General features: G+C 71.2%; 35 protein-coding genes and 2 pseudogenes. 21 read left to right on the top strand and 16 right to left on the bottom strand.

Translation table 11 applies throughout. The features are described 5' to 3' along the window. Positions 1 to 857: 857 nt before the first annotated feature. Both PV682_RS39790 and PV682_RS39785 read right to left on the bottom strand, forming a co-directional pair. The gene (locus tag PV682_RS39790; RefSeq protein WP_319737224.1) at positions 858 to 1,466 is read right to left on the bottom strand and encodes an FMN reductase; all 609 of its coding nucleotides are present in this window, start codon (positions 1,464 to 1,466) and stop codon (positions 858 to 860) included. Then, entirely contained in the window at positions 1,463 to 2,554 is a 1,092-nt protein-coding gene (locus tag PV682_RS39785) for an LLM class flavin-dependent oxidoreductase (protein WP_319737222.1), read from the bottom strand. The genes PV682_RS39790 and PV682_RS39785 overlap by 4 nt, the downstream gene beginning before the upstream one ends. A gap of 90 nt (positions 2,555 to 2,644) precedes the next feature. Between PV682_RS39785 and PV682_RS39780 the strand changes: the two genes are divergently transcribed. Next, complete coding sequence (locus PV682_RS39780) at positions 2,645 to 3,637, top strand: DUF6597 domain-containing transcriptional factor (RefSeq protein ID WP_319737220.1); 993 nt, start codon at positions 2,645 to 2,647, stop codon at positions 3,635 to 3,637. An 18-nt stretch (positions 3,638 to 3,655) separates the two neighbouring features. Here PV682_RS39780 and PV682_RS39775 read toward each other — a convergent pair. Further along, positions 3,656 to 4,541: pseudogene (locus PV682_RS39775) on the bottom strand (zinc-binding dehydrogenase). A 128-nt stretch (positions 4,542 to 4,669) separates the two neighbouring features. Here PV682_RS39775 and PV682_RS39770 point away from each other — a divergent pair. Then, positions 4,670 to 5,107 carry a winged helix-turn-helix transcriptional regulator gene (locus tag PV682_RS39770; protein ID WP_319737219.1) on the top strand — a complete coding sequence of 146 codons (438 nt, stop codon included), beginning with the start codon at positions 4,670 to 4,672 and terminating at the stop codon, positions 5,105 to 5,107. Here PV682_RS39770 and PV682_RS39765 read toward each other — a convergent pair. Beyond that, the gene (locus PV682_RS39765; RefSeq protein ID WP_319737217.1) at positions 5,098 to 5,580 is read right to left on the bottom strand and encodes a hypothetical protein; all 483 of its coding nucleotides are present in this window, start codon (positions 5,578 to 5,580) and stop codon (positions 5,098 to 5,100) included. The two genes, PV682_RS39770 and PV682_RS39765, sit on opposite strands and share 10 nt — an antisense overlap. A gap of 140 nt (positions 5,581 to 5,720) precedes the next feature. Here PV682_RS39765 and PV682_RS39760 point away from each other — a divergent pair, with 140 nt between their 5' ends. Both PV682_RS39760 and PV682_RS39755 read left to right on the top strand, forming a co-directional pair. Next, positions 5,721 to 6,485, top strand: a complete 765-nt coding sequence (locus tag PV682_RS39760; RefSeq protein WP_319737216.1) for an SDR family oxidoreductase — start codon at positions 5,721 to 5,723, stop codon at positions 6,483 to 6,485. After that, on the top strand, positions 6,485 to 6,667 hold the full coding sequence (locus PV682_RS39755; RefSeq protein ID WP_319737214.1) for a hypothetical protein: 183 nt from the start codon (positions 6,485 to 6,487) through the stop codon (positions 6,665 to 6,667). Before PV682_RS39760 ends, PV682_RS39755 begins: the two co-directional genes overlap by 1 nt. Before the next feature lie 43 nt (positions 6,668 to 6,710). Here the strand turns inward: PV682_RS39755 and PV682_RS39750 are convergent, their stop codons facing one another. Further along, a complete protein-coding gene (locus PV682_RS39750; protein WP_319737212.1) occupies positions 6,711 to 7,904 on the bottom strand; it encodes an RtcB family protein in 1,194 nt (397 codons plus the stop codon). 251 nt (positions 7,905 to 8,155) lie between these two features. On the opposite strand from PV682_RS39750, the gene PV682_RS39745 reads away from it, so the two are divergent. From PV682_RS39745 to PV682_RS39735, 3 genes are all read left to right on the top strand, one after another. Then, a complete protein-coding gene (locus PV682_RS39745; protein WP_319737210.1) occupies positions 8,156 to 8,986 on the top strand; it encodes a DUF3558 domain-containing protein in 831 nt (276 codons plus the stop codon). Positions 8,987 to 9,137: 151 nt separating this feature from the next. Continuing rightward, a complete protein-coding gene (locus PV682_RS39740) occupies positions 9,138 to 10,001 on the top strand; it encodes a DUF3558 domain-containing protein (protein ID WP_319737208.1) in 864 nt (287 codons plus the stop codon). 77 nt (positions 10,002 to 10,078) lie between these two features. Continuing rightward, on the top strand, positions 10,079 to 11,407 hold the full coding sequence (locus PV682_RS39735) for a DUF2637 domain-containing protein (RefSeq protein WP_319737205.1): 1,329 nt from the start codon (positions 10,079 to 10,081) through the stop codon (positions 11,405 to 11,407). A 58-nt stretch (positions 11,408 to 11,465) separates the two neighbouring features. On the opposite strand, the gene lysS is transcribed toward PV682_RS39735, so the two are convergent. Together lysS and PV682_RS39725 are read right to left on the bottom strand one after the other, a co-directional pair. After that, the gene (gene lysS / locus PV682_RS39730; protein ID WP_319737202.1) at positions 11,466 to 13,205 is read right to left on the bottom strand and encodes a lysine--tRNA ligase; all 1,740 of its coding nucleotides are present in this window, start codon (positions 13,203 to 13,205) and stop codon (positions 11,466 to 11,468) included. Positions 13,206 to 13,342: 137 nt separating this feature from the next. Beyond that, complete coding sequence (locus PV682_RS39725; protein WP_319737201.1) at positions 13,343 to 13,936, bottom strand: hypothetical protein; 594 nt, start codon at positions 13,934 to 13,936, stop codon at positions 13,343 to 13,345. A 191-nt stretch (positions 13,937 to 14,127) separates the two neighbouring features. On the opposite strand from PV682_RS39725, the gene argS reads away from it, so the two are divergent. The 5 genes from argS to PV682_RS39700 all read left to right on the top strand — a co-directional run bounded on the left by argS (position 14,128) and on the right by PV682_RS39700 (position 24,569). Further along, entirely contained in the window at positions 14,128 to 15,897 is a 1,770-nt protein-coding gene (argS, locus tag PV682_RS39720) for an arginine--tRNA ligase (RefSeq protein WP_319737199.1), read from the top strand. Positions 15,898 to 16,011: 114 nt separating this feature from the next. Beyond that, positions 16,012 to 21,879, top strand: coding sequence for a tetratricopeptide repeat protein (locus PV682_RS39715; RefSeq protein WP_319737197.1), 5,868 nt, complete (start codon positions 16,012 to 16,014; stop codon positions 21,877 to 21,879). Beyond that, positions 21,876 to 23,108 (top strand): CHAT domain-containing protein, encoded by a 1,233-nt coding sequence (locus PV682_RS39710; protein ID WP_319737196.1) that lies wholly within the window; start codon positions 21,876 to 21,878, stop codon positions 23,106 to 23,108. Before PV682_RS39715 ends, PV682_RS39710 begins: the two co-directional genes overlap by 4 nt. After that, complete coding sequence (locus PV682_RS39705) at positions 23,105 to 24,106, top strand: hypothetical protein (protein ID WP_319737195.1); 1,002 nt, start codon at positions 23,105 to 23,107, stop codon at positions 24,104 to 24,106. The genes PV682_RS39710 and PV682_RS39705 overlap by 4 nt, the downstream gene beginning before the upstream one ends. A 22-nt stretch (positions 24,107 to 24,128) precedes the next feature. After that, positions 24,129 to 24,569, top strand: a complete 441-nt coding sequence (locus tag PV682_RS39700; protein WP_319737194.1) for a glutaredoxin domain-containing protein — start codon at positions 24,129 to 24,131, stop codon at positions 24,567 to 24,569. Positions 24,570 to 24,573: 4 nt separating this feature from the next. On the opposite strand, the gene PV682_RS39695 is transcribed toward PV682_RS39700, so the two are convergent. Beyond that, complete coding sequence (locus PV682_RS39695) at positions 24,574 to 24,984, bottom strand: ATP-binding protein (protein ID WP_319737191.1); 411 nt, start codon at positions 24,982 to 24,984, stop codon at positions 24,574 to 24,576. A 156-nt stretch (positions 24,985 to 25,140) separates the two neighbouring features. On the opposite strand from PV682_RS39695, the gene PV682_RS39690 reads away from it, so the two are divergent. The 6 genes from PV682_RS39690 to PV682_RS39665 all read left to right on the top strand — a co-directional run bounded on the left by PV682_RS39690 (position 25,141) and on the right by PV682_RS39665 (position 31,683). Then, the gene (locus PV682_RS39690) at positions 25,141 to 25,926 is read left to right on the top strand and encodes a helix-turn-helix domain-containing protein (RefSeq protein WP_319737190.1); all 786 of its coding nucleotides are present in this window, start codon (positions 25,141 to 25,143) and stop codon (positions 25,924 to 25,926) included. Continuing rightward, positions 25,923 to 26,165, top strand: coding sequence for a DUF397 domain-containing protein (locus tag PV682_RS39685; RefSeq protein WP_319737188.1), 243 nt, complete (start codon positions 25,923 to 25,925; stop codon positions 26,163 to 26,165). The genes PV682_RS39690 and PV682_RS39685 overlap by 4 nt, the downstream gene beginning before the upstream one ends. A gap of 112 nt (positions 26,166 to 26,277) precedes the next feature. Then, the gene (locus PV682_RS39680) at positions 26,278 to 28,047 is read left to right on the top strand and encodes an acyl-CoA dehydrogenase family protein (protein WP_319737185.1); all 1,770 of its coding nucleotides are present in this window, start codon (positions 26,278 to 26,280) and stop codon (positions 28,045 to 28,047) included. 213 nt (positions 28,048 to 28,260) lie between these two features. Continuing rightward, positions 28,261 to 30,108 (top strand): trypsin-like serine peptidase, encoded by a 1,848-nt coding sequence (locus PV682_RS39675; RefSeq protein ID WP_319737183.1) that lies wholly within the window; start codon positions 28,261 to 28,263, stop codon positions 30,106 to 30,108. Between the two features lie 44 nt (positions 30,109 to 30,152). Continuing rightward, entirely contained in the window at positions 30,153 to 30,956 is an 804-nt protein-coding gene (locus PV682_RS39670) for a DUF4253 domain-containing protein (protein WP_319737181.1), read from the top strand. 4 nt (positions 30,957 to 30,960) lie between these two features. Continuing rightward, positions 30,961 to 31,683, top strand: a complete 723-nt coding sequence (locus tag PV682_RS39665; RefSeq protein WP_319737179.1) for an AAA family ATPase — start codon at positions 30,961 to 30,963, stop codon at positions 31,681 to 31,683. Between the two features lie 9 nt (positions 31,684 to 31,692). Here the strand turns inward: PV682_RS39665 and hemB are convergent, their stop codons facing one another. From hemB to PV682_RS39630, 7 genes are all read right to left on the bottom strand, one after another. Beyond that, entirely contained in the window at positions 31,693 to 32,694 is a 1,002-nt protein-coding gene (gene hemB, locus PV682_RS39660; RefSeq protein WP_319737178.1) for a porphobilinogen synthase, read from the bottom strand. 60 nt (positions 32,695 to 32,754) lie between these two features. Then, positions 32,755 to 33,096: an SH3 domain-containing protein gene (locus PV682_RS39655; RefSeq protein WP_319737175.1), complete on the bottom strand. Its 342-nt coding sequence runs from the start codon at positions 33,094 to 33,096 to the stop codon at positions 32,755 to 32,757. Between the two features lie 232 nt (positions 33,097 to 33,328). After that, on the bottom strand, positions 33,329 to 35,014 hold the full coding sequence (locus tag PV682_RS39650) for a bifunctional uroporphyrinogen-III C-methyltransferase/uroporphyrinogen-III synthase (protein ID WP_319737173.1): 1,686 nt from the start codon (positions 35,012 to 35,014) through the stop codon (positions 33,329 to 33,331). Continuing rightward, positions 35,011 to 35,970, bottom strand: a complete 960-nt coding sequence (gene hemC / locus PV682_RS39645; protein ID WP_055723474.1) for a hydroxymethylbilane synthase — start codon at positions 35,968 to 35,970, stop codon at positions 35,011 to 35,013. Before hemC ends, PV682_RS39650 begins: the two co-directional genes overlap by 4 nt. Beyond that, positions 35,967 to 37,601: a glutamyl-tRNA reductase gene (locus tag PV682_RS39640; protein WP_319737171.1), complete on the bottom strand. Its 1,635-nt coding sequence runs from the start codon at positions 37,599 to 37,601 to the stop codon at positions 35,967 to 35,969. Before PV682_RS39640 ends, hemC begins: the two co-directional genes overlap by 4 nt. Beyond that, entirely contained in the window at positions 37,598 to 38,347 is a 750-nt protein-coding gene (locus tag PV682_RS39635; protein ID WP_319737169.1) for a redox-sensing transcriptional repressor Rex, read from the bottom strand. The genes PV682_RS39640 and PV682_RS39635 overlap by 4 nt, the downstream gene beginning before the upstream one ends. Before the next feature lie 235 nt (positions 38,348 to 38,582). Then, positions 38,583 to 38,861, bottom strand: coding sequence for a glutaredoxin family protein (locus PV682_RS39630; protein WP_319737167.1), 279 nt, complete (start codon positions 38,859 to 38,861; stop codon positions 38,583 to 38,585). A gap of 105 nt (positions 38,862 to 38,966) precedes the next feature. Between PV682_RS39630 and PV682_RS39625 the strand changes: the two genes are divergently transcribed. The 3 genes from PV682_RS39625 (at position 38,967) to PV682_RS39615 (ending at position 42,497) form a co-directional block, all read left to right on the top strand. Then, the gene (locus PV682_RS39625; protein ID WP_319737165.1) at positions 38,967 to 39,893 is read left to right on the top strand and encodes an HAD family hydrolase; all 927 of its coding nucleotides are present in this window, start codon (positions 38,967 to 38,969) and stop codon (positions 39,891 to 39,893) included. 413 nt (positions 39,894 to 40,306) lie between these two features. Continuing rightward, entirely contained in the window at positions 40,307 to 41,083 is a 777-nt protein-coding gene (locus tag PV682_RS39620; protein ID WP_319737164.1) for an ECF subfamily RNA polymerase sigma factor, BldN family, read from the top strand. A gap of 226 nt (positions 41,084 to 41,309) precedes the next feature. Beyond that, positions 41,310 to 42,497: a DUF5667 domain-containing protein gene (locus PV682_RS39615; protein ID WP_319737163.1), complete on the top strand. Its 1,188-nt coding sequence runs from the start codon at positions 41,310 to 41,312 to the stop codon at positions 42,495 to 42,497. Positions 42,498 to 42,555: 58 nt separating this feature from the next. On the opposite strand, the pseudogene PV682_RS44480 reads toward PV682_RS39615, so the two are convergent. Then, a pseudogene (locus PV682_RS44480) lies at positions 42,556 to 42,656 on the bottom strand (glycerol acyltransferase); the annotation flags it as partial.

The following is a 42,656-nucleotide window of genomic DNA, read 5'->3' as shown; positions in this document are numbered from 1 at the left end:
GGGCCGCAGGGCCGCAGGGCCGCAGGGCCGCAGGGCCGCAGGGCCGCAGGGCCGCAGGGCCGCAGGGCCGCAGGGCCGCAGGGCCGCAGGGCCGCAGGGGGCAACGAGCGGGGGGCTTGTGGGGGGCGGTGGACGGGCTGTCTCGGTGGTCCGGGGCTCCGGCTTCTCGGTGGCGTCCCGCCGAGTGGTGTAGCCGGTCGGCTTTGGCGGCGCCGCAGGTCGCGACCGGGTTCGGCCTGACGCGCCGAGCTCATGGCGACCCGCGCTGCCCTGACCGGCTCGCGCACCGGCGTGGTACTTCGGCCCGGCCAGCCGGTCACAGACCATCCGTACCGGCACGGTCCGGATGGCTACACCACTTGGCGGGACGCCACCGGCTTCTCCGGGACCGGAGGTCAGGCCGCCGGAGGCGGGGCTCCGGGGCTCCAGGGGTGCGGGGATACCGGAGGGCCAAGGCGGCCGGTCCGTCTCCGCAGCGCCAAGGCGGCCGGTCCGTCTCCGCAGCGCCGGGCGGAGCCGTCGGGGCAGACGGCCGGAGGCCGCGTACGAGCTCCCGGCGCTCGCCGTTCCGCCGCCCACCCAGCCCCTGCCGCCTCTCCGACCCCTCTCGCCCCTCCAACTCCTCTTCCCCTCCGCCGCTCACCCCCTGCCCAGCAGCCACCCTCTGCCCAACGGCCACCCCCTGCCCGCCGCTCACCTCCTACCCAGCAGCCACCCCCTGCCCGACGACCACCCCCTGCCCGACGACCACCCCCTGCCCGACGACCGCCCGCCTTCCGGGGCCACCCGCCTTCCGGGGCCGGCTGACCACCGGACCCGCCCCCGCCGCCGGGCGCCCCCCGCCCCTCACCCCTACCTCACTCCGAGCCGCCCCCGCCGAGTGCCGCCAGGCGTTCCGCGAACGGTACGTCGATCTCGAACTCGTCCCTCGGTTTCGGGGGCCGTACCCCGGAGGAGCCGCGCAGCAGCGCGCCGAGTTCTCCCGCCGCTCGTTCGACGCGGGCCGGCAGGCCCTCCGCGCCCCAGTCCTCCGAGGCCGCGTAGACGCCGGTCGGGAGGACGACGGCGCGGAGGTAGGAGAAGAGGGGGCGCAGGGCGTGGTCGAGGACGAGGGAGTGGCGGGCCGTACCGCCGGTCGCCGCGATCAGGACCGGCTTCCCGGCGAGGGAGTCCTTGTCGAGAAGGTCGAAGAAGGACTTGAACAGACCGCTGTAGGACCCCGAGAAGACAGGCGTGACGGCGATCAGCGCATCGGCCCCGACGACGGAGTCGAACGCGGCCCGCAACCCGTTCCCCGGAAACCCGTTCACGAATGCGTGCGCGATCTCCACGGCGAGTTCCCGCAGCTCGACGAATTCCACCTCGACACCGGGTACGCCCCGCTGGACGGCGACGGAGAGCCGTTCCCCGAGCAACCGCGTGGACGAGGGAACACTCAGCCCCGCGGAAACGACGACGAGTTTCATACGGCGGCCTCCTCGGAGTTCTTCGCGGCCAGCAGCGATTCATGGGTGGGCGCCTCGGGAACATCCGCCCCGCGCCCCACGGCGAATTCCTTCCGCAGCACCGGAACGACCTCCTCCCCGAGCATGTCGATCTGTTCGAGCACCGTCTTCAACGGCAGCCCGGCATGGTCGACGAGGAACAGCTGCCGCTGATAGTCCCCGGCGTACTCGCGGAAACTCAGCGTCTTCTCGATGACCTGCTCCGGCGTCCCCACGGTCAGCGGGGTCTGCGCGGAGAAGTCCTCGAGCGAGGGCCCGTGCCCGTAAACCGGCGCGACATCGAAATACGGCCGGAATTCCCGCACGGCGTCCTGCGAATTCCGCCGCATGAACACATGCCCGCCGAGCCCGACGATCGCCTGTTCCGGCGTCCCGTGCCCGTAGTGGGCGAACCGCGCCCGGTACAGCTCGATCATCCGCTTGGTGTGATCGGCGGGCCAGAAGATGTTGTTGTGGAAGAACCCGTCCCCGTAATACGCGGCCTGCTCCGCGATCTCCGGCGACCGAATGGAACCGTGCCAGACGAACGGCGGCACATCGTCCAGCGGACGGGGCGTGGAGGTGAATCCCTGGAGCGCCGTACGGAATTTCCCTTCCCAGTTCACGACGTCCTCGCGCCACAGCCTCCGCAGCAGCGCGTAGTTCTCGATCGCGAGGTTGATGCCCTCGCGGATGTCCTGCCCGAACCACGGATAGACCGGCCCCGTGTTCCCGCGCCCCATCATCAGGTCGACGCGCCCGTCGGCGAGATGCTGGAGCATCGCGAAGTCCTCGGCGATCTTCACCGGGTCGTTCGTGGTGATCAGCGTCGTGGAGGTGGAGAGGATCAGCTTCTCGGTCCGCGCGGCGACGTACCCGAGCATGGTGGTCGGCGAGGACGGGACGAACGGCGGGTTGTGGTGCTCCCCGGTCGCGAAGACGTCGAGCCCGACCTCCTCCGCCTTGAGGGCGATGGCGACCATCGCCTTGATCCGCTCCCGCTCGCTCGGTGTCCGACCGTTCGTGGGGTCGGGCGTGACATCCCCGACGGTGAAGATCCCGAACTGCATCCCCGCTCACCCTCCAAATAGTTGACCGTTGAACTATACCGCCGGAACGCATCCCTCTCCAGCGCTATTCCCCGGCATACGATCCCCTCCATGGCGGCTCCCCAGGACACCCGAGGCATCGTCGACCCCGTGACCCTCCTCACACGCGTCCACTTCCGCCGCCACCTCCCCGCGCCCCCGCTCCGCCCCTACATCGACCGGTACTGGCTGATCGACTGGAACCTCCCCACCCCGTACACCTCAAGAGTGATCCCGCACCCGGCGGTGAACATCACCTTCCAGTGGGACGAGGACGAGGGCGCCCCCTACGCCGAGCTGACCGGCATACCCCGGGGGTTGTACACCAGAACCCTCACCGGCAGAGGGAGGGTATGCGGGGTGAAGTTCCGCCCAGGGGCGATCAGGGCGTTCGCACCCGGGGTCGCGGCGGGACGGTGGACGGGGAGGGCGCTGCCGCTGGACGAGGCGATGGAGGAGGCGGGGCGCGGGCCGGCACCGGAAGCGGCGCGCACGGCAGCCGTACGAAGCACAGCGCATCCGGAGGCCCCACGCGACGCGGCACGGACGTCGGCGCCCAGCCGCCGCTGCGCCGAGCCCCAGGAGGCCCCACGCAACGCGGCGCAAACCCCGCCCCGACAGGCCCCCCGGAACCCCCTCGCCCGCCTCCTCCCCGCCCTGGACCTCACCGCCCCCGGCGACGACGCCGCCCGCGTCGCCGCCCTCGACGCCCACTTCCTCGCCCTCCCCCTCACCCCCGACCCCCAGATCCCCCTGGCCACCCGTCTGGTCGCCGAGATCCGCGCGAACCGGGAACTCCGCAGGGTCTCGGACGTGGCGGACGCCGCAGGCCTCTCCCCCCGCTCCCTCCAGCGCCTCTTCGCCACCCACGTCGGCGTCACCCCGAAGTGGACGATCCTCCGCTACCGCCTCCACGAGGCCCTCGACGAGGCCACGCACACCCCCACCCCCGACTGGCCCACCCTCGCCGCCGACCTGGGCTACGCCGACCAGTCCCACCTGATCCGCGCGTTCACCAAGACCTTGGGGGTACCCCCGGAGGCGTACGTCCAGGCCCTGGCCTGAAGTCGTACACCCATCCCCCTACGGAACCAGCACAAGCCTCCCCCCGACCCCGCCCTCAGCGAACCGCGCATGCGCGCTGCCCGCCTCCTCCAGCGCGTACGTCCCGGCGACCCGGGTCGTCAGCACCCCCTCCTCCATCAGCTTGACCAGCCCGGCCAACCGCACCCCGTCCGCAACGACCTCCACGGCGGAGGTCCGTACACCGCGCACGGAAGCCGGCTCCCCATGCGGCATCACCCCCACATACGCACCCCCATCCCGCACCCACCCCAGCGCGGCCTCCCCCAACACGGCCGCGTCGAACACGGCATCGAACTCCCCCTCCACGGAAGCGGTGAACTCCACACCCCCGAGCCCCCGGACATACCCGGCATCCCGCTCCCGCGCGAGCCCCGTCACCGACACCCCCCGATACGCGGCGAGTTGAGCGGCGAACGCCCCCCACACCCCCGCCGGCCCCGGTCACCAGCAGCGACTGCCCGGCCCTCAACTCCAGCGCGTCCAGGCCCTGGAGAGCGGTCAGCCCGTTCAACGGCAGGGTGGACGCGGCCACTTCGTCGACCCCGACCGGCGCGACAGCGACCGCGTCGACGGGTACGACCACGAACTCCGCCTGCGCGCCCAGCGGTTCGGAGATCCCGTGATCGAGGGCCACGACCCGGTCGCCCGGCGCCCACACGCTCGCGACCCCGGCCGCGTCCACGACTCCGGCGACGTCCCACCCGAGCCCCACCTGCTTCCCCGCACCCCCGAACACCCCGCTCCGCACGGCGACGTCGACGGGGTTCAGCGCGGCGGCGCCCACCCTGATCCGCACCTCCCGCGCACCCGGCTCGGGCACCTCCGCCTCGACGACCTCCACGACGTCCGGACCGCCGAACTCCCGGACCACGACAGCACGCATGACAGCAACTCCCTTGTGTCTAAGGCCGGTCGGAGAATCTCCCCGACCCGCTGCCACGACCCTAGGAACAGCTACTATCCGACGGGAAGTAGTTACCCAGGAGTGCGTACCTATCCGGAAGGTGAGCCATGGCGACCACGACAGCGGCCCAACGCCGAGCCCAGGCCCGCGTCGAGTACGACGCGTTCATCAAGGGCTGCCCCACGAACCAGCTCCTGGCCCGCCTCAGCGACAAATGGGCCAGCCTCGTCGTCTGCGCCCTCGCCCCCGGCTCCCTCCGTTACAGCGACCTCGCCCGGAAGCTGGCCGGCGTCAGCCCCAAAATGCTCACGCAGACGCTCCGCACCCTCGAACGGGACGGCATCCTCACCCGCGATCTGACCCCCTCGGTCCCGGTCCGGGTCGACTACGAACTGACCCCCCTGGGCCACAGCCTCGCCCACCTCCTCACGGCCGTGAAGGACTGGGCGGAAACCCACATGGACGAGGTCCACGCGGCCCGGGAGAACTACGACGCGGAGGAATCCCACCGCGCGGCCACCCCGTCCCCCGTCCCTCAGAAGTAGTAGACGTCCCCCGTATCCAGCACCAGCACCCGCTGCCGGTCGTTCTCCCGGTTCCGGTCCACCGTCCCCCCGCTCCACGCCGTCTCCACCTCCAGCACGACCTCTTCGGGCCGCCCCCGCAGCCGTACCCCCACCTCGATCCGCTCCCCCGCCGCGTCCGCCGCGAGCGCCCCCGTACGGCACACCACCTCCGCGATCCCCACCCGCACGCACCCACCGGGCAAGCCCTGAGTCCCGGCGGCGAGCGGCGCGGACCACCGCAGCCGCACCGCGGAGTCACCCACCCCGGAGGGCCCGTGGTTGCGCGGAGCGACCCGCACCTCCATCCGCCCCCCGCCCATGACGGCGGCCCCGTGATAGGAGAGGTCGGCCTCGGGAGCCACACCCCCTACCTGAGGACCAGCCACCGCACCCCCACCCCCGAACACCAGACTCGCCGCCCCAGCCACCACAGCCGTCACAACCCTGCGCATACGTCACTCCTCGGTCCACCGAAGGTCGTACGGGATGTATCCCACGGACCCCACAGGACAGACCCCGCCCAACAGGTGAAGCACCCCCCAGCCCCCGCCTACCCTGGAAGAGCCACACCCGCCCACCCCAGGAGCCGTACATGCCCTCCCCCGCGTCCCGCATCGCCGTAGTCACCGGCGCGAGCAGCGGTATCGGTGCCGCGACCGCGCGCAAGCTGGCGGAGGCCGGTTACCGAGTGGTCCTCACGGCGCGGAGGGAGGACCGCATAGAGGCGCTGGCGAAGGAGATCACGCAGGCCGGCGGCGCGGCGACGGCGTACCCCCTGGACGTCACGGACCGCGCGGCCGTGGACGAGTTCGCGACGGCGTTCGAGCAGATCGGCGTCCTGGTCAACAACGCGGGCGGAGCCCTGGGCAGCGACCCGGTGGCGACCGGCGACCCGGCCGACTGGCGCACGATGTACGAGACGAACGTCATCGGCACCCTGAACCTCACCCAGGCCCTCCTCCCCAAGCTGGAGGCGAGCGGCGACGGCACGGTCGTGGTCGTCTCCTCGACGGCCGGCCACGGCACGTACGAGGGCGGCGCCGGCTACGTCGCGGCGAAACACGGCGCCCACGTCCTCGCGGAGACCCTCCGCCTGGAGATCGTCGGCAAGCCGGTCCGCGTCATCGAGATCGCCCCCGGCATGGTCAAGACGGACGAGTTCGCCCTGACCCGCTTCGGCGGCGACAAGGAGAAGGCGGCGAAGGTCTACGAGGGCGTCGCCGAACCCCTCACCGCCGACGACGTGGCCGACACGATCACCTGGACGGTCACCCGCCCCAGCCACGTCAACGTCGACCTCCTGATCCTCCGCCCCCGGGCCCAGGCCTCCAACACGAAGGTCCACCGGGACCTCTGATGCCGGACCCCCAAGAGGACACCCCGGAGCCCGAGGTCACCCCGGAACGCGCCGCCGAACTCCGCCGCCTCGCCCGCGAGACGAAGAACGAACGCCAGGTCTGGATCTACCTCGCGTACTTCTTCTTCGTCATCCACATCATCGCGTTCGTCATGATCTACGCCGTACGCCACGCGAAGTAGTCCCCGCGTAGTCCTCGGGTAGTCCCCGGCTAGTTCTCGGGGACTACCCCTTGACGCACACCACCTGCTTCAGCTTCGCCACGACCTCCACCAGATCCCGCTGCTGGTCGATGACCTGGTCGATCGGCTTGTAGGCCCCCGGAATCTCGTCCACGACCCCGGAGTCCTTGCGGCACTCCACCCCCCGCGTCTGCTCCTCCAGATCGGCGACGGAGAACCGCCGCTTGGCGGCGTTGCGGCTCATCCGCCGACCGGCGCCGTGGGAAGCGGAGTTGAAGGCGAGCGGGTTCCCGAGGCCCTTCACGATGTAGGACCCCGTCCCCATGGACCCGGGGATGATCCCGAACTCCCCGGACCCGGCCCGGATCGCGCCCTTGCGGGTCACCAGCAGGTCCATCCCGTCGTACCGCTCCTCCGCCACGTAGTTGTGGTGGCAGGAGATCTCCGGCTCGAAGGTGGGCTTCGCCTTCTTGAACTCCTTGCGGACGACGTCCTTGAGGAGGGCCATCATCAGGGTGCGGTTGTACTTCGCGTACTCCTGCGCCCAGAAGAGGTCGTTGCGGTAGGCGGCCATCTGCGGGGTGTCGGAGACGAAGACGGCGAGGTCACGGTCGACAAGCCCCTGGTTGTGCGGCAGCTTCTGCGCGATGCCGATGTGGTGCTCGGCGAGTTCCTTGCCGATGTTGCGGGAACCGGAGTGCAGCATCAGCCAGACAGAGCCGGAAGTGTCCACGCAGACTTCCACGAAGTGATTCCCGGATCCGAGCGTCCCCATCTGCTTGACGGCCCGCTCCTCCCGGAACTTCACCGCGTCCGCCACCCCGCCGAACCGCTCCCAGAACCCGTCCCACCCACTCGTGGCGAGCCCATGGAACTGCCCCGGGTCGACGGGGTCGTCGTGCATCCCCCGCCCGACGGGAATCGCCGCCTCCACCTTGGACCGCAGCCGGGACAGGTCCCCCGGCAGGTCGTTGGCGGTCAGCGACGTCTTGACGGCGGACATCCCGCACCCGATGTCGACCCCCACGGCGGCGGGACACACGGCCCCCCGCATCGCGATGACGGACCCGACGGTCGCCCCCTTGCCGTAGTGGACGTCGGGCATGACGGCGAGCCCCTTGATCCACGGCAGCGTCGCGACGTTGCGCAACTGCTGGAGCGCGACGTCCTCGACGCCCGCGGGGTCGGTCCACATCCGGATGGGCACCTGCGCGCCCGGCATCTCCACGTACGACATGACTTCCCTCATTCCCCCATCAACATAAAAGCGCGCGGACCCGGCGAAGAACGGCGAAGGACGACAAAGGGCCGGATACGCAAAACCGGCGTCAGGGTCGACGAAACGGATGCCGGACCGGCGTCCGGGGTGTCGCGTGCGATACACATTGTCGTCAGGTGCCACCCTCGCCCGGCAAGCGAAATTCCCGGCGAGGGACACTGGAACCCCCCACCGGAAACCCTCGCAGGGATCACCCTTAAGGAGCCCCCGTGCAGCGCAAGGCGTACGTCCCCGGCGCGGCAGCCCTCCTCGTGGCGCTGCTGGCCGGCTGCACAGGCGGCTCGGACGGCGGCGGTTCGACGGACAACTCGAACCCGGGCGACAGCGGTACGACGAGCGCGGCGGCGCAGCCGGGCCGGTACACGACGCTCCCGGAGGCGTGCGGCGCGGTCGCCCCGGGCACGCTGGACGCCCTTCTGCCGGGCATCAAGCAGCTCATGGACCCGGCGCAGCGCCAGAAGGCGTACGCGGGTACCCCCGCCCTGACGTACGACACGGACCGCCGGGTCGGCTGCCGCTGGAAGGTGGAGTCGACGGCGGCGACGGACCACCTGTCGGTGGACTTCGAGCGCGTGGTCTCGTACGACAACGCCGTGAGCGACGACACACAGGCGCAGGCGCTGTTCGCGAAGAAGGAGGACGCGGCGGACCTCCCGGCCCCGGTGTCCCCGAGCCCGACCCCGACCGCGCCGTCCCCCTCAGGTACCCCCGGTACCCCCACCCCCGGCGGTACGCCCAGCGCCGGCGCCTCCCCCAGCACCAGCGCATCCCCCTCCCCCTCCCCTACCACCCCTACCGCAGAGGTACAGCCCCGCCTCCTGGACGACCTCGGCGACGAGGCGTTCGTCGACGACGCCCTCACCAGCTCCGGCTCGACGGCCAAGCAGCGCACGGTGACTGTGGCGTTCCGCACGTCCAACGTGATCGTGACGGTCCAGTACGAGGAGCAGCCGGCCACGCTCGGCACGGTCCCGGACAGCAAGGAAATGCAGGACAAGGCCCGGAAACTCGCGGCTCAACTGGCCGACAGGCTCGGCTGACCGACGGCCCCGGCACCCGCCGTACACCCGCTCGCGAAGAGATCGAAAGAGGACCGCACAGCTTCTTCACCGCGTACCGTGGCCCCTCGGACCCGTTCAGACCCGCAGGAACGAACCGCAGGAAACACGAAGCGTCATGAGTGAAGGAACCATGCAGCGACGAGCCCAGCGAGAAGACCAGCACGACCGGCGGACGAAGCGTGCCCGGAGCCTGAACCGCGCTCTCGCGGCAGGGGCACTCCCGGTGCTGCTGTTCGCGGCGGGCTGCTCCTCGGACTCGGACGACGGCGGCAGCGCCGCGAAGGCGGGTGACTCCCAGCAGTCGTCCTCCGGGGGTACGGCGACGACACCGGACGGCGCTTCCCCGTCCCCCACGCTGAAGGCGGCGGTGTACGGCACCCTGCCGGACGCCTGCAAGGTCCTGTCGGAGGACACCCTCGACGACACAGTCCCGAAGGCGAAGGCGGGCAAGAAGGCGGCGTCGGGCGAGGCGGGCACGCGCTCGGGCTGCACCTGGGACAGCCTGAGCGACAACGGTGTGAAGGGCTCCCAGTACCGCTGGCTCAGCGTCTCGTTGCTGCGTTTCGACTCCAACTCCGTCGCCGGGGACGCCGACAAGCAGGCGCAGGACTACTTCGCGCGGCAGCTGAACGACGCGAAGTCGGTGCAGGGCGCGACGAACGTCAAGTCGAGCGCGGCGGCCGGGATCGGCGACGCGGCGACGGCCGTCAGCTACGACCAGAAGAAGAAGGAAGGCGCCTTCAAGCAGCAGACGGTGGTGACGCGCGCCGAGAACGTCGTCGTCACGGTCGACTACAACGGCGCCGGTCTCGCGGGCGACAAGGCCCCGGACGCGGCCGAGTTGATGAAGCTCGCGCAGCAGACCGCGAAGGAAGTCGTTGCGGCGGTGAAGAAGGCCAACAGCGGTACGCCGCAGCCGAGTTCACCTGCGGCGACCCCGTCGGCGAAGCCTTCCGCCGCCCCGTCCGCGTCCGCCTCCGCCGCCAAGAGCTGACGGTCCGACGACACGTACGCCGCACACATGTGCCACCCTGTTGCGCGCAACGACAGGAAAGCGAAGGGGAGTAACGGGTGGCCGCGCCGATCCAATTGACCCGGACGCACCGCGTGCTCATCGGCGTGGTCGTGACCGGCGCCGTGATCATCGCCGGTATCGGCTTCGCCGGTTCCTACGCGGCGGTCCGCGAGCTGGCGATCAAGAAGGGCTTCGGGAACTTCAGTTACGTCTTCCCGATCGGCATCGACGCGGGCATCTGCGTCCTGCTGGCCCTGGACCTCCTCCTGACCTGGATCCGCATCCCCTTCCCGCTGCTGCGCCAGACGGCGTGGCTGCTGACGATGGCGACGATCGCCTTCAACGGCGCGGCGGCCTGGCCCGACCCGCTCGGCGTCGGCATGCACGCGGTGATCCCGGTGCTGTTCGTGGTCGCCGTCGAGGCGGCCCGGCACGCGGTCGGCCGGATAGCCGACATCACGGCGGACCGGCACATGGAGGGCGTCCGCATCACCCGCTGGCTGCTCTCCCCGGTCCCGACGTTCCTCCTGTGGCGCCGCATGAAGCTGTGGGAGCTGCGCTCCTACGACCAGGTCATCAAGCTGGAGCAGGACCGTCTCGTCTACCAGGCCCGCCTCCAGTCCCGCTTCGGCCGCGCCTGGCGCCGCAAGGCCCCGGTCGAGTCCGTGATGCCCCTGCGCCTGGCCCGCTACGGCATCCCCCTGTCGGAGACCGCCCCGGCGGGTCTCGCGGCGGCCGGCATCGAGCCGGTCCTGATCCCGCCGCCCCCGCCGATGCCCGGGCAACAGGAGCTGCCCCCGGCCCCGGTGGACCAGCGACACGCCGAACTCCCGGCCCAGCAGCAGCCACCGCTGATCGGGCAGGCCCCGCAGCAGGCCCCGCGCTCCGAGCCGCGGCCCGAGCAAGAGCCGGAACCGGAACCGGAGTTGGAGCCGGTCCCCGAAGAGAGCCCCTGGTTCCAGAAGGCCCCCGCGGAGGTCCAGTACCAGGGCGGCTACGACCCGAACTACAACCCCGAGGCCGCGTACGCCGATTGGTACGCCCAGCAGGTCCAGGCCGAGCAGTACGAGGCCCAGTACCAGCAGGAGCCCCCGGTCGAGGAACCCTCCCCCGAGGAGACCGGCACGTTCCCGATCCCGGCGGGCCCCGGCCGTACCCGTGAACTCGGCGAGGGCGGCGGCACGGAACCCCCGGTGCCGGACGAGGAGGCGTACTACACCGTCTTCAAGCAGTCGATAGACGGCAGTTACCCCACCCCGCGCGAGTTCGGCGACAACGTCGAGGCCACCCACGGCATCTCCCTCTCGGACGCCGAGGCGAAGCGCATGGTCCTGCGTTTCACGAACCGCCACACGGCGGAGGTCATGGACGACCACATCGCGTAACCGCACGCACTGAAAAGGGGGTTCCTGGCACCAGGAACCCCCTTTCACTCACCCGTGTCTACTCCCCGAGCAGGACCCGCACCCGCTCCTGCCCCACGGCGAGCAGCAGCGTAGGCAGCCGGGGCCCCGTGTCCCGCCCGACCAGCAGGTGGTACAGCAGCGCGAAGAACGTCCGCTGGGCCGTCTTGATCTCCGGCGGCAGCTCCTTGGGCGTGGCGTCGGCGGAGAACCCGGCCTGCACCTTGGGTACCCCGTACACGAGGTGGGTCAGCCCGTCGAGGGACCAGTGCGAGGCGAGCCCGTCGAGCAGCAGCCGCAGGCTCTGCTGGGACGCCTCGTCGAGGGACTTCAGCAGATCGACGTCGGCCTCGGCCCGCACGATGGTCCGCTGGTCGGCCGGCACGTGCGTGTTGATCCACGCCTCGGCCTTGTCGTACCGGGGACGTACGTCGTCGAGTACGGCCAGAGGGTGAGCCGGGTCCAGCTCGGAGAGGATGCGCAGCGCCTGGTCCTGGTGCCCGGCGGTGATGTCGGCGACGGACGCGAGCGTCCGGTACGGCAACGCCCGCGCGGTGGACGGCAGTTCACCGGCGGCCGTACCGACGGCCCGCGAGTAAGCGGCGACGTCACCCGGCAGCGCCGAGCCGTCCTCCACCTTGAGAGCCAGCTTGTCCCACTCGTCGTACAGCCGCTGGATCTCCTGGTCGAAGGCGATCTTGAACGACTGGTTGGGCCGCCTACGCGCGTACAACCAGCGCAGCAGCTGCGGTTCCATGATCCGCAGCGCGTCCCCGGGCGTCGGCACCCCGCCCTTGGAGGACGACATCTTCGCCATCCCGGAGATCCCGACGAACGCGTACATCGGCCCGATCGGCTGCTGGCCGCCGAAGATCCCGACGATCTGCCCGCCGACCTGGAACGACGACCCCGGCGAGGAGTGGTCGACGCCGGACGGCTCGAAGACGACGCCCTCGTACGCCCACCGCATCGGCCAGTCGACCTTCCAGACCAGCTTGCCCCGGTTGAACTCGCTGAGCCGCACGGTCTCGGAGAACCCGCACGCGGTGCACGTGTACGTCAGCTCGGTGCTGTCGTCGTCGTACGCGGTGACCGTCGTGAGGTCCTTCTCGCAGTTGCCGCAGTACGGCTTGTACGGGAAGTACCCGGCGGACCCGGTGGACCCGTCGTCCTCACCGGCCGCGCCGGACCCCTCGGCGGCCTCCAGCTCGGCCTCGTCCACGGGCTTCTGGGACTGCTTGGCCGGGGCCTTCTTGGTCCGGTACTGCTCCAGGATCGCGTCGATGTCGGCGCGGTGGCGCATCGCGTGCAGCACCTGCTCGCGGTAGGCCCCGGAGGTGTACTGCGCGGTCTGGCTGATCCCGTCGAACTCCACGCCCAGCTCGCCGAGCGCCGCGACCATGGCCGCCTTGAAGTGCTCGGCCCAGTTCGGGTACGCCGATCCGGCGGGCGCGGGTACGGAGGTCAGCGGCTTGCCGATGTGCTCGGCCCACGTCTCGTCGACCCCGGGGACCCCGGCCGGGACCTTGCGGTACCGGTCGTAGTCGTCCCAGGAGATGAGGTGGCGGACCTCACGCCCCCGGCGGCGGATCTCGTCCGCGACCAGGTGGGGGGTCATGACCTCGCGGAGGTTGCCCAGGTGGATCGGCCCCGAGGGGGAGAGCCCGGACGCGACGACGACACGTTTGCCAGGAGCCCGACGCTCCGACTCCTCGATGACCTCGTCCGCGAAACGGGAGACCCAGTCGGTGGTCTCGGTGCTCTGAGCCACGATCGGCACGTCCTCTGTGTTCTGGGATTCCTCGGGGAATCACGGCTGACCGTCCCATTCTCCCAGGAGGCACCCAAACCACGAAAACGGGTATCGGCGCCCCCCGAGGGGGACGCCGATGAAGATGCGGAAACCTCAGCCGAAGTTCACTGCGCGAAGTTCACCGGGATGTACTGGTCGTACGCCCGGACGGCCGTCGCGGTGAAGTCGGCCCGCGTCACGATCGCGCACTGCACCCCGTTGACCCCGCAGGTGACCCCGTCGGCGATCTGCGGCTTGATCTTGAGGGTCGTCAGGAAGGACCCACCCTCCTGGTAGGGGATGGTTACCCCAGGAGTACCCGTACCCGTATCGGTGATCCGGCGAGCGGACCCGTCCGTGGACTCCCGCCCGCCGAGGCAGGGGGTGGGCAGGGTGGTGTACGTCTCAGGGTGCCCGATGACTACCCCCTGGGGTACGACGCAGAAGGCCAGGAAGATCCCCTGCGCCCGGTTGTAGCCGTACCCGGCGACGTCGACGGTCCCGCCCGACGCGGGCAGCGAGGTGTTGAACGCGCCGAGCCTCAGGTCGTACTTCTGGCCGTCGGCGGCGGTGGTCACGCGGTGCGCGGAACCGAAGGAGGGGGTGGTGTACGAGGCGTACGTGGGGGTGGCGGAGGCACTGGAAGCGGTGGCAAGCGCGAGCCCGGCGGCAGCGGCCGTGACCAGCGCGGCCCGGAGTTTCTTGGTGGGGGGCTTCATGGTCAACATGACAGTCCGCGACCGATCAGTAGGCAATGGCGCCTGGATTCGTACACCAGACCCACACATCAGCCGAAGTGAACGCTTATGCACTCCTTACGGCGGTGCCCCCGCGTCCCGAAAAGCGCTTTACCACCCATGGGATACTGGAGGGGTATATCCATCCCCACGAGGAGAACGGCACCCACTCCATGGCCTCGGTCACGTCCCTGAGCGACTCCGTCCAGCAGCACCTCGCGTCCGCCCTCTCGGCCACCCTGCCGGAGGCAGCCGGAGCGGACCCGCTGCTGCGACGCAGCGACCGGGCGGACTACCAGGCCAACGGTGTCCTCGCGCTGGCGAAGAAGGCGAAGGCCAACCCGCGCGAACTGGCGACGCGGGTCGTCGCGAACCTGACCGCCCCCACCATGATCAAGGACATCGAGGTCTCGGGCCCCGGCTTCATCAACATCACGATCGCGGACCGGGCGATCACCGAGAACCTCGCGGCGCGCTACGCGGACGACACCGGCCGCCTCGGCGTGCCGTACGCCACGAACCCGGGCACGACGGTCATCGACTACGCGCAGCCGAACGTGGCGAAGGAGATGCACGTCGGCCACCTCCGCTCGGCGGTGATCGGCGACGCGGTGGTCCAGCTCCTGGAGTTCACCGGCGAGAACGTGGTGCGCAGGCACCACATCGGCGACTGGGGCACCCAATTCGGCATGCTCATCCAGTACTTGGACGAGCACCCGCACGAACTGGACCACAAGGACGGCGAGATCAGCGGCGAGGAGGCGATGTCCAACCTCGACCGCCTCTACAAGACCGCGCGCAAACTCTTCGACTCCGACGAGGAGTTCAAGACGCGCGCCCGGCGCAGGGTCGTCGACCTCCAGGCGGGCGACCCGGCCACCCTCGCCTCCTGGCAGAAGTTCGTCGACGAGTCGAAGATCTACTTCTTCTCCGTCTTCGAGAAGCTGGACATGGAGGTCCGCGACCCCGACATCGTCGGCGAGAGCGGCTACAACGACATGCTCCACGAGACGTGCCGCCTGCTGGAGGAGTCCGGCGTCGCGGTCCGCTCCGAGGGCGCCCTCTGCGTCTTCTTCGACGACATCAAGGGCCCCGACGGCAACCCGGTCCCCCTGATCGTCCAGAAGTCGGACGGCGGCTTCGGCTACGCCGCGACCGACCTCTCCGCGATCCGCGACCGCGTCTTCGGCCTGAAGGCGAACACCCTCCTGTACGTCGTCGACGCCCGGCAGTCCCTGCACTTCAAGATGGTCTTCGAGACGGCCCGCCGCGCCGGCTGGCTCAGCGACGACGTCACCGCCTTCCAGCTCGCCTTCGGCACGGTCCTCGGCAAGGACGGCAAGCCGTTCAAGACCCGCGAGGGCGAGACGGTCAAGCTGGAGGACCTCCTCGACGAGGCCGTCGACCGCGCGACCGCCGTCGTCCGCGACAAGGCGGAGAAGGTCGGCCTCACGGAGGAGGAGATCGTCGAGAACGGCCGGTACGTCGGGATCGGCGCGGTCAAGTACGCCGACCTGTCGACGTCGGCCGTCCGCGACTACAAGTTCGACCTCGACCAGATGGTCTCCCTCAACGGCGACACCTCGGTCTACCTCCAGTACGCGTACGCCCGTATCCAGTCCATCCTCCGCAAGGCGGACGGCGCGACCCCGACGGCCCACCCGGACCTCGAACTCGCCCCCGCCGAGCGGGCGTTGGGCCTGCACCTGGACCAGTTCGCGGAAACGGTCCTGGAAGTCGCGGCCTCCTACGAGCCGCACAAACTCGCCGCGTACCTCTACCAGCTGGCGAGCGTCCTCACGACGTTCTACGACCAGTGCCCGGTCCTGAAGGCCGAAACCCCCGCCCAGAAGGAGAACCGCCTCTTCCTGGTCGACCTCACAGCCCGCACCCTCCACCAGGGCATGGCCCTCCTCGGCATCAGGACGCCCGAGAAGCTCTGACGCTCGACACCGCCGGTGCCCTCGGTTTCCCCGAAGGGTTTCCCCGAAGTCACCGGCGGTGACAACTCCCCTGCGGCAAAGTACCGTTGACAGCGCGATGGATGCGGGGGAGACATGGCCATCACCGTCGACGAACGGGCCGCGCGCCCTGCCGTGCCCTACAGCGGTACGACAGCACCCGAGCACGATTCCGACGGCTCCCGCCTGCGCGTCGACCCCCACGCCGAGCAGCCCGCGACGACCCTGCCGCCCGCGATCCGCGAGGCCGCCGCACACCTCGCCCCGCCTCCGGCCCTGCACAACCTCCCCCCGCTCCCGGCGGAGCCGTTCATCGGCAGGGAAACGGAACTGGCCCGATTAGAAGCGGCGTTGAGCACGGGCAGCGGAGTGATCGCCCCTCCGGCACCCCCCGGAAGAACCACCGGGCAGCCACCCCGAACCGGCGCCGGAAACCCGAGCCGCGACACGGCAGCCACGGACCGGAACCCGAACCGCGACAGAACCTCCGCAGACGGAAACCCGGGCCGCGACAGGGCAGCCGCCCAAGCCCTCACCCGAACCCCCCTCGGCGACACCCCCGCGCCGCCCACCGAGGACGCACCCCCAGGCGCCCCCGCGCCGCCCGCCGAAGACCCGTCCCTCGACACCCCCGACCACCCCACCACCACCCTGAGCGGCCTCGGCGGCATAGGCAAGACCGCCCTGGCCCTCCGCTACGCCCACACCCGGACCACCCCCGGCCACGCCCCGATCTGGTGGATCTCCGCCGAGTCGGAAGCCCAAATAGCCACCGGCCTGGCCGACTTGGCCCACCACCTCCACCCCACCTGGTCGCGCACCGCGCCCCCGAACGAGCGCACCGAGTTCGCCCTCCTCTGGCTGCACTCCCACCGCGACTGGCTCCTGGTCTACGACAACGTCGAGCGCCCCGAGCACCTGACCCCGTACATGGGCCGACTCCTGGGCAGAGGCCGCCAGTTGGTCACGACCCGCCGCCGCACAGGCTGGCCGGCCGAGGCCCGCCTGATCCCCCTGGACGTCCTGACCCCCGACGAGTCCTACACCCTCCTCCGCACAACGGCCGGCCTAACCCCCACCGACCGCGCGGCGGCAACAGCCCTGGCCGAGGACCTGGGCCACCTCCCCCTGGCCCTCACCCAAGCAGCCGCCTACCTCCGCGAAACGAACACCCCGCCAAGCCACTACCGCACCCGCCTGGCAACAGCGAAGGGCACACCCCCCTGGAGCCCCCACACACCTCCCACACCCCCCGAACCCCACCCAGCTCACCCAGCTCACCCAGCTCACCCAGCTGCGGGCAGTCGTGCCGCTAGGGGCGGCACGGGTGGGCGCAGCGGCACCCCGCAAGCGCGGGCAAGCGACAACACCCCCACCCCAGCCCCCACCGAACCCGCACCCACCCACTCACCGCCACCCCCCACCCCCGACCCCGCCCCCCTCCACCGCATCACCCAGATCTGGCGCACCAGCCTGGACACCATCCACCAGGACCACCCCCTCGCCACCCCCCTCCTGCACGCCCTCGCCTGGTGCGCCCCCGAAGCGATCCCCCGCGAGATCCTGAACCACTGGCAGCCCTCCGCCCCCACCCCCACCCCCACCCCCGAACTGAACGCCACGATCAGGGCATTGGAGGACTTCCACCTCCTCACCACCACCCCCGCCGGCCTCCTCCTGCACCGCCTCGTCCGCCGCTCCCTCCAGCTCGCCGAACCCCCCACGGCCCCCCGCCACCCCACCCCCCGCGACGAGATGGAACGCGCCCTGGCCGCGCACACCGCGAACACCCCCACGGACAAAGCCCCGTTGATCCACATCCAGGCCCTCGCGGAGTCCGCCCCGACGGCCACCCCCACCTCCGAGATCGCGGACATGTACCGCAAGGGCACCCAGGAGCTGCTCGCCCGGGAGCAGCGCGTCCTGGCGATCCCCTTGATGGACGCGGCGGTTCGAGCGGACCGCTCCCTGTACGGCGAGGACGCCTCACAAACCCTCCAGGACCGCGACCAGTTGGCGGAACTGCACGCGAAGGCGGGCGACCCGGCAAAGGCGGTGGCCCTGTGCAAGGACGTCTACCTGGACCGCCGCCGCCTGCACGGCCCGGACGCCCCGGAGACGTTGACGGCCCTCGAACGCCTGGCGCACACGTACCGCAAGGCGGGCGAAGTGACGCGCGCGGTGACGCACTTGACGGAGGCCCTGGCCCACCGCCGCCGCCTGTCCCCGGACGCCCCGGAAACGCACATGACCCGCTCGGGCCGCGCGTACGCCCTCCAGACGGCGGGCCGGCACGCGGACGCGGTACGGGAGTTCGAGGCCATCGCATCGGACCTCCCCCGCATCCTGGGCCGCACCCACCCGGACGCACTGGCGGCGCACAGCAACCTGGCGTACGCGCACCAGGCGGCGGGAGACCACCGCAAGGCGCTCCCCCTGTACGAGGCGGCCCTGGCGGCCAGGGAGGAGGTCCACGGCCCGGACCACCCTCAGACCCTGAACTGCCGGGGCTGGCTCGCGGCGGCCCACCACGCGGCCGGCCACGCCCGCACGGCGGCGGCCCTGTACCGCGAACTCGCCGGTGACCGCACGCGAGTTCAGGGCCCGGACCACCCGGACACCCTCCGCTGCCGCCAGCGCCTCGCGTACGCGGTGGCCGAAGCGGAGGGCCTGAACGCGGCCCTCGCCCTCCAGGAGGCCCTGGCCGCAGACAGCGCCCGCTACCAGGGCCCGGACCACCCGGACACCCTGGACTACCGGGACGACATGGCGTCGACGTACCGCAGGCGGGGCGACTACGCGGTGGCGACGGCCGCGTACGAGGAGTTGATCACCGACTTCACCCGGGTACGCGGCCCGCACCACCCCGAAACCCTGCGCACGCGGGGCGCGTTGGCCTTCACCCGCCAGCTCGCGGGCGACCTCGCCAGAGCCGTGCGGGACCGCACGGACCTGATCACGATCCGCACCCGCGTCCAGGGCCCGGACCACCCGCACACCTTGACGGCCCGCGCCAACCTGGCGTTCGCGCACCGGGCGGCGGACGACCACACGCGAGCGGTCCGGGAGTTCGAGCAGGTCATCGAGGACCGCACGAGGGTCCTGGGCCCGCAGCATCCGGGAGTCCTGACACTCCGTCAATCACTGGCCCGTACCCACCAGTTCGCCGGTGACCACCGCCGGGCGGTGGAGGCACTGCGCGACCTGCTGGCGTACGTGACCGGTTTTCTCCACGAGGACCACCCGACGGTCCTGAACACCCGCTACAACCTGGCGGAGGTGTACCTGGAGGAGGACGAACACGCGGAAGCCCTCAGGCTGTTCACCGACCTCGCCGCCGACGACGCGCACGCGTACGGACCGGACCACCCGGCGACTCTGTACGCACGGGAGCGACTTGCCGCGGCCCACCGCGCCGCCGGGAACCACCGGGAGGCCGCCGCCCTCTTCGACGCCCTGATCGCCGACCGCGCCCGCCTCCTGGGCCCCGACCACCCCCGCACGCTGGACACGAGGAGCTGGCGGGCGTACGTGATGCGCTCGGCGGGCGAGTTCCGCGAGGCGGTCCCCGCGTACGAGGCACTGGTCGCCGACCGCGCGAGGGTGCTCGGCGCCGACGCCCCGGACACCCTGCACGCGCGCAACGGCCTGGCGCTGGCGCTGCTCGGCGCGGACGAACACGCGCGCGCGGTGCGGGAGTTCGAGGCGCTGCTCGCGGACCGCGTACGGCTGCTGGGCGACCAGGCCCCGGACACGCTGCTGATCCGGGAGAACCTGGCGGACGCGTGCGCGGAGGCGGCGGACCACGCGCGGGCGGCGGCGCTGTACGAGGAGGCGGTGGCGTCGTGGACGCGGCTGCGGGGCGCGGATCACCCCCGTACCCTGCTGGCTCGGCGGGACTTGGCGCTGGTGCGCAGGGCGGCGGGGGCGCACACGGAGTCACTGGGCCTGTTGGAGAAGGTGGTCGAGGACGCGGCGCGGACGCTGGGCGCGGAGCACCCGTCCGTCCTGGCCTACCGGGTCACCCTGGTGTCGGGGCACTGTGCGGCGGACGCCTTCCTCCACGCGGCGTCCCTGGCCGAGGAGTTGGTCGCGGACCACGCCCGGATCAGGGGCCGGGAGCACACAGCGACGGTCGGCGCGCGGGCGCTGCTGGCGCACGCGTGGACGTGGTCGGGCCAGTACCAGCGGGCGGTGGTGGGGTACGAGGCGCTGGTGGAGGCGCGGACCCGGCTGGGCGGCGCGGACCACCATCTGACCCTGGGCGCACGGCACTTGCTGGCGGTGGCGCTCGGCGAGGGCCGTCACCACGAGCGGGCGATCACCGTCCTGGAGGAGCTGATCGCGGACCGCGCGCGGGTCCTGGGCCCGGACCATCCGGACACCCTGAACAGCAGGCTGCTGCTGGCGGAGAACCGGGAGTACGCCGACGACCGGGTGGGCGCGCTGCGGGATCTCGCCGCGCTGCTGCGGGACCACGAGCGGGTGCACGGCCCGGACCACGTGCGGACCCTCAAGGTGCGCCAGGACATCGCGTGGACGTGGCTGAGCCCGTCGGGCGCGGAGCATTCCGCCTCGGTGGCAGAGCAGTTGGCGGCGGACTGCGAGCGCGTGCTCGGCGCCGATCACACGCAGACCCTGTCCGCGCGCGGCCGGCTCGCCGTCGCCCAGCGCCGGGCGGGCCGTACCGCGCTCGCCCTGGAGGGGTTCACGGCGGTCCTGGCCGACCGCACGCGGGTGCTGGGCGCGGACCACGCGACGACGCTGGGCACCCGGCACAACCTCGTCCAGACCCTGCACCGCACCGGCGATCGGCTGCGCTGCCTGCGGGAGGCCGAGGCGCTGCTCGCGGACAGTGCGCGGGCGCTCGGCGAGGACCATCCCGACACGCTGACCCGGCAGGTGCTGCTCGCGCACGTGTGCTGGCAGGCGGGCGACACGAGCCGGGCGGCGCGCATCCTGGAGGGCGTACTGCCGCGCTGCGAAGCCGAGTTGCCGGAGGAGCATCCGACGACGCTGTGGGTACGGGGGTGCCTCACCTGGCTGACGGCCGACGCCGGACTGCCGGGCCGTGCCGTCGAGTTGGCCCGCGACCTCGTCGAACAGGCCCGCCGCACCTACGGAGTCGGCCACCGGCAGACGCAGGACGTTCTGCCGGTCCTCGCGCACGCCCTGCTCCAGTCCGGCGCCCGCGCTGAGGCCGCCGAGGTGCTCGCCGAGGTGCTGCGCCTCGACCCGTCGGACCCGCCCGCGACGCCGGAGGCCATCGCGCGGGCGCACGAGGAGGCGGGGCCGGTCGAGGAGGGCGACGAGGAGTCGGTCCGGCGCGGCGAGCGCGTCGACACGTTCACCTACGGGTACGACGACTTCCTGCCGACCCTCGGTGTCCTGATCGCCCGCTCCCTCGACGACCCGCGCGCCGCCGTCGCCCTCCTGCGGGCGATCCACGACGGCCGCGCCCGCACGTTGGGCCCCCACCACCCCGACACCCTCGAAGCCCTCGCCGAACTCGCCTTCACCTGCCTGGAGTCGGGCCTCGACGAGGTCCCCGAGGACGTCGTCGCCCGCCACGCGGAGGCCCTCGGCGCCGACCACCCCGCCGTGCAGGAACTCGCCTGGCGCCTGCGCACGGCACGCCCCGCCTGGCGCGCCCGCGTCACCCTCCTGACCGACGAGCCGGTCCCGGACACCCCCGCCCGCCTCGAACTCCGCCTCGAACGGCAGCGCGGCAGACGGGAGTTGGCGCGCGTGATGGTGATCGCGGGCTGCCGCACGAAGGCGACGGTCGACCCGCCGATGGCCGAGTACGAGCCCGGCAACACCCTCGCCTTCGAACTGACCGCGCACGAACCCGGCACCCACGAGGTGCGCTTCACGATGTACGACCACGCGTCGGGGTTCGCGCTCCAGGAGATCAAGACGGTGGTCACAGTCGGCGAGGAGAGGAAGGGCCCGGCTCGATGACGGTGGACATGGCGGTGGAGACGGTCCGCGACCCGGCCCACGGCTACACGGGGGAACCACCAGGACAGGGTGACGGCGAGCTGCGCGTGATCCTCACGTACCGCACCGCCGAGCAGCTCCAGATCGTCGTGAAGGGGCGAGGCGGCTGGTTCCGGGCCGACTTGGAGACCCCGGCGACCGCGCTGTGGCAACTCGGCACGCGCCTGCGGCAGTTGTGGAGCGACCTGGTCGTGCACCACCAGAGCCCGGACGGCTCGTACGGCGAACGGGTCGGCGGCTACCCGCTCACCGAGACCGTCGACCTGAGCGAGTTCGCCGCTGTCACCGACGAGTTGGTGGCGCGGCTCGCGCGCGAGGGGTACGGGCTGCTGACGAAGCTGCTCCAGGGCCACCACCCGCGCCTGGCCGACGTGCGCGACTTCCTGCTGGCCGCCCTGGCCGAACCCGAGCCGCTGCGCGTGACGTTCGACTCCGAGGTCCAACTCCCCTGGCCGATGCTGGCAGTTGCCCCGGCCGGGTGCGGGAGCCCGTGGGAGGCGTTCCTCGGCTACCGGCACCAGGTCGAGCAGAACGACCGGCACCCCTGGGACCACGCGCCGCTCGCCCTGCGCGACCGGGCGGCGACCAGCCTCAACAAGGACACGGCGCTCGACGGGGTGGGCCGGGCACCCGAGGTGCACCAACTCCTCAAGGACCGCACCCGGTTGACCGTACGCACCAAGGGCAGCGAGCTTCTCGACGCGCTCGCCGTGCGCATCCTCGCCGAGGACCTCATGTACTTCTGGTGCCACGGCCACTTCGCGGACAACGGCGCCTCGGGGACGTGCCTGTCGGTACGGCTCACCGACGACGAGCATGTGGACGGCCCCGCCGTCGAGTTGCGGCGCCTCGGCATCCCCCGCACCTCCCAGGCCCGCTTCAAGCCCTTCGTCCTCCTCAACGCCTGCCACACCGGCCGGGCGGGCGCCCCGGGCGCGCTCAAGCACCTCGGCCAGGAGCTGATCGAGCTGGGCGCGGTGGGGGTGCTGGCCCCGCAGATCGACGTACCGCAGGTGTTCGCGGCCGAGTACGCGTACGGGTTCCTGGAGTCGTACCTCGCGGGCGAGCGCACCGCCGGCGAGATCAGCCAGTCCCTCGTCCGCGACTTCGCCGAGAAGTTCCACAACCCGCTGGCCCTCGCCTACGGCCTGAACTGCGGCATCGACAGCAGACTGGACCTGGCCTCGTGAAACCCGCCGAGATCGACCTCGACGAACAGGGCCGCCTGACGACGGGCAAGGGCACCCCGGTCCCGGTCGGCCGCGTGGCCGACCACCTCGCCACCACCCTCCCCCTCCCCACCTGGGCCACCGACATCCACGTCTACGTCCACGGCTGGCAGACCCCACCCGCCCGCGCGACCAAGACGGCGACCCAACTCCTGACCCAGGCGGCGGAGTTGTACGCGGCGGCCCCCGACCGCTACCCCGGCCTCAAGGCGGACGGCTACCGCCCCTGGTGCGTCGTCGTCCGCTGGCCCTCCTCAAGTCTCTCGAAACTCAAGGGCGGTTACACCCGCATCCGGGACCGCGCGCACGCGATGAGCGCGGAGGGCAAGGGCCACGCGCCGTACGTCATAGGCCACTTGCTGGGCTACCTGGACGGGGTGCGCGGCGACCCGAAGGCGCCCCCGGTCCTCGCGGGCCGCTCCGGGAAGTACCTCCACCTGATGGGCCACTCCTTCGGCGGCCGGTTCCTGTGCGAGGCCGTGCAGCGGGCCGCCGAGCCGCCGAAGACGCTGGGCTGGAGCACGCCGTACGACCCGCGCCGCCCGTTCACCGTCGACAGCATGTTGATCTTCCAGATGGCCGCGCCCCGCGACGCGTTCACGACCCACTTCGCCACCCTGTTCCCGACGCCGGACCACCCGGGCGCCCCGCTGCGCGGCCCCCTCGTCCTCACGCACTCCCGCTGGGACCGGGCGACGGGCTTCTGGCACCTGCGCGCCGAGAAAGCCCCCGGCATCGGCCACTCGGGCGCGGGCGCGGCCCCCGTACCGCAGTTCAGTACGAAGCTGCTGCGGACGACCGACCCCTACCCCCAACTCGCCCTGGACCACCGCCTGGTGAACGTCGACGCGGACTGGCGCTACCGGGGCGGCCCCCTCGACCCCACCGGCGCCCACTCCGACTTCCGCCACCCGGAGTCCGCCCACCTCCTCCTCACCCTGGCGGAACGCTCCCGCTGACCGCCGGATACCCTGCGGCATCATGAACCGCGTCTGGATCCTCCCCGCCCTGCTGGCCGTCTGCGGCGCAGCCGCCGCAACGGGCCTGCTCGGCCAGGGGAATCCGGTCGCGGCGGTGGCGTTCGCGCTCCTGTTCGCGGCCCTCGCGGTCATCAACTCCCCGCTGATCTTCCCCCCTTCGACGACGGAGGCGGCAGCCCGGAGCGCCGACGACGGCCGCCCGATCGTCTACTGGCGCCCCGGCTGCAAGTACTGCGCCCGCCTCCGCATCCGCCTCGGCCGGGACGCCCGCCGCGTGCACTGGGTCGACATCTGGACCGACCCCGAAGCCGCCGCGACCGTACGGGCGGCGAACGACGGCAACGAGACGGTCCCGACGGTCTTCATCACGGGCCACCCGTACGTCAACCCCGAACCGGCATGGCTGAAGGCACAGTTCACGGATCAGCGGACCCGAGCCTGACCCCTCAGCACCGCAGCACGAACTCGCACCACACCACCTTCCCGATCACCCGCTCCCTCACCCCCCACTTCGCACTGAGCGCGGCGACCAGCACGAGCCCCCGCCCGCCCTCGTCCCCGTCCCGCCCCTGGGCGATGCGCGGCACCCCGTCCCCGCTGTCGTGCACCTCGACGACGACACTGTCCCCGTCCCGCCGGAGCGACAGCAGGAACTGCCTCCCCCTGGGCACCCCGTGCAGCAGCGCGTTGGTCGCCAACTCGCTGACGCACAGCAGGACATCATGGGCACGCTCGGACGACGCGAGCCCCCAACCGATAAGCGTTTCCAAGGCGAACCGCCGCGCGGCGGGCACGGACCGCCGGTCACGGCGGAAGCACCTCTCTCGCAGCAACGGCCGTTGAGTTGTTCCGTTCACGGGGCGAGAGTGGCGGGGGATCACTACGGTTGAACACCCTGCAAGCTCGTACGGCGGGTTTCGTACGGGTGTGTACGGGTGAGCCGCGCCCAACTCCGGGGGATACACGCCAGCATGAGTCCCAGGAAGCCGTCAAGGCCGAAGAACAAAACCTCGATGAAGATGCTGGGCAGGCAGATCGCCACCGCCCGCCGCGCGAGTGGCTACACGCAGGTCCAGCTCGCGCAGATCATCAACATCGACGACGAGACGATGGCCTCCATCGAGCAGGGCCGACGGCCCCTGAAGCCGGACATCGGCCGGAAGATCGACAAGGCCCTCGGTACGAAGGGGGTGTTCGAGGAGGGCGCGGAGAACCTGCCGGAGATCGACCAGTACCCGGAGTTCGCGGAGCTGTACATCGACCACGAGCGCTCGTCGATCGTGCTGTCCTGGTACGACAACGCGGTGATCCCCGGCCTTCTCCAGACGGAGGAGTACGCCGAAGCCGTCCTGCGCGAGCGCGTCCCCGCGTACGACGAGGAGGAGATCCAGGCGAAGTTGCAGGGCCGCGTCGAGCGTCTGGCGATCTTCGAGCGCGAGACCCCGCCGACGATGAGCTTCATCATCTGGGAGCCGGTGCTCCACATGATGATCGGCGGACCGGCCATAAGGCTGCGGCAACTCCGTCACCTGCGGGACCTCGCGGACCGGCCCAACGTGACGATCCAGATCCTCCCGCTGGCGAGCCTTCACCACGCGGGCACAGCAGGCCCCTTCACCCTCCTCGAAACCGAGGACCACCAGCACCTCGCGTACACAGAAGGACAGCGCGGCAGTCACTGGGTTTCGGACCCGGATGAAATGTCCATCCTGGAAAGCAAGTATGCGATGCTGCGGACACAGGCCCGCGACGTCGAAGAGTCCAAGCGCATCTTGGACAGCTTGCTAGGAGAAGCATGAGCACCGAAGCCCTTCAGTGGTTCAAGTCGACGTACAGCAGCGACGAAGGCGGCGCGTGCCTCGAAGTCGCCCTCGCCTGGCGGAAGTCGAGCTACAGCAGCGACGAGGGCGGCCAGTGCGTCGAAGTGGCCCAGTGCCCCGGCACCATCCACATCCGCGACTCCAAGAACCCCGAAACCACCGGCCCGACCCTCGCCCTCGCCCCCGCCACCTGGGCCGCCTTCACCACCACCCTCTGATCAGCGGTTGATGACCTCCTCGACCTTGGTCGCCACGTACTGAGCCTGGAGGTCACGCCCTTTTAACCTCAAAGATCGTTACCTCACCCCCGGTCCCACAGATAGACCGGGCATGTCGATCACCTCAACACGCCCCACCCTGCGGGAACTCCTCTTCCAGGACGGCCCCGAAGCCGACCTCCACGCCCACCACCGCCACGCGATCACGGCCCCCCTCTTCCGCCACCGCCCCGAAGCGACGACCGAGGAGCGGTGGCGGCTGTCGTACGATCGCCTCCGCCACCTCAACGCACAACTCCCCTTCCCGGCGGAGCACTTGGCGTCCAGCCCGCGTCACCTGGCCGCACTCCACGAGTGGACGTCGGTGGTGGACGGCGCGACGTCGGCGATCGCGAGCATCCACTACAACCTGTTCCTCGGCAGCGTCCTGGCCGACCAGGACTCCCCGCCCCGGGACCTCACCCCGTACACCACCCTCGCCCGCACCGGCACCTTCCTCTGCACGGAGCAGGACCACGGCAACGACGCCCCCGCGCTGGAGACGACGGCGACGTACGACGTCGAGGCGGACGAGTTCGTCCTGAACACCCCGCACGACGGCGCCGCGAAGTTCATGCCGAACACGAGCCCCGCCGGGGGGCCGAAGACGGCGGTGGTGGCGGCCCGCCTCCTCACGAACGGCCGGGACGAGGGGGTGTTCCTCTTCCTGACCCCGCTGACGGACGAATCGGGCCCTCTCCCCGGCATCACGATCACGCCCTTGCCAGAACGTATCGGCAACCCGGTCGACCACTGCGTCACCACCTTCACGGACGTCCGCCTCCCCCGCACGGCCCTCATCCAGGGCCCGCACGGCCGCCTGGAACGCGACGGCACGGTCAAGAGCCTCCTCGGCAGCCCGAGGAAACGCTTCCTCACAGCGATCGACCGCGTCACGACGGGCAAGCTGTGCATGAGCGCGAGCACGGTGGGCGGTGCGCGGGCGGCCCTCGCCGTGGCGGTCCGTTACGCGAACCTCCGCAAGGTCTCCGGACCGGCGGGCGGCGAGGCCCGCGTACCGATCTCGGCGTACCTCTCCCACCGGTCCCGCCTCCTGGACCGCGTGGCGACGGCGTACGCGATGACGTTCCTGCACCGGACGGTGATGGACGAGTGGCTGAGCCACTCAGCCACCGAACCGGCCGAACACCAGCGCGCCGAACGCCTCGTGGCCATCGCGAAGGGCTGGATCACCTACCAGGCCCGGGACATCGTCACGGAATGCCGCGAACGCTGCGGCGCCCGCGCCCTGTTCCCGGTCAACGGCCTGGCCCACTACGCCGCGAACGTGGAGGGCGCGATCACCGCCGAGGGCGACAACCTGGCCGTCTGGTCGAAGGCGGGAGCGGAACTGCTCTTCGCCCACCCCCTGGCCGAGGAACAACCCCGAGCGACAGGAGTCGAAAACGTAACAGACGTAACGTTCCTCCGCCGAGCCCTCACCACCGCCGAACGCCACTGGCACCAGACGGCCCGCACAGCCCTCCGCGCCCCCGGCGCCAAGGGCGACACCTTCGCCCGCTGGAACAACGCGGCCCTCCCGGCCCTGACCCTCGTGGAGACATACGCCCTGGGCCAGGCGTCGGACGCGTTCACCAGAGCCTGCGCCCAAGCCGCCTCCCCCGAACTGACCGCCCTGCACGCCCTGTTCCTCCTGCGCCACCTCCAGCCGTACGAGGGCCTCCTCCTCGCGGAAGGCGCCCTCACCCCGGACCAGGTCCGCGCCCTCCCCACAGCCCGAGCCACCCTCACCGCCCTCCTCTCCCCCCACCTCACAGCCCTCACGGACGCCTTCGACATCCCGGAGGAACACCTCGGCTCCCTCCCCCTGCTGACCACTTGACCCGACCGAAGCCCCTCCCCCTCATCTCCCTGGCCGACCCGTACCACCCCACCCCCTCGGCCAGGGAGCCCCCCGAAGAAAAAGCGTGATCAAGGTCGCCCCACGCCTCCCTGTCCTCGAACAGCACGCCAGGACATACTTCACGCGGGCGCACCGCCCGCCTCCACCATCCGGCGTCCCCCTCCCCCGAGACCGAGACCGAAAGACGTCCCCTTGCGTTCCAGACACGGCTGGCTTCCGGTTCTCGCACTGACCCTGAGCGCGGTCGCGCTGAGCACCACCCCGACGTCCGCCACCCCCGCCCAGCCGACCCCCCGCGCGGAGGAGCGCTACTGGACGGCGGCCCGCATGGCCGAAGCCGTACCCGCCGCCCCGGCACCCACCCCCCTCACCACCCCCCGCGCACACACCGACGCGGTCACCCCCCGCCGCACCGCGCCCCCCGGCACCCCCCGCCCGCAGTCCTTCGCCGGCCACCCCACCGTCGGCACGTTCTTCTTCGACAGCAGACCCCTCGGCGGCAAGAGCACGTTCTGCACGGGCAGCGTCGTCCACACGGCGGCCAAGGACATCGTCCTGACGGCGGGCCACTGCGGCACGGGCCTCCAGAAGGCCACGCACCGGATCTTCGTACCCCGCTACGTGAGCGGCAAGTCCGCGGCGGCGCAGCCCTACGGCGTCTTCCCCGTCACCCGCGTCTACCTCGACCCCCGCTACGTGCCGAACACGAAGAAGCCGGTCTCCGACCTGGACCTGGCCTTCACGCAGACGGCGCCCAACAGCAAGGGCAGACGCCTGGAGGACGTCACCGGCGCGCTGACGTTCACGTCGACCGCCACGGGCTACACGCACCGCGTGACCGTCCTCGGCTACCCCAGCGCGGAGAAGGTCAACCCCCGCCACAACCCGATCCGTTGCCCCGTCACCACCAAACGCCTCGCGGGCTACGCCCAGTTGAGCATGGCGTGCACGGGCTTCTACGGCGGTGTCTCCGGCGGCCCCTGGATCAAGGACTACGACCCCGCCCGGGGCACCGGCAAGGTCATCGGCGCGACCGGTGGCTACAACGGCGGCGGCAACGACACGAACGACGACTGGGTGACGTACGCCCCGCTGTTCGGCAAGGACGCGCAGGCCCTGTTCAACGACGCGGCGGCACACCGCGCGGTGGGCGCGAGACCCCCGTACGGAGCCCCGGCGCCGACCACGCCGCCACGGCCCACCACCCCGCCACGGCCCGCCTTCACGCCCGCGGCCTGGAAGCACGCGGTGGGGATGACGGCGGGCTACTTCACCGGCAGCTCTTCCGGCGGCGCCCGGCACATGGACCTGATCGTGCGCTGGGACGACGGCAGGGTCACCCTCTACCAGGGCGCCGCCACCGACGACCCCGCCCACCCCTTCACCGCCGAGTACCAACTCGCCCCCGCCAGAAGCATCTGGGCCAAGGCGGTCGCCCTGACCACGGTCAATACCGGCGCACCGACCGACGGGCTGGCCGTGCGCTGGACCGACGGCGAGATGACCCTCTACCCGGGCGTCGACCCCAAGGGCTTCCACGGCGAGAAGCAACTCGCCCCGCCCGGCACCGCGTTGTGGCGCGACACCGCCCAACTCATGACCGGCGGACGCTTCACCCCGGGCGCCAACCGCGACGACCTCCTCGTCACCTTCAAGGACGGCCACGTCTCCCTCTACACCGACCTCGCCACCAACGGCCTGACGCAACCGACCCAGATCACCGCCGGGAACACCACCTGGCCCCACGCCGGCCAGCTCACCACCGCCTCCGCCACCGGCAACCCCACCGACGACGTCATCGTCCGCTGGAGCGACGGCGAGACCACCCTCTACCCCGGCCTCACCGCTGCCGGACTCCCCGCCGAGACCCAACTCCAGCCCCCGAACTCCCCCTGGAAGAACGCCGCCCTCGTCACCGCGGGCGCCTTCACCCCGGGCACCGCCGCCGACGACGTCCTCGTCCGCTGGACCGACGGCCACGTCTCCCTCTTCACCGGCACCGACGCGAGCGGCCTCCACACCGAGACCCCCCTCACCTGACACACCCGGCCCGATTGTCAGTGCCGCCCCCTACAGTCACGGACATGGCGACTCTCCCGAACCCCCTGCCCCACCTCGCGACCGACCCCAGCGGTCGCAGCCTGGGCCTCCGCCTCCCGCCGGGCAAGCTGGTGGACGCCGACTGGCCCGAGCCCCTGCTGTGGTACGCGGACCAGCCCTCGTCCTCCGGCAACTGGACGGCGCTGGGCGCCCAGGCGGGCGCGGCGGGCCTGCTGCCGGTGCTGGTCGACGTGGACAAGTACTGGGTGGAGCGCCAGGGTTGGGAACTGGACCCGGACGCGGCGTCGTACCCGGGCGACCACGACGCGGAGGAAGTACTCGCGGAGTACTGGGAGATGAACGACGAGACGGACGACGAGACCGACGAGGACGACGCCTCCCCGCGCACCCCCTTCACCCTCGCCCCCGCCACCACCCCGACCGCCGACCCCGACACGCGAGCCGCCCAACTCGCCGACGAGCTCTCGGAGATGGCCGGCACCGGGTTCACCGAACCCCACCTCGCCCTCGTCCCCGCGCGCCGCTCCGCCGACATCCCGGCCGCGATCGGCTGGACCGGCCCCCTCAACCACGACAACGACGTGGCCCGCCTCTGCGCGGTCCTGCGCACCTGGGAGGACCGGTTCGGCGCCCGCGTCGTGGCCATCGGCTTCGCGACCCTCGCCGTCTCGGTCGCCGCCCCGCCCGCCACCCAGGAGGAGGCGGAGGCCATCGCCGCCGAGCACTACGCCTTCTGCCCGGACACCGTCGACCAGCACTCCGGCCCGATCGAGACATACGCCAAAACCCTGATCGGCGCCCAGAGTTGGCACTTCTGGTGGGACTGACCCGATGATCATCGACCGCGTCTACGCCCACCTGACCCCGGACGACACAGCCGACACCACCGAGCCGGACTGGCCCTGGTCCGTCCCCTGCGTAGCCCACCTCCTGTCGACCGGCCTCCGCCTCACCACCCCGGTGACCTTCCTCGTCGGCGAGAACGGCTCAGGAAAATCCACCCTCGTCGAGGCCATCGCGGAGTCCTTCGGCCTGGACCCCTGGGGCGGCTCCCACGACTGGAAATACGCCAGCCACCGCCCCAAATCCCCCTTGGGCAAACACCTCAAACTGAACGCAACCCCCAACGGCCGCCGCATGCTCTCCAGTTGGTCGGCGCGCAAGGGCTTCTTCCTACGCGCCGAAACCGCACTGGACGCCCTGGACAGAGAAGGCTTCACCCCGGACGAGCTCAGCCACGGCGAAGGCTTCCTAGCCGCGTTCCGCGGCAAATTCCACCACCCCGGCCTCTACATCATGGACGAGCCGGAAGCCGCCCTCTCCTTCACCTCCTGCCTCGAACTCCTCGGCCACATCGACCACTTGACCAAATCCGGCGGCCAAGTCATCTGCGCCACCCACTCCCCCCTCCTGACCGCCCTCCCCGGCGCCACCATCATCGAGGTCGGCGACCACGGCCTACGCGAAACAACCTGGCCCGACCTGGACCTGGTCCACCACTGGCGCCGCTACCTCACCGACCCCACCACCTACCTACGGCACGTCATCGACTGAGCCCGCACCTCACTGCCACCGCTCCAACTTCCGGGCCGCCTCCACCGCCCAGTACGTCAGGATGTTCCGCGCCCCCGCCCGCCGGATCCCGGTCAGCGTCTCGAAGATCGCGCGGTCCCGGTCGAGCCAGCCCTTCTCCGCGGCGGCCTCGACCATGGAGTACTCGCCGGAGATCTGGTAGGCGACGACAGGAAGGTCGACGGCGTCGGAGACGCGGGCGAGGATGTCGAGGTAGGGGCCGGCGGGCTTGACCATGACGAGGTCGGCGCCCTCCTCCACGTCGAGGGCCAGCTCCCGCAGGGAGTCACGCCAGTTGGCGGGGTCCTGCTGGTACGTCTTGCGGTCGCCCTGGAGCGACGAGCCGACGGCCTCGCGGAAGGGGCCGTAGAACGCGGAGGAGTACTTCGCCGTGTACGCCAGGATCGCCACGTCCTCGCGCCCGATCTGGTCGAGCGCGTCGCGGACGACGCCGATCTGGCCGTCCATCATCCCGCTGGGGCCCACGACATGCGCGCCCGCGTCGGCCTGGACCTGGGCCATCTCGGCGTACCGCTCGAGCGTGGCGTCGTTGTCGACGCGCCCCTGCTCGTCGAGGACGCCGCAGTGCCCGTGGTCGGTCGTCTCGTCGAGGCAGAGATCGGACATGACCAGCAGCTCGTCACCGACCTCGGCGCGGACGTCGCGCAGGGCGACCTGGAGGATGCCGTCGGGGTCGGTGCCCGCCGTGCCGTAGGCGTCCTTCTTCGACTCCTCCGGCACGCCGAACAGCATGATCCCGGAGACCCCGGCCTCGACGGCCTCCACGGCGGCCTTCTTGAGACTGTCGCGCGTGTGCTGCACGACCCCCGGCATCGCCTGGATCGGCACCGGCTCGGCCACCCCCTCCCGTACGAACGCGGGAAGGATGAAGTCCGCCGGGTGCAGCCGCGTCTCCGCGACCATCCGCCGCATCACGGGAGAGGTACGAAGCCGCCGGGGCCGGGAGCCAGGAAAAGAACCGTGCTGAGACATACCCCTAAGCTACGCCCGCCCCGGGGGCACCTTTGCCGACGCGATGTCGACCCCGACGCCTCAGACCTGCTTCAGGTACGTCCCGACGACCCAGCCCCACTTGCCCTTGTTCGCCCCGGACAGCACCTTCCCGTAGCTCCAGGACGTCGAGCCCCCGGACATGCAGTACTCGTCGAACGTCGTCCCCTTGGTGAGCAGCCCCTTGGACGTGGAGCTGCTCTTCGGCCCGCTGCGGAGGTTGACGTTCGTCGTGGCCTTCGACGTCACCGGCACCGGCAGGACGAGTTCCTTCGGGCAGGCGGACGGCATGGTCGCGGCGGACGCGGAGGCCGGCAGCCCGACCACGGTCACCGCGCCCGCCAGTGCCACCGAGCCGACCAGCGCCGCGAGTTTCGTACGCAAAGCATTCCCCGTCCGTCAGGTACTGAGCAGTTACGCCCCCGACCTTGCGGCAGCACAGATTCCCGGAGCAACCCGGTGGACGCCACGCCAAGCACCCGTGGACGCCTCGCCAACGACAACCCCGCGGCGCGCCCCGCAGCATGGTCGACGGCCGCTCACGGCAGAAAGCCGACGGCGGAGCGCCCCCCTCGCAGCCCCCCGCGAGGAATGGCGCTCCGCCGTCTCTCACACATCAGGTGGCCCGGCGCCGCCGCCCACCGGGCCGCCGCTCGCTCGGCCGCGTCACAGGGTCCCCGGCGTCAAGGGCGGCCATCCTCCGCCGCACCCCGAACTCGGCCAGCGCCTCGGCCAGCTTCTGCGCGGACGGCTCAGGAGCCATCACATCGACCCGGAGCCCATGCTCCTCGGCGGTCTTGGCGGTGGCCGGACCGATACAGGCGATGACCGTCACGTTGTGCGGCTTACCGGCGATCCCCACCAGGTTCCGCACAGTGGACGACGACGTGAACAGCACGGCATCGAACCCGCCCCCCTTGATGGCCTCCCGGGTATCGGCGGGCGGCGGCGACGCGCGAACCGTCCGGTAGGCGGTCACGTCGTCCACCTCCCACCCGAGGTCGATGAGCCCGGCGACCAGCGTCTCGGTGGCGATGTCGGCGCGGGGCAGGAACACCCGGTCGATCGGGTCGAAGACGGGGTCGTAGGGCGGCCAGTCCTCAAGGAGCCCGGCGGCGGACTGCTCCCCGCTGGGCACGAGGTCGGGCTTCACGCCGAAGGCGATGAGCGCCTTGGCGGTCTGCTCGCCCACGGCCGCGACCTTGATCCCGGCAAAGGCACGGGCGTCGAGCCCGTACTCCTCGAACTTCTCCCGCACCGCCTTGACCGCGTTGACGGACGTGAACGCGATCCACTCGTACCGCCCGGTGACGAGCCCCTTGACGGCGCGCTCCATCTGCTGGGGCGTCCGGGGCGGCTCGACGGCGATGGTGGGCACCTCGTGCGGCACGGCGCCGTAGGAGCGCAGCTGCTCGGAGAGGGAGGCGGCCTGCTCCTTCGTCCGCGGCACGAGCACCTTCCACCCGAAGAGCGGCTTGGACTCGAACCAGGCGAGCTGGTCCCGCTGGGCGGGAGCGGACCGCTCCCCCACGACGGCTATCACGGGCCGCCCGCCGTCGGGCGAGGGCAGCACCTTCGCCTGCTTGAGGGTCTGCGCGATGGTCCCGAGGGTCGCGCACCAGGTCCGCTGCCGGGTGGTGGTCCCGGCGACGGTCACCGTCAGCGGCGTATCGGGCTTGCGCCCGGCGGAGACCAGCTCCCCCGCGGCGGCGGCGACGCCGTCCAGGGAGGTCGAGACGACGAGCGTCCCGTCGGACGCCCCCACCTCGGTCCAGCACCGGTCGGAGGCGGTACGGGCGTCCACGAACCGGACGTCCGCCCCTTGAGCGTCCCGCAGAGGCACCCCGGCGTAAGCGGGCACGCCGACGGCCGCCGCGACACCGGGAACCACCTCGAACGGCACACCGGCGGAGGCGCAGGCGAGCATTTCGGCGGCGGCGTACGTATCCAGTCCCGGGTCGCCCGAGACCGCACGGACGACCCGCCTGCCGCCCCGCGCGGCCTCCATGACAAGATGTGCCGCATCCCGCACCACGGGAAGCGCCACGGTCGCTGACGCACTGTCAACTACCGTGGGCTGTGGTGCGATCGTGCCCGGCGCGGGGTCGGTGGGCACGACGGAGACGCCGGTACGGGCGTGCGTCCGCACGACGTCGAGCACCTCGTGCTCGGCGACGAGGACGTCCGCGCTCGCCAGCGCCTCCACGGCGCGCAGAGTCAGCAGTCCCGGATCCCCGGGTCCGGCACCCAGAAAGGTGACGTGCCCGTGGTCCAGGCCGGAGGGAAGGGTGGTGGGGCTCAATGTGCTCGCTCCCCCATCAGACCGGCCGCGCCCTGGGCAAGCATCTCGGCGGCGAGCTCGCGACCGAGCGTCGTTGCCTGGTCATGCGTCTCGGGCACGGGACCGGTGGTGGACAGCTGCACCGTACGGGAGCCGTCGGTGGTCCCGACAACCCCTCGCAGGCGCATTTCCTTGACAATCTGCCCGTCGGCCAGCAGGTCGGCCAGCGCACCCACAGGTGCGCTGCAACCGGCCTCCAGGGCGGCGAGCAGTGACCGTTCGGCCGTTACGGCGGCCCGCGTGAACGGGTCGTCGAGTTCGCCGAGCGCGGCGACGAGGTCGGCGTCGGACGCCGCGCACTCGATCGCCAGTGCCCCCTGGCCGGGGGCGGGCAGAACCGCGTCTATCGACAGGAAGTCGGTGACTTCGTCGGCGCGCCCGATCCGGTTGAGCCCGGCGGCGGCCAGCACGACCGCGTCCAGCTCACCGTCGTGGACGTACCGGATCCGGGTGTCGACGTTCCCCCGGATCGCGACCAGCTCGAAATCCAGCCCGTGCGCACGGGCGTACGCGTTCAGCTGGGCCGCCCTGCGCGGCGAACCGGTGCCGATCCGCGCCGCGCGGGGCAGATCGGTCAGCTTCAGCGCGTCCCGGGCGACGAGCACGTCGCGCGGGTCCTCGCGCACGGGTACGGCCGCCAGCGTCAGCCCCTCGGGCTGCGCCGTCGGCAGGTCCTTCAGCGAGTGAACGGCGAAGTCGACCTCGCCCGCGAGCAGCGCGTCGCGCAGCGCGGTGACGAACACGCCGGTCCCGCCGATCTGCGCGAGGTGCTCGCGGGAGGTGTCGCCGTACGTCGTGATCTCGACGAGTTCGACCGGGCGCCCGGTCACCTGACTCACCGCCTCGGCCACCTGCCCGGACTGGGCGAGGGCGAGTCTGCTGCGCCTCGTCCCCAGTCTCAGCGCCTTGTCACTCATTCCGGGTCCTTCTCATCCGTTGCCCGGGACACGGCGGCGACCGTCTCCTGGTCGAGGTCGAACAGGGTCCGCAGCGCGTCCGCGTACCCGGCGCCGCCGGGCTCCGCCGCGAGCTGCTTGACCCGTACGGTCGGGGCGTGCAGCAGCTTGTCGACGACGCGCCGCACGGTCTGGGTGATCTCGGCCCGGTGCTTGTCGTCGAGCCCGGGCAGCCGCCCTTCGAGGCGCGCGATCTCGCCGGCCACCACGTCGGCGGCCATCGTCCGCAGGGCGACGACGGTCGGCGTGATGTGCGCGGCGCGCTGCGCGGCACCGAAGGCGTTCACTTCGTCGGAGACGATCCGCCGGACCTGGTCCACGTCGGACGCCATCGGCGCGTCCGCGCTCGCCTCGGCCAGCGACTCGATGTCCACCAGCCGCACCCCGCCGACCCGGTGGGCGGCGCCGTCGATGTCGCGGGGCATCGCGAGGTCGAGGAGGCAGAGGACGGGTTCGGCGGAGACGGCGTCCACCGTTTCGGGACGGCGCCGCTCGGGAATCCGGCCGACCGTCGCGGCGGTCTGCGCGAGCGCCGAGATCAGCTCGGCCTCCCGCTCCGCCCGCCGGTCCACGCTCCCGTTGTCGACCCACGCCGCGTGCTGCTCCAGCGTCGCCGCGTCCATCCCGGCGACAGCGGCATCGCCCGCGACGGAGAAGCCCTGCTGGACGGCGCCGAGGTCGAGGGGGCAGGAGTCTTCTGTCTGCGGCGGTCTGATCGTGCGCGGTGCTGGTGCGGCATTGAGCGCCACGGCCTCCGTGCGCCCCTCGACCGCCCGGGCGACGTCCTCACCCGTCAGCACCAGCCCCGTCGCCCCCGTGCAGGACACCGCCAGATCGGCCCGTGCCAGCTCGCCCGGCACCGATTCCATCGGGACCGCGCGGGCCGTCACGTCCGTACCGTCGGTCAGTATCTGCACGAGCCGCTCGGCGCGGTCGTACGTCCGGTTGGCGACGACGATCTCCCCGACCCCGGCGCGCGCGAGCGTCGCCGCGGCCAGCGAGGACATCGACCCGGCGCCGATGACCAGCGCCTTCTTGCCCCGCACCCACTCCTCGACCGGCGTCTGGCGCGCGAGCTGTTCGAGACCGAAGGTGACCAGCGACTGCCCGGCCCGGTCGATCCCGGTCTCCGAGTGCGCCCGCTTCCCGACCCTGAGGGCCTGCTGGAACAGGTCGTTCATCAGCCGCCCGGCGCTGTGCAGCTCCTGCGCCTTCGCGAGGGAGTCCTTCAGCTGCCCGAGGATCTGCCCCTCGCCGACGACCATCGAGTCGAGCCCGCACGCCACGGAGAACATGTGGTGGACGGCCCGGTCCTCGTAATGCACGTACAGGTAGGGCGTCAGCTCGTCGAGCCCGACCCCGCTGTGCTGCGCGAGCAGCGTCGACAGCTCGGCGACCCCGGCGTGGAACTTGTCCACGTCGGCGTACAGCTCGATCCGGTTGCAGGTCGCGAGGACGGCGGCCTCGGTGGCCGGCTCCGCGGCGACCGTGTCCTGGAGCAGCTTGACCTGCGCGTCCTGGCCGAGCGAGGCCCGCTCCAGGACGCTCACGGGAGCGCTGCGGTGGCTCAGGCCGACGACGAGGAGACTCATGCCGGCATCACGGCGGGGACGTCCCCGTCGGGCCCCTGCTCGGAGGAGTCGCCCGGCACCGCGGCGCTCGCGTTCTCGGCGATCTCGCCGGCCTTGCGCTGCTCGTGGAAGGCGAGGATCTGGAGCTCGATCGAGAGGTCGACCTTGCGGACGTCGACCCCGTCGGGGACGGTCAGCACGGTCGGCGCGAAGTTCAGGATGGACGTCACCCCGGCGGCCACGAGCCGGTCGCACACCTGCTGCGCGACGCTCGGCGGGGTCGTGATGACCCCGATGGAGACGCCGTTGTCCTGGATGATCCGCTCCAGGTCGTCACTGTGGCGCACGGCGATCCCGGCGACCTGGCGGCCCTCCATCGCGGGGTCGGCGTCGATGAGCGCGGCGACCCGGAACCCACGGCTGGCGAACCCGCCGTAGTTGGCGAGCGCGGCGCCGAGGTTACCGATGCCGACGATGACGACCGGCCAGTCCTGGGTGAGGCCCAGCTCGCGGGAGATCTGGTAGACGAGATACTCGACGTCGTAGCCGACACCGCGCGTTCCGTACGAACCCAGGTACGAGAAGTCCTTGCGCAGCTTGGCGGAGTTGACCCCCGCAGCCGCCGCGAGCTCCTCGGAGGAGACCGTGGGCACCGAGCGCTCCGACAACGCGGTCAGGGCACGCAGGTACAGCGGAAGCCTGGCGACGGTGGCCTCGGGAATCCCTCGGCTACGGGTCGCCGGTCGGTGAGTTCGGCCAGTTGCCACGGTGCTCCTGCGGGTTGCGCGGGGCTCTGGGCGGTCATACGTCCCCGGACCGCCCCGTCGAAAGCAGGCTATGTCTTTGTGAACGCGTGCACAAAGATGGTGTCCGATTTGCCCGGCCAACGTGACCGGGGTCACGCGTTTCACTCCTGGGGGCAAAACAGCTCACGCTCCTCATGAATCCCGCCCCCAAGACCACCTGGCCATCGATCCTAAGCGACATTCGTACGTCTTTGGACTAGCTGGTCAGTGCCTTCCGCAGCCGGGCCTCGTCCACGCGCCAGAACGTGTGCTGCTTCCCGTCCACCAGGACGACCGGAATCTGCTCCCAGTAGGCGTCGTGAAGTGCGGCGTCCTGCTGAATGTCCTTCTTCTCCCACACCACGTCCAGCTCCCCGCACACCCTCGCCACCACCGCCTCGGCATCCTCACAGAGGTGACAGTCGGGCTTGCCGATCAGGGTGACGTGCTTCGGTACGGCGGGCTTGCGGCGGAACAGCGGAGTCATACGCCCCATTCTGGCGCGGCGTTGTCGCGGCGATATCGAGTTGTAGTGGAGAGTTCACACCCCCCGAACCTCACCGATCCGGAAGGCACCCGTCGGACTGGCTATGCTCACGACATGGCCGCTCTCGGATGGCTCACTCCCCGTAGGCGCTCAGCCACGGCACGGAGCGTGTTGGCAGGCGAAGCGTCGGCTGAGGCTGCGCGCAAGTCCTCCAAGGAGGACGCCGCCCAGGCCGCTCAGGACAAGGAACCCGAGTTCCCCGTCCAGGGCGACGACAAGGCCGCCGCGTTCTTCGACCTCGACAACACGGTCATGCAGGGCGCGGCCCTCTTCCACTTCGGCCGCGGCCTCTACAAACGCAAGTTCTTCGAGACCCGCGACCTCGCCCGCTTCGCCTGGCAGCAGGCGTACTTCCGCATGGCCGGCCACGAGGACCCCGAGCACATGCAGGACGCCCGCGACTCGGCCCTGTCCATCGTGAAGGGCCACCGCGTCGCCGAACTCCAGTCGATCGGCGAGGAGATCTACGACGAGTACCTCGCCGACCGCATCTGGCCGGGCACCCGCGCCCTCGCCCAGGCCCACCTGGACGCGGGCCAGAAGGTGTGGTTGGTCACAGCGGCCCCGATCGAGATCGCCCGCGTCATCGCCCGCCGCCTGGGCCTGACGGGCGCACTGGGCACGGTCGCGGAATCGGTCGACGGCGTCTACACCGGCAAGCTGGTCGGCGAACTCCTCCACGGCCCCGCCAAGGCGGAGGCGGTCCGCGCCCTCGCCACCGCCGAGTCCCTCGACCTCACCCGCTGCGCCGCCTACAGCGACAGCCACAACGACATCCCCATGCTCTCCCTCGTCGGCCACCCCTACGCCATCAACCCCGACTCCAAACTCCGCAAACACGCCCGCGACCTCGACTGGCGCCTCCGCGACTACCGCACCGGCCGCAAGGCGGCCCGCGTGGGCATCCCGGCGGCGGCGGGCGTGGGCGCGGTGGCGGGCGGCACGGCGGCGGCCATCGCGCTGAGCCGCCGCAAGCGGTAACGGAGTTCGGGGGAAGACGCGATTATCCGACGGCCGGAAAATCACCGGACCGTCCCATCAGCAACCCCGCACGAGCCCAAGCAAACGTCAACTCGCGTCCCACGCGCGGGCAGTTGGCGTTTAGGAGTGCGCGCACCTCCGCGACGAGCCACAACGCGTCCCGCACCCGGCACAACACGCCCTGAACCACCCCCGCAGCCGATCTTTTTCGATCAACCAGCGTTCAGAACACCGAACTTGATCCGCCCTCAATCGATCACAAATCCCATGTAATCGAAGTTTTGAGCAACTCGGCGTAGCAGCACCTTCACGAAGCGTTATTCTCCTCAAACGCATTCCGGAACCCGCCCACCACTGCAACAGGTGATCGGTCCCGCACTGCACGTGATGGAAGCTCTGCCTCTGGGAGTCCCGTGTACCCACACGTCGGGGTTGACGCCTCGGGCCTGGCTACGCTGCGCGATTCGATCGCAACGCTTAAGGAATCGCTGCGCGGTTGTGTCCCCCCCGCGTTCGGCGTGCCCGCCTTCGCCACCGCCACCCCCGTCGGCGCGTGCTACGCGCTCGCCGACGGCGGCACCACCGTCGGCAGGCGCGGTCGCACGACCGCCCCCGCCGCCCGCCGCCCCGCCGCGGACAGCGACAGCGCCCGCATGATGGACCTCGTGGAACGCGCGCAGTCCGGCGAGGCGGAAGCCTTCGGCTGCCTGTACGACCAGTACAGCGACACGGTCTACCGGTACATCTACTACCGGGTGGGCGGAAAGGCCACCGCCGAGGACCTGACGAGCGAGACGTTCCTGCGCGCGCTGAGAAGGATCGGCACGTTCACCTGGCAGGGCCGCGACTTCGGCGCCTGGCTGGTGACGATCGCCCGCAACCTCGTCGCCGACCACTTCAAGTCGAGCCGCTTCCGCCTGGAGGTGACGACCGGCGAGATGCTCGACGCGAACGAGGTCGAGCGCTCCCCGGAGGACTCCGTCCTGGAGTCCCTGTCGAACGCCGCGCTCCTGGACGCGGTCCGCCGCCTCAACCCCCAGCAGCAGGAGTGCGTGACGCTCCGCTTCCTCCAGGGCCTGTCGGTCGCGGAGACCGCGCGGGTGATGGGCAAGAACGAGGGCGCGATCAAGACGCTCCAGTACCGGGCCGTCCGTACCCTCGCCCGGCTCCTGCCGGAAGACGCGCGGTAACCGAAACCTCTCGCCAACTCACTTTCAGTGAAAGTCCGTTGACTTCCCGATCCGATCATCCTCAGTCCGTAACCCAAGTGCCGCGCCATTCGTTGAGCGGGATACAGGCTCCCTGTGGTCACGTTCCGCCCGCCCCCGATCACCCGATCGTGGGGAACCGGTCGAGGACGTGCAACCCTCAGACCCCCAGGGGAGTCGACCGTGATGACGAGAGGAGGTGCCGCCAGTGATCGCGAACGTATCGGCACACCGGCGGGCGAACGCCTTCGCCCAGGCCCTGGAGGATTCCGACCGGGGCACGGCGGCCGAGCAGCCCGAGGGATCACCGCCGGCACCGGCCGCCGCCGACCGCACCGAACAGGACACGCTGCTGTCCCTGACGGCGGACCTCGCGGAGCTGCCGAAGCCGCAGCTGGACCCCGAGGTCAAGGTCGTCCAGCGGGCGCAGTTGGTCGCCGCGATGGAAGCGATGCTGCAAGGGGGTGAGGCCCCCTCCGTACCGGAACAGCGCGGTCACCGCGCCGCGAAACACCGGGCGCTCGGCAAGCTCCGCCCGCGCGGCCGGCTCGCGAAGGGCCTCACGGCGGGCGGCCTCAGCGTCGGCGTCGCCGCGGGCGCCTTCGGCGGGGTCGCGGCGGCGAGTTCGGACGCGCTGCCGGGCGACTCGTTGTACGGCCTGAAGCGCGGCATCGAGGACTTCAAGCTGACGTACCTGACGGACGACGACACGGAGCGCGGCCAGGCGTACCTGGACCAGGCGTCGACGCGCCTGAACGAAGCGCGCCGCCTCCTCGACCGGGGCCGCGGCAGCCACCTCGACCACGAGTCGCTGGGCGAGATCCGCCGCACCCTCTCGGGCATGACCCACGACGCGACGGAGGGCCACCGCCTCCTGCACGAGGCGTACGAACGCGACCCGGAGTCCCTGGGCCCGATGCGCGCCCTCTCCGCCTTCGCCCAGTCCCACCGCGAAACGTGGGGCGCCCTCCGCAACAGCCTCCCGGTCCAACTGGGCGACGTAGGCGACCAGGTCACCTCGGTCTTCGACGCGATGGACGAGGAGGTGGCCCCCCTGCAATCACTCCTCCCCCCACCCCCGTCCCACGGCTCAACACCCCCCCGCACCACCCCGGCCGGCTCCACCCCCCCGTCCCACGACCACCCGACGCCCCCCACCACCCAGGACCACTCCACCCCCACCCACACAACCCCAGGCCGCTCCACCCCCCCGGCAGGCCCCGCCACCCCGTCCGACGACGGCCTCCTAGGCGGCAACTCCGGCAACCTCCTGGACCCCCCGAAGAACCTCCCCCCCACCCCCGCCCTCCCCACCACACCCCCCGACGTCACGATCCCCCCCCTCCTCCCGGGCCTCCTCCCGGGCCTGGGAATCGACAGCGAGGACGCGGACTAGGACGGGTACGACGATGGGGCGCCCGACTTGAAGTCGGGCGCCCCATCGTCGTACCCACCTAGAAAAACACCGACCGCCGCTGCACCAGCAACTTGTACAGCGTGTGCTGGATCTGCTCCCGCACCTGGTCCGTCAGGTTGAACATCAGCATCGGATCCT

Source organism: Streptomyces niveiscabiei (assembly GCF_033794345.1).
Lineage (GTDB): Bacteria > Actinomycetota > Actinomycetes > Streptomycetales > Streptomycetaceae > Streptomyces > Streptomyces niveiscabiei.
This window is presented reverse-complemented; position numbering and strand designations above follow the sequence as displayed.

Coding starts and splice junctions, on each gene's coding strand:
- PV682_RS39755 (WP_319737214.1), top strand. CDS start 6,485: ATGCCGGACCCCCAAGAGGACACCCCGGAGCCCGAGGTCACCCCGGAA.
- PV682_RS39785 (WP_319737222.1), bottom strand. CDS start 2,554: ATGCAGTTCGGGATCTTCACCGTCGGGGATGTCACGCCCGACCCCACG.
- PV682_RS39715 (WP_319737197.1), top strand. CDS start 16,012: ATGGCCATCACCGTCGACGAACGGGCCGCGCGCCCTGCCGTGCCCTAC.
- hemC (WP_055723474.1), bottom strand. CDS start 35,970: ATGAGTGACAAGGCGCTGAGACTGGGGACGAGGCGCAGCAGACTCGCC.
- PV682_RS39685 (WP_319737188.1), top strand. CDS start 25,923: ATGAGCACCGAAGCCCTTCAGTGGTTCAAGTCGACGTACAGCAGCGAC.
- PV682_RS39725 (WP_319737201.1), bottom strand. CDS start 13,936: ATGAAGCCCCCCACCAAGAAACTCCGGGCCGCGCTGGTCACGGCCGCT.
- PV682_RS39740 (WP_319737208.1), top strand. CDS start 9,138: ATGCAGCGACGAGCCCAGCGAGAAGACCAGCACGACCGGCGGACGAAG.
- PV682_RS39680 (WP_319737185.1), top strand. CDS start 26,278: ATGTCGATCACCTCAACACGCCCCACCCTGCGGGAACTCCTCTTCCAG.
- PV682_RS39665 (WP_319737179.1), top strand. CDS start 30,961: ATGATCATCGACCGCGTCTACGCCCACCTGACCCCGGACGACACAGCC.
- PV682_RS39690 (WP_319737190.1), top strand. CDS start 25,141: ATGAAGATGCTGGGCAGGCAGATCGCCACCGCCCGCCGCGCGAGTGGC.
- PV682_RS39625 (WP_319737165.1), top strand. CDS start 38,967: ATGGCCGCTCTCGGATGGCTCACTCCCCGTAGGCGCTCAGCCACGGCA.
- PV682_RS39760 (WP_319737216.1), top strand. CDS start 5,721: ATGCCCTCCCCCGCGTCCCGCATCGCCGTAGTCACCGGCGCGAGCAGC.
- argS (WP_319737199.1), top strand. CDS start 14,128: ATGGCCTCGGTCACGTCCCTGAGCGACTCCGTCCAGCAGCACCTCGCG.
- PV682_RS39670 (WP_319737181.1), top strand. CDS start 30,153: ATGGCGACTCTCCCGAACCCCCTGCCCCACCTCGCGACCGACCCCAGC.
- PV682_RS39750 (WP_319737212.1), bottom strand. CDS start 7,904: ATGTCGTACGTGGAGATGCCGGGCGCGCAGGTGCCCATCCGGATGTGG.
- PV682_RS39710 (WP_319737196.1), top strand. CDS start 21,876: ATGACGGTGGACATGGCGGTGGAGACGGTCCGCGACCCGGCCCACGGC.
- PV682_RS39640 (WP_319737171.1), bottom strand. CDS start 37,601: ATGAGTCTCCTCGTCGTCGGCCTGAGCCACCGCAGCGCTCCCGTGAGC.
- PV682_RS39765 (WP_319737217.1), bottom strand. CDS start 5,580: ATGCGCAGGGTTGTGACGGCTGTGGTGGCTGGGGCGGCGAGTCTGGTG.
- PV682_RS39780 (WP_319737220.1), top strand. CDS start 2,645: ATGGCGGCTCCCCAGGACACCCGAGGCATCGTCGACCCCGTGACCCTC.
- PV682_RS39700 (WP_319737194.1), top strand. CDS start 24,129: ATGAACCGCGTCTGGATCCTCCCCGCCCTGCTGGCCGTCTGCGGCGCA.
- PV682_RS39790 (WP_319737224.1), bottom strand. CDS start 1,466: ATGAAACTCGTCGTCGTTTCCGCGGGGCTGAGTGTTCCCTCGTCCACG.
- PV682_RS39770 (WP_319737219.1), top strand. CDS start 4,670: ATGGCGACCACGACAGCGGCCCAACGCCGAGCCCAGGCCCGCGTCGAG.
- hemB (WP_319737178.1), bottom strand. CDS start 32,694: ATGTCTCAGCACGGTTCTTTTCCTGGCTCCCGGCCCCGGCGGCTTCGT.
- PV682_RS39630 (WP_319737167.1), bottom strand. CDS start 38,861: ATGGGGCGTATGACTCCGCTGTTCCGCCGCAAGCCCGCCGTACCGAAG.